This window comes from Enterococcus sp. AZ126, assembly GCF_051714545.1.
In the GTDB taxonomy this organism is placed as follows: Bacteria; Bacillota; Bacilli; order Lactobacillales; family Enterococcaceae; genus Enterococcus_L.
Map to the genome: position 1 here is coordinate 576,713 of NZ_JBIOSB010000001.1, position 57,671 is coordinate 634,383.

Sequence of the window (57,671 nt, forward strand, 5' to 3'; positions counted from 1 at the left end):
TTCTATACACAGCCCGTTCAAAATCCTTTACATCGATCTTACTTGTATAATAATCAAATGATTTAGAACAGAAATCGATCATATCCAATTCTGTTATACCAAATAAATTATGGAAAATAAATACTTCTTCCTTAAAGCCTGCTTGATTATCTGGTAATTTGATTCCGAGTTTTTCTATTCCTTGGATAAAATAGGACCAATCGAAACTATCATTGATGGCACTTGGCTTTTGAGCAGGTCTAGGCTCTTTGAATGCTTGTTCCATTCGACTTAACTGCTTACTTTGTGAAATGATTTGTTCTTCTTTAAATAAATAAACATCTTTAAAACTGGCTGAGATCTCTTCAAAACCAGTCAAATTGACAAATTTGGGTTTAAATCGTTCAAACAATTTTTCTAACTTTCTTTGTCCTACACTGTTCATTAATGTCAATGACAATACTTCATCTTTAAAAAAACGTTCAGCTGTTTCAGGATGATTCAATCGGTATAAATACTGTGTTCCTAGTTCAGGATCGTCTTTGCTAAAGGTCCCTAATAACCCAATACCTTCTAATTTCTTTCTAGCGGCTTGAATTTGCTTGATACTCATATCCATCATCGTGATTAATTCAGCATGAAAAAGAGACTCACTTACCCCGATCTCTTCTACTTCTGATAAAAGGGTCAAGTATAAACTAAAAGCTTCTGCACCAATCATTGGCTGATATAAAAGCGTCAATATCTCTTGTTCTTGATTAGATAAAGGATAAGATAGTGCTACTTGAAAAATACTTTTAGGATGGACTTCTTTCCAATTGTCTTTCAAGGAAAGACCTCCTTATTCTTTCGTTGTATCTGAATTTGAAGATTTGGCTTTGTCTACGATTCCTTGTAGTTCTTTCAAGAACACACTCATATCTTTAAATTGACGGTAGACACTGGCAAATCGAATATAGGCGATTTCATCCAAATTAACTAAATCTTCCATTACATACTCTCCGACCAAAGTTGTCGAAATTTCATTTTCACCTAAACTACGCACACGGTTTTCGACATTATCGACTATTTGCTCCATTTGTTCCATAGCAACCGGACGTTTTTCGGCCGAACGGATCAGTCCGCGTAAAATTTTTTCTCTATTAAATTCTTCCCTATCACCATTTTTCTTGATGACTAATAATGGTGCTGCTTCAATGCGTTCGAATGTTGTAAAACGGTAATTGCAGTTCTCACATTCTCTACGACGACGAATGGCGCGACCATCATCCGCTTGACGACTATCGATTACACGGGAATTATTATGATGACATCTTGGACAACGCATAGTTTTCACCTCATTTTATCTTATACTATCTACAATTTAGTTTGATTTTTATTTAACTATCTGTATTATAACATGAAATGAGTGAGAAACCATCCATCTGCAATGACTTCATAAAGAATTTTATTATCATTTCATTTGGGAAAATAGCCTAATAAAAATAAAAGAAGACATGAGACACGCTTATATCTCAGTCCATCGTATCATCGCTTTTTAACGCGTCGTCCAACCTGTTTTTAAGAATTGTTACTAAGGAATAAAAGCGGATCCCTAATAACAAAATAGAATAAATAACCTACCAGGACAAAAGAGACTTCAACTTCTATCCCAAGTTTATGTTGCTAGAACAAACAATCGCATTCCCTGTTTGAGATTAAGATGCTCAAACAATTTGAGATGAATCAGAATAAATAATATCTTGAAATTTCGTCCAAAAATGTTCTGAAAGACTTTGAACTTGAATTTTTCAAATAACTGACCTGACTTTATTATCACTGATAGGACGGACAATTTATTCTAACGAATTTTCAGTTATTTTAATTTTTGTATATAGATTGATTTTGTCCACTTATTGATGTGTAAAAAAAGAAACCACGAAAAAACAATGTTTTATACGTAGTTTCACATTAATGACTTTATTAGCGTTAGATTATTGTAAAAAATATAAAGACTAAAATTCTGATATTTTACTTAAATTTATTTTCTAATACCCATTTTCCCACTAATTTCTCTGTTTCTTCGATACTGTTTTGATTATCGAATAAGATATCTGCCTTTTGTCTTTTCTTCTCGATAGGCAACTGGCTCGTTATTCGTTGTTGGGCTTCTCTTTCTGTTAAGTTATCTCGTTTCATCAAACGAGTCAATTGCATTGTTTTTGGAATGTAGACGACTGCTACCTTATCGACAAATTTCTCATAGCCTCCTTCATACAATAAAGGAATATCAACTATAACTAATGGTGCTTTACTTTTTTTATCAGCAATCTCAGCTAAAATCCTCTCTTTCAAAAAAGGAGAGAGTGTGCTATTCAATTTTTTTCTTTTTTCCTCATCAGAAAAAATGATTTCACCTAATTTTTTTCGGTCTAATGAACCATCTGAATTTAGTATTTCCGAACCAAAAAGAGAAACTACTTCCCCTAATGCCGGCATTCCTATTTCAACAATTTCTCTAGCAATTACATCAGCATCGACAACAGGGAATCCCAGACGTTTAAACACAGAAACAACTGTACTTTTTCCTGTAGCAATGCCACCGGTTAGACCTAATACCATTCCCATCAATCAATTCCTCACTTTCAAGGTTTGACACTTCGGACAAAAATGAGTGCCGCGCTGTGCAACTTTTATTTTTTTGATCGGCGTGCCACATCTTGGACATGGCGTACCTGTTTGACCATAAACATTAAGTGAAACCTGAAATGTCCCAGCTTCTCCCAACGCATTTAAATAACTTCTAATCGTAGTCCCACCAGCCTCAACTGCTCGAGCAAGAACATCAATGATCGCATAATATAATCGCTCAATTTCTTTTGGTTTTAGAGTATTCGCTGGCTGTTCAGGATGGATTTTTGCTTCCCACAAGGCTTCATCCACATAAATATTACCCAAGCCTGTGACTAAACGCTGATCCAATAATAACGGTTTGATGGCTTTATGGTGCTTTTTCAAGCCTTTACGAAATTCTAACAATTTAAATTCAGAGGGGAGCGGTTCAGGACCTAATGCTAAAATTCCTTTGTAATTTTCTCCTTGATTTTTAGGCACCAAAACCATGCGCCCAAATTTTCGAACATCAAGATAGCGTAATTCAGTTCCGTCAGTGAACCTAAAGATTACATGAGTGTGCTTGGTCCGCTCATCTTCTGGTCCATTTGTTTCATATTTTCCTTCCATACGTAAATGTGAAATCAGATCATAATTTGTTAATTTGAAAATCAAGAACTTGCCTCGTCGTGTCATTCTTTCAATTCTTTGACCAATTAACTGTTGAGCAAATAGTTCGGATTCTGGTGATTCGATAATTCTTGGCCATAAAATTACAACTTCTTTGATCGTCTTTCCAACAACTAATTTTTCTAACCCTTTTCTGACCGTTTCAACTTCTGGCAACTCTGGCAATTTTTCTCTCTCCTTAGAAGAAAAAGACCGAAACGAACACATCAAAGTTTTCAAAACTTTTTCGTTTGGTCAGTCTTTTTCATGTTATTTTAGTTCACTACTTCGCTTCGTACCAAGTTTTGCCCCAACTACTGTCAGTCAACAGTGGCACATGTAAAGCAACAGCATTTTCCATTACTTCTTTCACTAATTCATCTAGTTTTTCCAGCTCAGATTGAGGCGCTTCAAAAACAAGTTCATCATGCACTTGCAATAACATCGTTGCTTGCATGTTTTCTTCTTCCAAACGTTTCTGCATATTGATCATCGCAATTTTCAAAATATCAGCAGCACTTCCTTGGATCGGCGTATTGATCGCAGTTCGTTCTGCAAACGAGCGTAAATTAAAATTGCGCGAATTGATGTCTGGTAAATAACGTCTGCGGTTATATAAGGTTTCAACATATCCTTTATCTTTGGCATCCCGGACGATATCTTCCATATATTTCTTAACACCTGGGTATTTTTCAAAGTAGGTATCAATATATTCTTGTGCTTGTTTTCTCGTAATGCCTAAATTTTGTGACAATCCGTAATCACTGATTCCATAAACGATCCCAAAGTTTACCGCTTTGGCTTGACGACGCATATTTGGCGTCACGTCTTCTGGTTTTTCAATGCCAAATACACGCATCGCCGTACTTGAATGGATATCTTGACCTTCTATAAACGCTTCTTTTAAATGTTGATCATCTGAAATATGAGCTAGCACTCGTAATTCAATTTGAGAATAATCGGATGAAAAAATCAACCAATCTTTTTCTCTAGGAACAAACGCCTCACGAATTTTCCGTCCTTCTTCTAAACGGATCGGAATATTTTGTAAGTTTGGATCAACAGAGCTTAAACGGCCTGTCTGTGTTAAAGTCTGAACGTAGCGAGTGTGGATTTTATCGTCTGGTTGAATTACTTTTAATAGTCCTTCCACATAGGTTGATTGAATTTTAGCGATTTGACGATAAACGAGAATATCTTCCACAATCGGTGCTTGTTCTTTCAATTGTTCTAGTACATCAACAGCTGTTGAGTAGCCAGTCTTTGTTTTTTTTATAACAGGTAGCTCCATTTTTTCAAATAAAATCACACCTAGTTGCTTCGGTGAATTTAAGTTGAACTCTTCTCCGGCTTCTGCATAAATTTTTTGTTCGATTTCCTGTAGTCGATTCGAAAATTCGATACGCATTTCTTTCAATCGATTTGCATCTATACGAATTCCAGTAATTTCCATATCGCCTAAGATTTTTGAAAGTGGTAACTCCATTTTATAGAATAAATCAGCTTGATTTTTTTCAACTAATTCTGCATCTAATTTTTCTGAAAGAAAATGAATAGCATTGACTTTTCGTGCAAGATGGCTGAAGAATGCTTCATCATCTTCTGGCAAGCCTTTTTTTGCCCCTTTTCCATAAACGGATTCATCAGAGTGAATATCCGTATAGCCATAATGTTGTGCTACGCCTTCAATATCAGCATTATTATCATTTGTATCTAATAAATAAGCCGCTAGTAATACATCAAATGCAATACCTTGAGGTTTCCCTACATAACGGTTAAGTGAGACATAAGTCCGTTTGGCATCATAGACTGTTTTCTTGTACTTTTCGGAAAGTAACCAATCAATAAAAGGCTGGCTTTCAAATAGTTCTAGACTATTCGTTGCGTATACCTTATTTTTATTTCCCCATGCCACTCCTACAATCGGCGAAGTATGGTAATTGTCTTCCAGCATTTCAACATACAAAGCCATGTCTTCCGTAAACATTTCTTCGGTGAATGTATCCACAACATCAAAGTGAACATCTGTTAGTTCAACTGTCTCTTCTTCAACATTTAGTTTACTTAACATTTGTTTGAATTCCATTTCCTTGTAGAATGGAATTAATTTTTCTAAGTCTTTTCCTTCATATTTCAGTTCATCAATCGTTATCTCTACTGGAGAATCCACATTGATTGTCGCTAGACGTTTAGACATAAAGGCTTGTTCTTTGTCATTTATCAGGTTTTCTTTCATTTTACTTTGTTTTAAGCTATCGATGTTTTCATATACACCTTCTACTGAACCAAATTCTTTCAATAATTTAATAGCAGTCTTTTCACCGATTTTCGTTACACCAGGAATATTATCTGAAGTATCTCCTGCCAAACCTTTCATATCAATGATTTGATTAGGTGTTAATCCATCATATTTTTCAGCTACATGCTCTGGTGTGTAGGATTCTAAATCACTAACACCTTTGATCGTAATATCAACTTTTACTGATTCAGTTGCTAGTTGTGTCAAATCTCGATCTCCTGATAAGACAACGACATCAAATTCGTCTTTGGGAACCTTTGTCGCTAGTGTGCCAATAATATCATCTGCTTCATAATTGTCTAGCTCATAATATTTTACACCTAAACCAGTCAGCAATTCACGAATGTAAGGCATTTGTTCTTTAAATTCTCCTGGCGTTTTTGAGCGCCCGGCTTTATATTCTGGATAAAATTCAGTTCTAAAGGTTGTTTTTCCCGCATCAAACGCGACTAAAACATGCGTTGGTTTTTCTTTTGTCATAACGTTTTCAAACATATTGTTAAACGCATAAACGGCATTGGTATGTAACCCATTTTTATTTTTAAAACGTTCTAGGGAATTATGCAAAGCAAAAAACGCTCGAAATGCTACGCTGTTTCCATCAACTAATAGTAACTTATTTTTTGTCATCTTTTTTCTCCTCATCTTCAGCAAACTGGTTTCATTACCATTCTAACAAAAATCTGTCAACTTTGCAGTAGGAAGGAACTAAAGTTCGTAAAGCTTATTTGAAAACAAAGAAGACCCGCTCTGCACACTCAGAGCGGGTCCATTAGGAGTTCACACAAATGAAATTGTTTTCTTGTAACTATTGTCTTTTTTCTATGTGCTTATAGTACAAGTTATTTGTGAATAATTTATGAACGAATCGTTTATAAAGTGTAATTTTTTTAGAGAATACTACTTAATTTTTTTTTTAAAATTATAAACTCAAGATTTCACAGGTTCACAAAAATACACAAAACAAAATCGTCTAGAATGAAAGTAGTCTTTCATTTTTTTCACAGTCAGTAAAGACTACTCTAGACTCTTTCAAAACTTAGTTCTTTATCCTAAAAAACTTGGTGTGATCTGAGAGAAACAAATGAAATACTTTTTATCTACTTTTTAATCAGACAAACTAAGGTAGAATATTCCCAGCTACACGATAAATTTCGTACCATTCTTCTCTACTTAATACGATATCCGCGGCTTTAGCGATCTCTTCGATTCGGTTTTTATTCATTGTTCCTGCTATGACTTGCATTTTTGCAGGATGTCTTAAAATCCACGCAGTAGCAAGACCTGTTGATTTGCAGTTATGGCGTTCAGCAATTTGATCTAACGTTGTATTCAATTCTGAAAATTTTTCATTACCAATAAAAACACCCTCAAAAAAGCCATATTGATAAGGGGACCAAGCCTGTATCGTCATTTGATTCAAGCGCGAATAATCTAAAATACTACCATCTCTATCAACACTTGCTTCATCAGTCATATTCACGTGAATTCCTTGATCAATCATACCAGTATGCTTGATCCCAAATTGCAATTGATTTGCCAAAAGAGGTTGCTTCACTGTTTTTTTCAATAGTTCGATTTGCATTGGTTTTTGATTACTAACTCCGAAATATTTCACTTTACCTTGTGATTCTAGCTGATCAAAAGCCGCTGCTACTTCTTCTGGCTCAACAAGTGTGTCTGGTCTGTGTAGTAATAATGCATCCACATAATCTACACCTAGACGCTTCAAACTGCCTTCAACGGAAGCAATAATGTGTTCCTTTGAAAAATCGAACATCCCTTTACGAATCCCACATTTTGTCTGGATAATAATATCTTCTCTTTTAATTGATGTTTCTTTCAATGCTTTTCCAAAAATTGTTTCACATTCACCGCCACCATAAATGTCAGCATGATCAAAAAAATCTATGCCATGATCATAGGCTGTTTCAATAATTTCTGCGGGCTTTTCAGCGCCATTCATTCTCATACAGCCAAGAATAACTGATGCTGCTTGTAAATCACTTGTCCCAAATTGTATTTTTTTCACAAAAAAACCTCCTAAAATTGTATTCACAGATATAGTTTAACACATTTAGATGAAAGGGCTTCAATTTGAGACTTTTTTTAATAATTTTTCTATTTGAAAAAATACAGTTTCAGAAAAGTCAGGTTCAATAATCAGAACATGCTTATTATATTTGTGATTTAAAGCCTGATAAAACACTGTTGTCAAAACAATATCCGCATATGCGATAGAATGGCTTGTTCTAGCATAAATCACAACTAGATTAAATGTATTACTAAAGAAATCCGTAATTCTTTGCCCTAATTCTGTTTCTTTTTCGAGTGGCAAATCAGTCATCAAACAAACAAATAATCTTTTCTCATTATAAACCGGTGAAATAAGCGAACTTAAAATCATAAAATAGCGATACCACAATGCATCATTTGGTATTCTTTGATAGATTTCATGTTTTTTGATTAATTCAAACAAGCCCTCATCAAGTTTCCTCATAAAATTTGGATATTTTGTTTGCAGCGATTTTACTGATTGATTTTTTTCAAATAAAAATCCTGATATTAGTTCGTAGTATAAATGAAAACCCAAAAAAGCTACCACACTTGTCTTTGAATGGCTAAATTTTTTATCCCAAAATACTCGCCTAAATTTATTCGTGACAATTAAAGTATTTAGAAAACAAGTCGTCTTCTTTAAATAGTGTTCTTCAATTATGTATGCCTGCATACTTGATCCAAAATAAGGTAAAAAGCTAGCCTGGATAATTAAGTAAAGATAAGCTAATTCTTCAAAATCCCAATCTAAATCGATCACTTCTTTTCTTATTACTTTTACAAATTTGAAAAAAATAGAACTATTCTCGATATACTGCTTCCACTCTTCCTTGATCAAGATCTTTTTCCCTTTTTGGTAACGCCATATCGTAATTTGAACGATACGAAAAATGGTTTCCTTTTGTAGATCGTTGATTTGCATTTGAAAAAAAAGAACTAACTGATCGGTCAATTGTTGGTTTTTTTCTTTTTTAAATAGTAAAAATTTATTGTCTGTCCCTTGATAGGCAAACCAGTAAAAATGTAAGATCAAGGCTCTGATTTGCTCCTCTTCTCCCATAAGTTGATAAGTTCCTCTTTTTAAATCAATATTAAACTTTTTTAGCCACTCATTGATCTTTTTCACTCGTCTTCTCATACTTGACTCACTGATCAATAAGTGTTTTGCTAGTTGCTTAGCTTGAATATCCTCCTCTTCAATAATTGCTTTTAAAAAAGTAACTTCTGGTAAATCATTTAAAAACTGTACTAAAAATAACTCTAAATAGATATCTTTATCTCTTTTTATGTAGAAATATTTTTTTGCTCGACTACAAATGGTCAAATGATCCGCCAACTGATAACGTTTGAATAACTGATTGAGCTTTTTCATAGACCTTACGATAGTTTTAGCATTGATGTTTAATTCACGAGATAGTTTCTCTAATGAATTATTATTTTCAGTTGATTTTAATAAGTTAAAAAGTCCCAGTAATTTTCTTGATTCAAAATCAAGAATCTCTTTATAATCCATTTCAACCCCCTATGTATAAAGTAAATAGTCACTACATTGATCGAATTCAAAAAAAGTAATGAATATGCATATAAATATACGCAAGATTCATTACTTTTCATTTTTAATTAATTATGCACACGTAAAGTCATGGCATTTGCAGCCACAATTACAGTACTCAAAGACATCAAAATTGCGCCAATAGCCGGATTCAAGAGAATGCCCCACGGAGCTAGAACACCTGCTGCAAGTGGAATCGCGATAATATTATAACCAGCTCCCCACCATAGATTTTGAATCATTTTATGTCGTGTTTGCTTTGACAAATCTAAAAATCTAATAATATCTTTCGGATCACTGTCAGTCAGCACCACGTCAGCCGAATCAATAGCGACATCCGTTCCAGCACCTATCGCAACCCCGATCGTTGCTCTAACCAAGCTTGGAGCATCATTGATCCCATCACCGACCATCATGACTTTTTTTCCTTCACTAACATACGCTTGAATAATTTTTTCTTTATCTTCTGGTAGCAGTCCGCCATGAAATTCATTGATCCCTAAATAATCGGCAACTGATTCGGCCGCTACTTTATTATCACCTGTCAACATTATAGGAATGAGTCCTTGCGCTTTTATATCAGAAATGAATTGTTTTGCTTCAGGTTTTACTACATCTCCTAACGCAATCATAGCTATTAATTGATCATCGATAATTAAGTAACTTAACGTATTTCCTTGCTTTTGGTAACGCTGTTTCAATGAACGGTCAAAAGAGATAGTCAAACGATCTACTTCTTTTTCATTAACAATTTTACTTATTTGGCCATTCACCGTACCGATGAGTCCAATGCCGGAGATATTTTGGAGATTTTCTACTTTATAAGGAGAAATAGCTTCTTCTTTTAGATAATTCATGATGCCGATCGCTAAGGGATGATTAGCATCGTTTTCTAAAGCACCGATTACTTTTAAAGCTTCTTTTTGTGTGATTTTGTTCGTGATCATTTCAATTCCTGTTACTGTGAATTTGCCTTCTGTCAAGGTACCTGTCTTGTCTAACATGATATATTGCATATCATTTGCTTGTTCCAATGCATTTCGGTTTTTTAATAATAAGCCATGCTTTGCTGCAATTGAAGTAGAACGTGCCACAACTAAAGGTATCGCTAAACCTAAAGCATGAGGACAGGCAATAATAAAGACTGTTACCATTCGTTCAAATGCAATACTTAAATCGTGATCTATGATCAGCCAGACAATAAATGCTGATAGACCTGCTCCAAGTGCAATATAGAATAACCATTTAGCAACTCGGTCAGAAAGATATTCTAACTTTGATTTTTCAGTCTGTGCTTTTTTAACCATATCCATTACTTTTGAAAGATAACCTGTCTTACCAGTACCAGTTACACTTATTTCAATGGTTCCACTTCCGTTGACAGAACCCCCAATTACTTTATCTTTTTCATTTTTTGTGACTGCTTTTGATTCACCTGTGACCATCGATTCATCAACGGAAGTGTTCCCATTAATGATTATGCCGTCAGCAGGTATTTTATCCCCTGATCGAACAACCAAGTGATCATTTTGTTTAATTTCTTGTAGTGGCACTTCTTCTTCACTGCCATCATTATTCAATCGCTTAACTTTATCTGGTAAAAGTTCCGCCATTTTCTGCAAAGCATCACTAGCATTTGAAATAGCATTCATCTCAATCCAATGTCCTAATAACATGATAACAATCAGGGTAGCCAGTTCCCAGAAAAAATCCATTACGTGATTTTGTGGGTTCAATTGGTTCATGATAAAGGCATAAACACTATAAAAATAAGAGACTGAAATCCCCATTGCGATTAACGTCATCATTGCTGGACTTTTTTGTTTCAATTCTGATTTTGCCCCCTTTAAAAAAGGTTCTCCACCGTATAAAAATAAAATTGACGCTAAAATCAGGACTAGCCAATCAGAGCCTTTAAACGTAAACTGAAATGGCAAATCAACCCCCATCATCGGTGAAATAAATAGAATCGGGACCGCAAGAATCAGTGAAAACCAAAATTTTTGCTTAAAATTACTCATATGCATACTGTGGTCCATACTAGACATCTGACCATGATCATTTATAGAACTGTTCATTTCTTCCATTCTATGAGAATGTTGTTTAACATGATTTTTTTCATTGCTACTCAATTTAAAAACCTTCTTTTTCTAGTTAAGATTTGTTTATATTGTACTCTTATTTTTTCAAGCATAGCACAAGATATCTTTTACGAAAAATAAAGTCTCCTAATTGATAAAAATAAAATTTTTTTGCGTATTATAATTTTAGAAGGCCTTTTAATGCCAAGTATAACTCTTTAAAATCCAAAGCATATAATCTCTTTTCTCCTTTATTCTATTGTATTTTCTATAATAAGTATCCTTGACAAATCTATACACACTTTTCTTTGATTCCTGTTTTATTTCTACATACATTTGCTTGATTGCGTTACGGTTTGTTTTGTATTTTTTGCGATTTCCCCCAGTAAATCCATAAAATATATCGATACCTTCAGACTCTTTCGTCATCGGTGAATGGTGGACTAATTCATTTTGTGTTTTCTTTAATTTTTTTAGTAGTTCCTCTGTTACTTCTTTGTCAAAATTTTGCTTTACGATCACCTTACAAAGTCGCGTGTATTCGATCTTCGCAACATGATTATAAACATGGCTTGCGTAATTTAATCCTTTATACAAGACGTTTGCGCTAAAAGTCATATTCACTAGTAATTTGTACTGCTGCACACAGTTTTCCTCCATTTTTTGTTTGTGTTTTTGGTGCGGAATTTCTCTGTTCAGTCTTTCTAAAAATTGGTAAAGAAGACGATTTTTTTGCTCCTCAATTCTAGCTATTTTTTTCATTTATACTTATCCTCCTTTAAAATGAATATTTTCCGGCAAAAATTTTGATAAAGTTTAAAAAAGAACTATTCTATAGTTGTTTCATATTTTTTCAAATATTAAAGATGAGAATACCAATGAAATAATCTATATCGTTCCAACGCACAAAAAACTTTATACAATAAAAATAACAAATTGAATACTTTTCGGTATAAAAAGAATACCATTTAATAAAGAGAATTACAAGAACAAAATGAAAAAAAAACGATACACCTCTTCTTAAAATAATGATATAGTAGAAGAGAAAGCTTTTATCCAGAAAAAAGAATATAAGTTCGTTTTAGCTATAAGGAGGTATTATTTTGGAAATTGATTTAAAAGAAGCTGGAAATAGAATCAAAGAAATTAGAAAGAAGCATAAATATTCAATGGCTCTTTTTTCAAATTTAGTTGGAAATTCTAGTGCCAGTACCGTAAATAATTGGGAAAAAGGAAATAATCTACCCAAATCAGATAGACTAGAAAAAATAGCAATTCTTGGTAACACAACTGCTGATTGGATTCGCTACGGAGACTTTACGGAGTATGTAAAAAAATTATTAGCTGAGGCCAATTTACGCAAAGAATTGGACCTCGATCAGCTTGAACAATTGCTAGTTGCATTGAAAAAAAAAAAAATTACTTACGGTCAAGATTTGGAGATTCTAACCAAAGCAAATGAATTTTTTCCGTACTTATTTGATACTCGTTATCAATTAAATCTTTCAGAACAACATGCACCACTTATTGCTGAAGATTTTGTTACTTACAAGATTGAACAAAATGATCGTTATAGAAAAGATTTTCTACCTATGATCGAAGAATTATTGTATGATTCCAGTGAAAAAGAAATAAATGCCTCTGTATTATTTCTGGTACTCGATCTATTAAAACGTACTAAAACAAGTAATAATCGTCTTTCAATTCCTAAAATGTTTACTATTTTGTCTGAAGTTCTCACTAATGATATAGCGTACAAAAATAATTCGACATCAAAAGTAATAGATTATTCAGATATCACTAACACCCGCGATAAAAGTAACCCACTTTCAGAAAAAATAGTCACTAAAAAATACACACAAACCAAAAATGATCTCCTTCATCTACTTGATGAATTTTATTTTGAAAAGCGAAAAAAATAATCTGTTTTTATTTATTATTATGTCTATACTTTCTTATTAATGGTAGGTTTCATATATTACAATTAGATGATACGCTGATTGCCATATTTTAAATTTCACTCTTTTTATTTTTTCTTGCTGATTAGACCTGATTATTCTTCAAAGACTATGGTATACTTTAATTTGTCTTATTAAAGAATAATAAAGGCTTTTTTGAAAAGTCATACACATAAAAAATGATTAATACAAAGCGAGGAACGCCAATTGAAGAAAAAATTACTGGTTACACTTTCATTTATGTTATTAGTAAACATTGCGCCAATAAGTGTATTAGCTGATGATATCGATCAAAAAATCGAAAATCAAACAAAGAAAATCGAAGATATCGTAAAAAATGAAAAAGATGCCAAAGATTACTTAGCAACTTTAGAAACTGAGATCAAAACGATTGAAACAGAGTATCAAACTGTCCTCTCTGAAAAACAAAAACACGAAAAAGAAATGAATAAATTAAATACAGAAATTTCAAATTTACAAACAAAAATCAAAAAAAGAGATGAGCAATTACGAGCTCAAGCTAGAACAACTCAAACAAACCATGAACAAGAATCAATTTTGACTGTTTTATTGAGTGCTGAATCGGTTTCTGATGCCATCTCAAAAGCATTAGCTGTTAATACCTTAGTTACTGCGAATAATGATATCTTAACTGCTCAAAAAGAAGATAAAAAAGAACTTGATACATTAAAAGTCTCTCTAACCAAAACATTGAATACTTTAGAGAAAAAAACAGAAGAACTTGAAGAAAAAGAATCTGCTTTAGCTGAAGCAAAACTTGAACAGAACGTAAAGATAAATGAAATTTCAGCAAGTCTCGCTAATGAAACTGCTGAAAAAGATAAGTTCATCAAACAAAAAGAAGAAGCTCAAAAAATAAAAGAAGCTCAGTTAAAAGCAATCGCTGAAGAAAAGAAAAAGGAAGCTGCAGCCAAATCCGCAGCTGAAAAGCAAGCGCAAGAGCAAGCGAAGGCAAAACAAGCAGCTCCTTCTCAAACAGCTGAAGTAGAAGAACCAGCAAATGTAACTAATACTAATACTAGTAATAATGATCTTGCTGAAAACACCCAACAAGCTCCTACTCCTCCAGCCTCTTCTGGTGGTTGGTCTGCTCCGGTATCCAACTTGACTATTACTAGTGGGTTTGGCGGTCGTGAAGATCCTACTGGAATCTCAGGCAGCTTCCATGACGGAATTGATTTTGGTGGCGCAAGTGGTACACCGATCATGGCTGCTCGAGCAGGTGAAATCGTTAGTGCTAATTATAGCGGTATGGCTGGAAATCACGTTGTGATCAAGCATGATAACGGCTACTATTCATATTATCTTCACATGAGTAGTTTAAGTGTTGCTGCAGGTCAAAGTGTCAGCGCTGGACAAATGTTAGGTGGCATGGGAACTACTGGTAATTCTACTGGTGTTCATTTACATTTTAGTATTTCAACAGGATTATGGAGCGGATTTGTAAATCCAGCACCATTCCTTGGTTTATAACAATCGATCAACGATAAGAAATCATGGCTACTTTGATTTCTTATCGTTTTTTATTTATCACTACTTCTTATCTATTCATTTACCCTCTATTGATAAACATGATATAATGAAGTTAGATAAAAGAAAGGTGCTGATTAAAATGATCAATAACTATTCAAATATCTTAGCTGCCGTTGATGGATCAAAAAATGCTGAGTTGGCCCTAAAACATGGTGTTGCTATCGCAAAAGAAAAAGGTTCTACCTTGTATTTATTATCTGTTGTTGACGAGAATGCGATCAGCCATAGTTCTTATGCTTATTCAAAAGTGCTTGCTGAAGAAAAAGAAGCAATTGAAAAAGAACTATTAAAAAATATTTATTATGCTACTGAGCAAGGGTTAGATGATGTGATACCGATTGTTGAAATTGGTAATCCAAAAGAGATGATCTCTTCCATTATTCCTAATAATCAAGCAATCGATTTGATTGTTATAGGTGCTACTGGTAAAGGTATGATTCAATCTAATCAGCTTGGTACTACTACGACTTATGTTGTACAGAATGCACCTTGTAGTGTTTTCGTTGTAAAATCATAGAACTATTAAAATACTAAAAGCGCACAGTCAACTTTTATTGGTTCTACGTCAAATTGTGTTGGTAAGCCAAATAACTGAATAGAAATCTAGGTCTGGTAAGGATAGAACATTCTTATCAGGCTTTTTTTATTGTTGTGAAAAAATAAGACCTTGAATAATATAAATACGTGAACGAAAATGATAAAAGTTTCGATAGCCATAGGCTACCCGTTTGATTACCTTAAGTTTATTGTTTAACCCTTCAGTGACACCATTAGAATAAGGGAAGCGAAAAGAATTTTTAATGCCTTCTTTATATTTGTTAAAGAAGAGTAATTTCTTTTTGAACCAGTGTGGTAGCTGATTATCTAGCTGTTGAAGATACTCAAAAAAGAGTGTATGTTCCCGATGAGAAAAAGCATATTTTAAGTATTGAACCGTATCATAGCCTGTCCGTAGGACAGCATCATAGTGCAACAGTTCATCGACAATATCCTGTTGACTTAATGGTCGTTTAAATAAGGGCTGGTATGCTCGACAGTTTATATCTAATTTATCGGAATCTTTCAATAGTAACTTCCAATAGCGTTTTAAGCGACGGTATTGTTTTGGTTTAGAACTTTTTAAGCGGTTCATCGTTTGAATTCGCAATTGGTTCAACGTACGATTCATTTGTTGGACGATATGAAAGCGATCCGTCACTAATTGAGCATTAGGAAAGACCGTTCGAAGAAGTTGATGGTAACTAGCGTTCATATCTGTTACGAGATACGCTACATGTAGCCGAGCTTCACGTGTAAAGCGCATGAAATGAGCGGTCAATTTGTGTAGTCGTCTATCTTCCAACACTTCTAACAACTGATTCCGTTGTCCATCCACACAAATAAAGCTCATACTTCCTTGGCAAGATTTCATGGATTTAAATTCATCAATACATAAAATTTTAGGGAGGAAGTTCCAGTTTGTTCGATAATTTTGTGATAGTCTATCCATCATTCTAAGGACTGTTATGTCTGAAACAAAGTGCTTTTGAGCAATCATTTTTCTTGAAACATTCTTTTTCAAGTCAAGCATAATTTGGTATTGAAGCTGTTTAGATAAGTGATGATGTTCTTCAATCAGCTCTGTATGAGCGTGAAAAGTAGTACCACATTCATGACAAAGAAAGCGTGTCCGTTTTAGCTCTAATAGAGTGAAACGTTCATTAAAAACAGGCAATTGAGCTGTTGTTGTATGACTGCCATTTTTGATGATTTGTCCATGATCGAGGCTTCCACATTTCTCGCAATGGGTAGGTGAATAGGTCAGCTTGGCTTTAATCACTTGAGCTTGCACTCCTTTTACTGTTCTTTGTTCCAACCAATTTTTTTCAAACCAGAGGTTTTTGTCTGTAAGTCCGAGCAATAATCTGGTATTCTTATCCATAGGGAACAACCTTTCTGATGATTTGTGGTTTTTGTCGATTTCATTTTATCAGTTAGTTGTTCCTTTTTTGTGTTTAAATGCTTAAAAAAGTGCTGGTAGAAAATCTTTTTTGATTTCCACCAACACAATATATTATAGAACCCTTTTATTCAGCTGACTGTACGCTTTTTTCGATGTTAGTCCTTTAATTTTCCAATTAGAATAAATCGATGTTGATTGTTATAGAGGAAACCTTTGGTCAATAATTCTTCTTCTAACTCAAATAATTGATTAGAATGAGTTTCTACAGCAAATTCTGGATATTCCCATGGAATTCTTTTTACATAATAAATCAGCCCTTCCATATCATAAAAATGCTGATATGGAAAATGTTCTTTGGCAAACAGAGACTCAAAATTTTCTTTTAGCAATGCTTTTTGTGCTGATTCGAGTGTCCACTCTACGTTTTTTGCTTGGGCATTGACACACAATTTTTTTGAGAGGATATACCCGTTTTGATCACCAACTTGTTGTGTAATAAACAATCCACCTGGCTTCAACACCCTTCTCACTTCTTTGAGATCATATGATTCATGATTATTTAGAACAATATCAAAAGAATTGTTTTGAAAATTCAATTGATCTGTTTCGTCAACATAAACGATAGTTACACCTTTTGGTTGAAGTTTCTTTTTTAACAGTTGATAATTTGGTAGCCAGCCTTCCGTTACAGAAGTCTTTTGATATGGATGATTGAATGACTGCAGCAATTCTCCACCACCCGTGCCCATATCAAGTAAAACCATCTCTCTAGACAAATTTTCACGAACGAGATCAGAATAACTCCAAGGCAAAACTTCATGAGCCCAACGGCCGTTCATATATGAAAAATCCCAACCTTCAAATTTTAATTGCTCTATTGTTTTCCAATATTTTATTAATTCCAGTTCTTTCATAACGATCCTTCCTTACATGTTTTTTTATTGTAAGTTAGATACAGCTATGCTCTGTTCTGATAGAAATGATTCACTCAATACAGCCTCTATCAGCGCTATAACTGTATCAAGTAGTTACTTCGTCGCATCACTTTGCTATCCATTTCTCTTCAGCTCCTGATTTTATTTTAACCCGATGTAAATACATCATGTGATTCATCTTACGTCTAACACAACACATTTCTGTTTAAAAATCAGAATATACAGCTATTATCTATTATTCTTTTATCGTTAGCTCAATAAAATAATCTTCAATAATAGTTCCTTGATCAAAATGAAGAATTCGCTGGCAAGTTCGGCTGAGAAATTCTTTGTCATGAGTGATTACTACTACCAAAATATTTTCTTGACGTAGCCAATGTATAGTATTACTGACTTCTTCCATGTGGATCAAATCTAATCCACTTGTCGGTTCGTCAAAAATAATAATTTTTTTTCCTGATAATAAGGCACTTGCAATTGCCACACGCTGCTTTTCACCACCTGATAAGGTTTGCGGGTGGCGTAATAAAATTGGCTCCAAATTCAGCATAGCAACGATTTCATCAAACTGATTGGTGTTTTTTGCATTCAAGCTTATTTCTTTTTCGACTGTTTCAAAAAATAATTGCAAGTTCACATCCTGCATCACCACAAAACTTTCTTTGATCAACTCTTTTGGACGCATAATTTTTTGGTTGAGCTTAATGAATCCTTTTTTTGGTTTAATCAATCCTGATAAAAGTTTCGAAAACGTTGATTTTCCTGCTCCGTTATGCCCAATGATCCCGGTGATGTAAGAACTTGTTACCGTTAAGGATGGAATTTTCAGTCCTGTTGCTTGTTTGCGATAATGAAACTCCAGTCCATCAAATGTTAAACGAATATTTTCTTTTGCTTTAACAGGTTTGGAAGTCTTTTTAATAGCTGTTTGCTCGAGGGCCCGCAATCCCATAGACTGAATATCTGAAGATGATTTTTCTCTCATTTCTTGTTTCGTATAATCATTGACTATTTCGCCCTTATTCATGACCAAGTAGCGATCAGCGAGTTCTGTCAAATAATACAAACGATGTTCAGACACTATGATCGTCATCCCTTGATTTTTTAATACTTGTAAATAGGCTTTTAACTGTTCTATCGTTGCTTCATCCAAGTTACTTGAAGGCTCATCTAATAAAAACAAGCGATGATTCAACATACTGGCAGAAGCAAACGCGATCAATTGTTTTTGTCCACCAGATAAATGAAACATACTTCGGTCTAAAAAGGCTTCTAAAGAGAACATACTTGTTATTTCATTGATTCGTTCAATCATTTCTCCTCTTGTCACGCCATAGTTTTCCATCGCAAATGCCAATTCAGAATAGACATCACTAGTAAAAAATTGAGTCTTAGGATTTTGAAACACAACCCCAATAGCACGAACATACTCGTTAAATTCTTTTGTTAGCAGTTCTTGCCCCAAAATAGAACCCGTACCTGTCAACTCCCCCATGTATAATTCTGGGATCAAGCCATTTAAAATTCTTAACAATGTTGATTTTCCGCAACCACTTTTACCACATAAAACAATAAATTCACCTGCATTGACCTGTAAATCTACCTGTTGGATGATCTTTTCTTGGTCTTCATAGGCAAAAGTAACGTCATGTAAATCAATCATCACATCAACCTCCCAACGATTCCACAAAGAATCAGACTGCCGATCAATATATAATCTTGAACATTAAAACGAATCTCATAAACACTTGTATGAGCTTTTGGATTAGCTAATCCACGAACTAAAGCTGCTGAAGATAAATCAAGAGATGTGTTTTCTGCCGACATCAAAATCGGAACAATGATATACTCCATCGTTTGAAGCGGATGTATGAATAAATCAACGGTAGAAATAGCAATCCCACGATACTTCATCGCGTTACGAATACTTCTAAAATCTTGAAGCAGTATAGGAAAAAATCGAAATAACACAGTTAATGGTATGATCAAACCAAACGGTACGTGACATTTTTTTAAAGCCGCGATCCATTCACTGATTTTCGTCCTATTCATGGCAAAAGCCGCCGCCATGATCGTTGGTAACATTCGACGATTTCCGACAAATAAAAAATCGAAGAATGCTACGATCGAATGATCAATAAAAGGAAACATCAAATGATCACCTAAGACAAGCAACCAAAAGATGCCATAGAAAATCGTTCCTTTTTTTAAACTGCCGTTTAGAATAAATAGTATATACATTAGCGTTACAAATAAAATTTCTGCCTGAAATGGTATAGGAAACATCAACAACAAACTGGCAAATAAAATCGTACAAAGTTTACTTCTCGGATCAAACGTCACGTATACTTTTTCCATAATTTTTTCCTTTAGCTTTATCAAAATGTTTCTCATAAATTTTTTGTCCGATCATTATGCCTAAAATACTACAGATAATAACAGCTGCGACACAAAAATAAAAGGTTGTTGTTGTGATCGGAGCAAATACTTTATCGATATACACAGCATCTTTTCCACGTGCTATCAATGAATCAATATAAGCATTTTTCATGAACCACAATGGCAATACTGGACCCATCAAACCAAAACTAAAAACAGTATAACTAACTGTTGTTCTTACTTTTTCATTTAAATTTGTACGATACTGAATCAAATCAGCAGCTAGCGCACAAAGAATATTTGGCAAAAAAGATAACGGAAAATGACCGGAGATTAAAAAGAATAGTCCCATGACACTCCCCATGATCGTGATTGCACCAAAACGTGGAATTCGTTTTATCACCAATAGATAGATGATTCCTGCAAAAAGAGCTGTAGCACTAGGAATCAGAACCGAATTAAAGGCTGGAATCGTAAAACGTAAAATAACCATAGCAATCGTTACGACTAAAAAATATATGGCTGTATAAATGCCAATTGAAATAAAATCCTGAATTTTTAACTTTTTCATTCTTGTAACTACCCTTCTTACTATTATTGTAAATTTATACTTCATTAATACTATAGCTGTCAGTATCACTTAATGCAATTTATTTCTGATTGATATGAGTAAATATGCTGATAATTTGCTGCATTTTTTCTGATAGTAAAAAATCATTTACGTGGAAATCTATTTATTTATCCTTTATTCATTAACTCCCTTTTTTCCGTGTTCAGTTAGTATATCATAAGATAATGATCCTCATATTTTTTATCTTATTTTTCATTTAGCAAACGAACAGAAGAGATCAAGACAAAAAATTACTTTTGCCTTGATCTCTTCCTATTATACTCAATTATTATTCTAATGCGTTGTTCCTGTATTCTCTTCGATATCTACTTCAGTTGTCACCGCGGCTTCAATTGCATAGCTCAGCGAATCAGCAATCGTTTGAATGGGCATTGAAGCTGTTCCTACTGGACGATCGATTACCTGTGTTGGTTCAAACGGTACATGGATAAAACCGCCTTTCACATCAGAAAATTCTTTATCGATCATATACAATAAACGATACATAATATCGTTGCAGACAAATGTACCCGCTGTATAAGAGATGTAAGCCGGTAAACCATGTTTCTGTACATTTTTCATCATCGCTTTGATTGGCAACGTTGTAAAATAAGCTGTTTCCCCATCTTCTTCCAGTTTTGTTCCAATTGGTTGGTTTCCTTTATTATCAGGAATTCTTGCTTCCGCCAAATTGATTGCTACTCGCTCAAATGAAATCGCACTGCGTCCACCTGCTTGTCCTACACAAATCACGATATCCGGATTATGTTCTCTGATCGCAGCTTCTACTACTTCACCGCTTTCTTTAAAAACGGTTGGTATTTCTAATTTGATTATTTCGGCTCCTGCCACCTCATTTGGAATCATTTTAACTGCTTCATATGCTGGATTAATAGAATCTCCACCAAATGGATCAAAACCTGTGACTAAAACTTTCATTGTAAATCTCCTCTCTGATATAAACGAGCGACAACATGCCGCTCCATTTCATTTACTGTATGTCAAACCAAAAAAATCATTGTCTCATTCAGCTTAAAAAAAGATAGACTCGTAAACTAAATGAATAACTATTTAAATAAAATCATGTATACAACTTGGAATACGAACATAAAAATCGCTATAAACCATTGATTTTTAATGACACCGTATTTATCTTTCATCTCTAACATTGCGACTGGAACGATATTAAAATTCGCAGCCATTGGTGTTAACAATGTACCACAATAACCACAAGTTAAAGCCAACATACCAATCAACGCTGGATTTGCACCGTAAGCTAAGACAAAAGGCGCTCCGATCCCCACTGTCATTACAGTAATCGCTGCAAAAGCATTCCCCATAATAATCGTAAATAACATCATCCCAAATGCATAGATAATAATACCGACGGCGACATTTCCTTGTGGTACGATCGTTCCAACTGCAGAAGAAATTACTGTTCCAACACCTGCACTAGTAAACACCGCACCTAGTGATGCTAAAAGCATCGGCAACATACTTAATGGTCCAACCGTTCCAAGCATATCCGCTGCATCATCTAAAAATGTAGTTGGTTTGTTATTTTTAGAATAAAACATCAAGATCAAAATTGCCACCAAAACACCTGCACCCACACCGACTAGTGCGCCAAGTTTTGTAAATAAGGCAAATATAATAGCAAATACACCAATACTTAATGCTGGAATAAAAATTTTCATGCCCAGCTTATCTGACATTTGTTGCATATACTCTTTAGAAGGTAATTTACTTTTCCCTTTACTAACTTTTTTCAAAATCGCTGGTATAGTCATAGAAAAAATCAAGATTCCGCTAACCATCGATGGAATAAAACGGCCACCGGCAATCACGATTCCTAATGCACACCAAAAATAACCAGTTCCGTAACGATGTGGATTACTTTTGTCGAATAAATTCTTAATACCCGTATAAATTAAAATCAATCCCATTAAGATGTATAAAACTTCTAATAATTTCTCACCAAGTAATACTTCTGAATTCATAAAATAGTTCATCATTGGTCTCCTTTCTTCTCGATATCACCGTAATATTTTTTCATCAAGCGACGATCTTTCGTATAAAAATAAATACTAGCTGTCACTATTGCTACCAACGCGACAGGAATTTCAACAGCAGCTAATTCAACTAATGTTACTTCATAACCTAACTCTTTCAAAGTCGATTGAACTAACAAACCACCTGATCCGCCGATGAACAATACTTGTCCAAAGAACCAACAGATATTTTCCATTGCCGAAGCCATTCCTTTTAGCTCTTCTTCATATTCTTTATTTAATTCTAAGTTTTTGGATTCAACAGCACCTATCGACATCGGTAGGATAATAGGACGAACAAATCCAGCAACACCACCAAAACTAACATTAAATGCAGCAAAAATCATCCGGAAAACGCCGTAAATATCAATGATCATACCAGCTGAAACTTTTTTGAATCGTCGAATCAATGAAGCTGCCGATTCCTTTAGACCATTTCTTTCTAGAGTTCCTGTAGCCAACATAATAATAATAAAAATTGCCATACCTCGATTACTTACAAAACTTGTGCCCAGTATATCTAGCATTCCTTCTAACCCAATTCCTCCGACTAGTGCCGTCACGACTAAGGCGATCATTACAATCAAAATCGAGTCCAATTTCATTGCGAAACCAACAATAACAATCAGGACACCTAATAAACTCAGGATATTTTCCACGGTTCACACTTCTTTCTTTTATTTATTGATCATACTTTGAAGAACGTCATTTCATCAAGACAACCTATTCAATTCATGTGGGTTGCAAGTAGAGCAATCTATTATTGTCTATAAACGCGTTGCTGTTATAGATTTTCTTGACTTAAGTTTACACGACTTTCAAAACTATGACCCTTTTATTATACACAAATTTTGTTTTATTTATTATTTTTTTCACTAATATCTATGTTTAAAATAGAAAATTTTAGTCCTTGATGTCTTAATCGTCTAAATTTCTATGGTCCATAGTAATGATTGCTCTATGTTAATCCCTAAGTCACCTCTCGTTGTTGACAATTTTTCTCATTTTAACAAAAAAAAGGCAAAAAACAATTTCACTTTTTGATCTACTAATCAACGAAGACCGTCGGTTTAGAATTTCAGAAATTAGCAATCATCTAGATTTAGCCACTCGAAGTACCCAAAGATACGTGACTGATTTGTTTGATATTATCCATAATTATAATGAACTTTATGGTGACACGATCGAACTGCTCTTAACTAAAAATAATGGAGTAAAACTCAAAGTAACCAATGGTATGATACCTTTTTGGAGTTTTATCAGATATATTACGATAAATGATGAGATCTTTGAACTCTCTCGATCAATTATTTTTGGTAAATTCAAAAATCCTATACTATTTGCGAGCAAGAAAAATTTAAGTCATGCTCTCTGGTAAATAATTAAGTTCTTCGGCAAATACCACTAAAAAAAGATTACTTCCTTGGACGATCACCAACAATAGGTAGAGAAATCTTTTTATAATCGATGTTTTTCTCATAATATACTCCATTTCTCGCTATACTCCGCCTATATAGCATTCTTGAATATGGTTAGGTTGCGCGGAATTCTATCATTATTGAAAAAAAATCAAACACCTCCATTTGTACTTAGTCTGAACCTAAGTTATTTCCAAACATGTAGGTCAATTCCTCATTACGAAGTTTGGATTTTCAAAATAAAAATAGGTATATGAACATATTTCAATAAAATTACTTTCATCTATAGTTTAACTTCGCAGCTTTTTCTCGTGTTTATATTTTTTGGCGTTTTTTACGCCAGTAATGAATTTACCAGATTCTTATATAAACGGCTCTTCGTAGCTTTTCTGCATTGAAGTTTTTATTTTTACCTAGTGATTTTACATTTATGTATTTTAATTTAAATAAAAGTATTTTTGAGCTGAGTTGGATGAACCTTTGATTTTTATTAAGTGGTATCATATATTTTGATGGGTTTATACACGAAACTAGAACTTGTTTTCATTCATAAATTTTTTCAGATTTTTTGTAATCGTTTTAGACTGAAAAAGAATTCACAAAAAAACTGCCAAATACTCATTAAAAATGGAGGTATTTGACAGTTTAAACTTATTGATTTTTAACTAGAGTGATCACTTGAGTCGCGATTTTCTCCAAAAAAGCTTGATCATGTTCTACTATTAGCATCGATGGTTTTAAGGTCAAAATTAATTTTTCTAATTGTTCCTGATTAAAAACATCTAAATAGTTTAATGGCTCATCCCAAATATACAATTCTGCTGGCTGTGCTAAAGATTTCGCTAGCTCCACTTTTTTGCGCTGCCCCATACTCATTTGTTCAATACGATTTTGGAAGACTTCTCTTTCCATCCCTAATTTATGCAAATTGTTGAGAAATTCTTGGTAATCAAGCCCTTGTTTTTCTGAAAATTCTAATAATCTTCCTTGATTATCTTCGTAGTTTTGACGAACATAGCTAATTTTTAATTTGTCAGGTAAAATTGTTTCACCTTTACTTGTACCATTGAATCGACCTAATAGAAATTGGATGATTGATGACTTCCCAGAGCCATTTGCTCCAGTTAAGGCAATCCGTTGTCCTTGGTTCAAATCAAAAGAAATTTCTTGAAACAAATCGTGTTCCTGATAACTCAAAACTAAATTTTCAACTGTCAGTAATCGTTTATGATGACCTGGCTGATAACTCATCGTCAACGGATCAATATACTCAATATCTTTTAAGAGATTTGCTTTTTCTGATAATTGAGCGTCCATGCGATGTTCTATTGTTTTCGCACGTTTCATTGTGCGGGCAGCTCTTGCTCCTATGGCACCTGTGTCATAAATCGCACCACTGCCTTTTTCGGATGCTTTGCCATATTTATCTTGTTCTTTAGAACGAGACCACTCAGCTTTTTCAGCGGCTGTTTTTTTCAAACGACTAACTTCTTTTTTTAGTTTTTCATTTTGAGCAATTTCAAACTCATCTTTGATTTTCTTTTGTTCTTCATAGACAGAAAAGTTTCCTTGATAAAGTTCCAACTGACTTTTTTCAATAGACAATACATGATCGACTACTTCGTCTACAAATTGACGATCATGACTGACAACGATAAATCCTTGCCGTTTCTTTTTTAAATAATCTGCTACTTGTTTTCGTCCGACAATATCCAAGTGATTGGTTGGTTCGTCAATCAACGGAAAATGATACTCGTCAATAAACAACAATGCCAGTAAAACTTTCGTCTGTTCACCGCCAGAAAGTGTTTTAAATTCACGCCATAAAATCTCTGGATCAACTTGAAGCAAATTTAGCTCCCGCTCTATCTCCCATTGGTCAAAATCGCTGATTTCTTGTAGGACATAATACGTTAATTGTTGCTTGTTTTTAATCGGCTGTGGGAAATATAGAAATTCCATTTGATGAATAATTTGACCACTATAGACCAGCTGATCTTGCAAAATTTTAAGCAGTGTCGTTTTGCCGCGACCGTTTCTACCAATCAAACCTAATTTCCATTGTGTATCAATAGTTAAATTAGCTTGATCAAATAATAAAGTTCCTTGGGTATCGTACCCAAACGTTATATTTTTTAGTTCAATTTTTGACATAGTCTCACCCCATTATGAAAAGTTGAAGGAAATTTTACTGTTCCTCCAGCGGTTTTCAGAATCGGCAATTCATTGATGAGTACACAAAAAGACCCGTACATTGAATTATTAAGACCAATTCTGAAAATCTGCACACTGTTCCCTTGATGATTCAAGTTACAGTCTGAATGCAGCTTCAACAAATTGACTTAATTTTTCAACGCACGGATCCCTCACTTCGATTTTAATTGCATTTAATATATCATGCTCTTTTTAGTTTTGTCAACAAACATTTCTTGTAAGTGCTATGAAGACTAGTAAATTAACTGAAGTAACGTATAATATACTTAATACTAGAAAGCTGATTTATTCACTTATCGTTTGGAGGAACCTACTTGAAAAAAATAATCTGTATCCATGCTCATTTTTCTAATATTCATTATTTGACAGAATTATTTCAAAAGGAAAAAACACTTGCGCTAGAGCATTATGTTATGACCGATTTTCTGGATCAAATCACAACTGACAATTTAACTAATTTCATTGAAAAAAAGATTGAAGAAAACGTTGTCGGCGTAATCATCACTTGTACAATGTATTCAAATTTAATCAAACAAAAATTGATCCTCAATAAACCGATTCTACGTGTTGAAGATCCCTTAATTGCGCATATTTTAGCTAATCCTCACAAAAAAAGCTTGATTTTTTCCAACCCAAAAACGGTGAAGGAGACAATCAAAAAAATCGACATTGCTTATCTCGAAAAAAACTTAGCCCTTGATTATGAGGTTCACATTGTGCCAGATGCTTTTGACTTGATTTTAACAAATCAAAAGATGGCTTATCAAAAAGCACTTCTCAATTATTTATACTTGAATAACGACGGGTTTTCAGGTGATATTTATCTTATGCAACTTTCAATGGCGATTATTTCTAAAGAACAACTTACTGAATTTGGCTTTCCAATATTTACAATTCTTGATTCTTTAGATGCTATTGTAAAACAAGAGTTGTTGACACGTTGATTTTAGTTGAACAAAAATTTTCATCTTTATCCGTTGATTGTTGCTATTTTTGAGAAAAAACTTTCAATTTTTCTGATCTCCCACTTTCCAGCTTGTTTTTCCTTTATACTATAGTCAATCAACTCATTAACACTATTTGTAATTTACAGCAAAGGAGAGTATACAATGAAAATTGAACACATTGGTTTATGGGTCAAAGATTTGGAAAATATGCGCAGCTTTTATGAAACTTATTTCGATGCACAAGCTTCTGAACTTTACCACAATACAAAAACAAGTTTCTATTCTTATTTTTTAACTTTTTCTGATGGTGCCAGACTTGAGATCATGCAGCGAAACGATGTTATTAAGCAAAATATTGGAAATGAAATGCTAGGTTTTGCTCATTTAGCAATCTCTTTGGGAAGTAAAGAAAATGTCGATAACCTCACGAATATTTTAGTTATGGAAGGTTTTGAACTACTAAGCCCGACCCGTACAACAGGTGATGGTTATTATGAATCTGTGATTGCTGATCCAGAGGGAAATCGTTTAGAATTAACTATTTAAAATAAGAAGCGATGGAGGAAATAAAATGGACGTAAAAGCGATTGTCTTGGATATTGACGGAACACTTTTAAATGATGAAAAAAAACTGACTGCTCAAACAAAAGAAGCCTTGATCACAGCTCAAAAAAATGGGGTTAAAGTCATTCTAGCATCTGGCAGACCGACTCCTGGGATGCTGAAATATGTTGAGGAACTTTAAATGGATCAGCACAATGGATTGATCGTTTCTTATAACGGTGCACATGTTCTTGATGTGCGCACACAAAAAGAATTATTCAGTCAACCTCTTACAATTGAAAACAGTAAGAATATTTTAGAACATCTCAAACAATTCGACGTCATACCCATGATAGCAAAAGATGATTATATGTACGTCAATAATGTATTTGACGGTATGCTGGATTTAGATTTCTCTGATGGATTATTCAATATTATCGAATACGAATCACGTGGAGGAAATTTCCTATTATGTGAAAAAGAAGATTTAGCTGCTTTCGTTGATTTTCCGCTTCATAAAATTCTTGTCGCAGCTCAACCTGAATATTTACAAGCTAACTGGCAGAAAATTTATGCGCCTTTTGAGCAATCCGTTAGTGGTGTGTTCTCAGCACCAATGTACTTTGAATTTACTGATCAAGGAATCGATAAAGCGAATGCTTTGGAGCAAACCCTAAAACCTTTAGGGATCCATCAAGAGCATATTATTTCATTTGGCGATGGCCATAATGATTTATCTTTGATCAATTATGCTGGAATGGGCATTGCGATGGGAAATGCTGTAGATGAGTTAAAAAATGCGGCAGATAAGGTCACTTTATCTAACAACGAAGATGGGATTGCCAAAGCATTAGTTGAATTATTATAATAGAAATAGAGTCAGGATATTAAAAATCCGACTCTATTTTTTTTTTATTCCACACATAATACGTGATAATCAGGTATAATTTATTTATATGAAACTGATCGAAAGGTGTTTTCTGTAATGAATTTTATGCTCAAATTAAAAAACTTAGATAAACTTACAACTAGTGAAGAAGCACTCGTTACTTATATTCTTGATTTTCCGGAAAAGGTTATTCGTTTTTCTCCAAAAGAACTAGCAGACCATTCTTATGTATCGATGTCAACGATTTACCGTTTGATCAATAAATTGGATCTTGAGGGGTTAAATGATCTTAAATTCGCCTTGGTCAGCTATTTAAATGAACAGACAACCGAACAAATCATCGACATTGATTATCCTATTTCAGCTGAAGATAATCATTATGCCATGACAAAAAAGTTAAAAATGGTTTATGATCAAACGGTTCAATCAACCATCGATGCAAATAATTTTGATGCAATGGCGTTTAATGGTGACTTGCTTAAAGAGGCTGAATTTATAGATATTTACGCCGCATCTGCCAATATTTATTTTGCCCAAAACTTCCAGTTTCAAATGCAGGAAATCGGTAAACAAGTTCAGGTGCCGATCGATGATTATATGCAAAATCTCTCAGCAGCAAATAGCACGCCAAATCATTTATCAATAGTTGTTTCTTATGGCGGCCGCAGTACTAGTGTCAAAAAAATTCTAGAAATTTTAAGAAAAAATAGGGGTAAAATCTTGTTGATCACTTCAAAAAACAGCCCTTTGCTAAATGAAAAAGTTGATGGTGTTTTTCTTTTCTCTTCGATGGAAAATCATTATAATAAAATCTCGTCCTTCTCAACTAGGATGTCGTTGATGTATATTTTTGACAGTTTATATTTAAGCTTTTTTAACCAAGATTATGAGAGAAATTTAGCGTATAAATTGGATAATTATCAAAAAATGAATCCAAAATTGATTTGACTCTTTCGATCATAAAAAGACTGTTCAGCAGTGAATAACACTGAACAGTCTTCTTGATGTATTATTCTTTTAATAATCCTAGATCACTTTTCATCTTTAACACACGATAAACCGATTGATTCAACGCTTCTTCTGAATAGCTTCCTTGTTCGATCCCTTGTAAAATATAGGGAATCTGGTCTTGATATGAAGAAGACAAAATCAGATCATTCCCTGCTTTTAAAGCAGCAAGTCCTGCTTCTTCTTGAGATATAAAATCAGCTAATCCTGCCATATCCATATCATCCGTCATGATCACGCCTTTAAAGCCTAACTCGTTTCGTAGCAAATCATGAACTGGTTGAGAAATAGAAGCTGGCATCGTCTCATCGATACTGGTCACAATATTATGAGAAACCATGATACTATCTGCACCAGCTGCAATTCCAGCTTTAAACGGTAAAAAATCATTGCTTCGTAATGTCTCGAGATCTCTTGTATCATACACAATTTCGACATGTGAATCACGATTATCGCCATAACCTGGAAAATGTTTCAATGTTGAAGCGATCCTTTGTTTCTTTAATTCCTCTACACTTGCCTTGACATATTCACTCGTTTTTTCAGCATCTACGCCCAATGTTCGATCATAGATAAACGCTTCTGGGTCAGTCGCAACGTCCGCATCTGGAAATAAGCCGCCTTGAATGCCATATGAGCGAAGTACTTCTGATTTTTTTTGAATATCAGAACGTATGCCCGATAATCCGGCTTCCTGATAAACAACCATTGGTGAATTAAACATCTCTGGTACTAATCCGTTGCCACTATTCAAACGCGAAACCGTTCCCCCTTCTTCATCTGATGCTATAAAAAGCGGAATCTCGCTAACCTCTTGATAGGAAACGATTTTTTCTCTCAAATTAGCAGGGGTCATTCCTTCAACATCTCTTCCAAATAAAAGATAACCACCTAAATGATAATTCTGAATACTTTCTTGTTGCGCTTCGATGGGTACTCGAGCTAGGAACAGTTGACCCACTTTTTCCTCTAAGCTCATTGTAGCCATTAAATCTTGAATTTTCCTTTCTTGGTTCTCTAAAGAGACCTCTTGACTATTTTGTGTCGTCTCAGTTTTTTTCGCTTTATTTGAACTTGAACTTTTCGTTCCTTCTGTTGTTTTCGTTTGCGTAACATTATTATTTTTATTCACAAACCACATAATGCTGAAACTAATTCCAAAAATAAATAGTAAAATAGTCACAGCCTTTAGTATCATCGTCTTATTATTGATTGTACTTCCTCCTTGCTTTACTTAGCCAATCTTATTCAGTGTAATTATATTATAATTAGGTTTTATCACATCAGTCAATTTTTTCACCTGATTACATCCTATATTTTTGACAAAAGATCATGCACATGGGATGCTCTAAACATAATAAATACAAAAAGAGAGAAGGTTTGATTTTTATGTCAACAATGGTTTTTGTGAATTTCCCAGTGACTGATGTAGTACGCTCTACAGAATTTTATGAAAAGTTGGGTTTTAAGAAGAACGTAGATTTTTCTACTGAAGAAACAAGTTCGATGGTTTGGGATGATAATTTTTGGATCATGTTATTAAATCATGAGTTTTATAGTAAATTTATTAAAGATAAAAAAATTGCAGATGTGAAAACGACGAGTGGTGCTTTGATTGCATTTAGTATGGAAAGTGCTGATGCTGTAAAAAAATTCGCTGAGACAGCAAAAGCAAATGGTGGCGATTTTTATAAAATTGATATGGGTATTCCTGAAGATGTAATGTTTGGACTTGAAGTGCAAGATCCGGATGGAAATACTTTGGAACCAAATTGGATGCAGATGTAGAAAATAAAGAAACTTGAGATTCGGTTGTTAGGATTGAGTATAGATACTCATATCTTTCTACATTCTCGCTTTACATTTTGATTTATAGTAATGCAAAACACATGATTTTTGACTATCATGTGTTTTTGTTTATTTTGTTTAATGAAATCGACAAGAGGCAACTTCAATGTATTTTTCTGTGTATCTATAAATCAATCTATGTTCATTATTTATACTTCTAGACTAGTACCCACTCCAGTGAACTTTTAATGGTTCAGGTTTTCCTAAACCTTTGTTTTGAGTCTCCATAATATTTTCAACTAATCCTTTTAGCTTTAGTTGCGTCATTTTTCTTCCAATAAATTTAAATCCTCTATTGCTTTATCAGACCATCTTATATCTATATTCAAATATCCTCAAAAAAAAGAGTTGTATAATGACCTTCATCAAGGTGTTGTCTATTTGCTTCACTAGACATTAAGTACAGATTTTCCATAATATTATTGTAATCTGACTTAGCCATAGCGACCACATTTTTTTCGTCTTTTGAATTAACGATCAAAGAATCAGAGTTATCATTGACTTGCTCCATGTGGTCTTTTAAGTGTTTTCTAAAGTTACTATATGTAGTTGCTTCCATATTTATCATCTCCTTTCATTAATTGTACAACATAACAAGAAGCTTGATTCTTATTACGGATAGTTATACGAATTTTCGTTTGCTTTTTTCTGTGTTCGTATTGATTATTGATGTGAAGTTCTTTATACTTATTGGTACAGGATAGAAATAAAAAAGCTTGATGAACTAGGAAAAGTTCACGAAGCTATATCACATATAAATAATAATTGGCACCTCAAGTAGATGGCGGGAACCAAATACTTGAAGCCTTGTAAAGACAGCGATCACTGCCCAAACAAGTTGCCAATAGTCGCTAGCATTACTACTAGCTTCTTTCATTGTACAAAAAGATGGTGTATATTACCACGTCTATTTTGTGAGGCTTTATTTGATGAGAAGTTAATTACTAAGGTTAGTTTATACTATTGATGAACAGATATTGGGTATTTCCCCGATATCTTTTTTTGTTTCTATCCTGTTAAATTACTTTAGAAAAAGAAAGATTAAGGACGTGATAAAACTTACGACTACCTTAGAGTAACAAAGTAAGGATAGAAAATAAAAAACGGCACCTCACAGTTTGGCGGGAACCAAATCTATGAGGCCCTGTAAAGACAGCGATCACTGCCAGTACAAGTTGCCGATAGCCAGTACCTAAATACTAGCATGTTTTATTGTACCCAATTTCAGGGAGAATTTCTACCTTATGTGAGATATTCTTTTGAATTGTTTAGACAAATTTGCTGTGGTCATGTCTATTGAAAGCGATGAGGCGCGGATCTGATCGTTTTTTATTCCTGTCTAGATTTAGTTTAACAAAAATTGAGATTAGGAGAATGTAGATATGGGAAAAGCACAGGATTTAAAATCTGTTTCTTGTCAGGATATTTTGGCTACACGAGCTTGTTTGAAAGATATGAAGGATTTGTACGAAGCTTTGCATTTTATGAATCATTTTCTTGATTCTAAAGTTATGAGAGAACTACAGGAGATGAAAGCTTGTGGGGAGATATTTGAGGTTGTTTATCAGAATTTTGGTGAGTTGTTGCTTGAAATTGAGGAATCTTTAAGTAAGAAATTCTAGAAGAAAATAGCTACATACTTAAAAGAACTCACAAATTTTTTTCAGTTTGTGAGTTTATCTTTGATTAATTTTAATTCCAAAAGCTTTTTCAACCTTTTTTCTTCTGTTTCGTATCTGTTGCATCATTAAATTATTTGTTTGTGGAGATAAAGTATCAAATTCTTTCTGGCATTTTTCAGCATAAGTTATAAAATTTCCGAAGCCTTTATCCCTATTTTTTGACTTGTCACTAAATACTCGATACATCATTTTTCTATAAGGTGGTTTTTTTAACTCCTTTTTCTCTTGTATTTTTCCAGCTTTTTCAGCTAACTTATAGGCTTTTCTGTAAAATTTATGAGGACTTCTTCCTCTCATTCTTACATTTATTCCATCAAAAACAAACCCTAAATAATCAAGATTACTTTTTTCTTCGTTATTCTTTAAATCTTTTATACTATTATTTTCATATTTTAACAACTTTGTCTTGCCTTCATTCATACTTAAGCTTAAATCTTGTGCCATAAGATGAATTTCACTAGAAAGCTTAAAAAAATCAGCAATATTGATTTTTGATAAAGGAATTATAATGATGAAATCATCAGAATATCTACGATAAATACCACTTAGAATAGACACTTTTTCAGAAATCTGTTTGTCAAAATGGGTTGAATAAACATTTGCAAACACAGCACTAATTGCACTACCTTGCGGAATACCAATACCACTTTTGTTTATATTAGGTGGATACTTTTGCTTGAATTCTTGAAATTCTTTAACTGAACCAAAATATCTTGTTCTATTTTGTTTTTTCACTTCTTTATCCGTTAAGTGTATTTTTTTTCTTAGAAAGGTTTTATTATAGTAGGAATATCTGGTAATAGATTTAAATACACGATACCAATCTTTACTCAAAGTATCTGTTCCCATAATTTCTTTAACTCTATTTTTTAAAATAGTATGATTTAGTGTATCAAAAAATTTTTCAAAGTCTCCTACAAAAATATAACAGCTCTCAAATTCACTAACATAATTAATTACCTCAGCAGCAAAATGAATGTTTGAGTAGCCTTTCTTATTATCTCTGTAAGCAATAGAAACCTCATCAATTTTGTTATCACTCATCCATTTATCATATTGAATGTTCAAATGATCACCATAATATCTATAAATATAGTTATCTAAGTGACTCGCATACATAATATTTCTTTTCTTTTTCTTTATAGGACGACCATCAAAAATGGATTCATCTTCATAGTACCTACTAAAACTAGTACTAAAACGAATGAACGGTAAAAAACCATGGGAAGATATCTTAAAAGGATCTTTCACATAGTTTTTAACAGATTTTATACCAACTCGTTTTCCAAAATGCAGATATCGTTTAGTTTTATATTTTTTTTCATCAAAAATAATTTTCATAATTTACACACATCCTAATTGGAGTAGAAGAAGTTTTAAGCTAACCCCTTAAATTGCAACTTCTTCTACCTCGCTAATACACAAAATAATTTTGTCCATCAGCATGACCATAAATCTAGTCTATGACCGTGAAAAAGCAACTAGATTGGTTAGAGGATTACTAACATTTAATGTATAATGTAGTTGAAACCTTATTGAATAACTTAGGAGGTATCACCGTGGAAATCACTTTCTCAACAGTTTTCTCAAATTATTGCTGGTTAATAGGATTATTAAGAATAGTCTTAAGAATTCTAGTAACCTTACACAAGACTAGCCACGTTAATTATTATGGCAAAGCGCTTGACAGTTTCAAACATTATCCCCTTCACACCGTTTATTTGAAGGCAATTTAATTATAACAATATATATTAATTACTGCAAGAAAATTATCTATTCGGCTGAAGAATCGTAATAATCTCTTCTTTATATTCTTCCTTATCATCCGATTTTGTAAGTGAGTTAGATACCTGCCATAAAATAATAGTATCACCATCCCAATACATATCATGACTTATTGTATACCCACCATAATTCACTACCAAATGATTTCCCTTTATTTCATAGGTCCAAGTTATCCAGCTTTCTTCCCCATCAATACGTTCTTTCATAAGAAATCCATCAAACATTAGCGTACTATTTTGACGATTCCCCTTGATCGTTGATGTCCATGAAGAATATTTCGTTAAGTCTGGATCGATAGCTGGTTTAAGTTTTTTGATTGTTTCTTCTTTATATGGAAAAATTTCTTCATTGTGTGGTTCTAAAATAAGACGTTTGTCCTCGGCACGTTCCGGTTCTAATACTAAGTTACTACCACTTTTCTCTACTTGATAAGAATGAATTTCTTCTATCGGATCATCATTTTCATTAAACGTGTCATATACAATATCTAATTGGTTGTCTTTAAAACTGTATTTGTGTGTAAAGGGGGAAAAATAGTGTTCTATTATTCGCACCTGATCATGACTAAAACTGTAATAGTTCTCTTCATTTTGAACTTTCCAATATTTCGTTGATTGTAAAGTATTCGCTGGCACTTCTTTTGTTCTCTCAGTTGAAGCTGAAGTACTTAGTTTGTTGTTTTCTTTAGCTTTTGACCACATGTTAGTGCCAAAAAGAATAAAACAGGCGATCACCACAATAGATAAAATGATTTCTCCCCATTTGTGTCGAAAGTTGCGTGCTCTATTTTTTCTTTGGCCAGCTCCTATTTCTAATGCAGTAAGTGCTTCTTCTGGCACTTCGATTTGTTTCATTGCTTTTTGTAAAATCTTTTTCTCGTTATCAGACATAATAATCCTCCCCTAAAGATTTTTTCAGTGCGTCACGTCCTCGTTTTAAATTAGTTTTAACGGTTCCTTCAGGCATTGTTAAGAGCTCACTGATTTCCTTGACTGAGAAATCTTGGTAATAAAATAACTGTAAAATCAAACGATATTTATCTTCTAAGGTTGTGACAGCTTTTAACACATCAATAGCTTGATTTTTGTTTTTTGATAAATCTGCTGATTCTTCAAATTCTGGATTGTTTTGCAACCTGCGTATTTGGATTTTTTGATTGATTAGTTTACTGGCTAGCCTTGCCATAATCGTACAAAACCAAGTTAAAAAATAGCTAGGTTCTTTCAATGTATGGATCCATTTCATCGATTGGATCGATGCTTCTTGCATAATATCCAATGCATCTTCTTTGTTGCCTATATAGATGTAGGCCATTTTGTAAATGTACTCATGATTTTTACGTAAAACTTTCCCTAATGCGTTTATGTCTCCGTTGATTGCTTTTTTGATCAATGAAAGCTCTGAATAGCTAAACTTCCCCATTTCCTCACCTCTTCACCCTAATAGTGTAAAAAAATCCCCGATAGGTTTCATCAAAATAAAAAAAGCTAAAACATTGTATGTTCTAGCTTAGATCACTTAACTATCTCCCCATTTAAATCATACTAGTCAACACTATTGTCATGCTGACTCATTCGTGACATATTTGTAGGAATAAATAAAGTAGGATTGATTTTAAGTAGTAACAATAAGACAACTGCAGTTACGATTGCTGTAGCTAAGCCACTTGCCCCATTCATCACAAGTGAGAATAACCAAGGATTCATGCCCCAAAGCGCAAAGCTTCCCCAAAATATAATGCCCGCAATAAAATGCCAAAAATAACGCATAAGCGTACCAAAAAAAGAAGCATAAATAATAATCCGACTACTCTTCCTGTAGTCTTTAGCTCTGATCGTTTGTTGCAACTTTCCACTATAAATTCCTGCAAATCCTGCAAAACCAAAAGCCAAAATATACTCAATGATCACTTGAACAGGCATCAAATAATAGACTTGCGCCGTTGGAAAATGCAACAAACCCCAGATAAACGCAGAAAAGAATCCTGCTTTGGCTCCTCTTCGTAACGCATAAAGAGTGATTGGAATCATGCCCAGTGATATTGAAAAACTACTCCCGATATTCGTTGGAACAAATGACAAAACCATTGCGATTGCAGCAACGATCGTGCCTTCGATCCAAACACGTAATTCTGATGTTCTTTGCATAAAAAAACTCCTCCTTGTAGAACGACCAATTCACAAAGGAGGAGTAAAAGTATCTATTTACTCCATCACAATTCCTACGCTCGTACTAACGAACAGGTTCAAGGGTTTAGAGTTATTACTCATTCTCAGCCATGGCTCCCCTTTGTGATGGGTTCTATTTAATTTTTTGAGGTTATCCTCTTTAGAGATAACGAAATTAGAGTACCATGAAAAGTTTAAAAAGTAAAGCAACCTCTGTTTATCAATATCTGCATTTTACGTTGACTATTTTTATGAAAAAAATTTGAGAATAAGGGTCCTAATTACCTTTTTTCTTAAATAAATGGTACATTAGTAGTAACTAAACTCTTAGTTCTAGATAGGGTAGGAGGATCACAATATGGAAGATGACATTTTTGACTTACTAGAAGAACCTAATAAGGTGATGTTAAATTTACTTGAGATTATTTCAGAAAGCCATAACTGGTACAGCGTCAGTGAGTTGAGCATACGATTAAGTATGGTAGAACGAACGGTTCAACGATATATCCATCAATTGGAAGATGCTGTTGCTCAATATAATGAAGTAAAAGATAATTATATTCAAATAAACTACGAAAAATATAATGGCATACAACTTGAAACGCAATCAGGAAGTAACTATATGGAGTTCAAGACCTATCTTTTAAGTAACGATGAAACAATGCAAGTGCTGAAAAAGATCCTGTTTGAAGAATTTTATTCCGTAAAGAAATATGCTATGACGTATTTTGTTAGCGAAAACTCAGTTCGTAAAAGTTTAAAGAAAATCAAACAATTTCTAAGTTTATATGACCTGTCATTATCCCGCAGCACTTTTAAACTAGAAGGTGAAGAAAAGAAAATCAGAATTATTACGTATATAATTGGCTGGGTAACATTTAAAGGGGTCACTTGGCCATTTGATGCGATTGATCAACTAAAAGTTTATAATACAGTTGATCGTTTTTCAAACATATACAAAATAAATTTTTCTAATGTCCATCGAAAACAAATGGCTTATATGCTTGCAGTGAATTTAATCCGTTTTAGAAAAAATCACATTATTAAATTAGAACCCGATTGGAAAAATTATGTCAATATTCAAGGCTTATTACAAACATTACCTTTATTGGCAGATGTAGCAGATGAATACCATATTCATGTAGAATCTGAGATTTATTTTTATGTATTACTGTTGCAAATGAAGATTAAAGTTTTTGAGTCTGATGATTTAAGACATCGAATATTTTCTTATCATGAGAAATGCCAGTCCGATATTTTCAATGCTACAAAATTATTTGTCGATCGTTTTCATGAACGACTTATAGCGATTCCTGAGGAGTTAAAGGATCGTTTTTTTCTAACAAGTTTTTGTGCTCATCTTTATTGCAAAGTATTTAATCAGCTTCATGTTGATATTGATGGCCATCAAATTTCAAAAGAGACGGATTATGATTACCCAACTTTAAAAGAAAATTTAAGTTATTTTATTCAACAATTATACAAAGAAAGTGGCCATGTTTTGTTTTTGGAAAAAGAATTCCTCATACAAAAATATTTGTTACTGTTCTCCTCAATTTCGCCACTTAATTATTATGAACCAGCGATTAGAATATTTTTAGATAGTGACTTACCATTTTTTGTTAAGCAAAATATTATGACAAAAATAAATGATCGATTTAAATATGATTTCAATATTCAATTTCAAAAAGATCAAGTACTTCACCAATCGGATATTATCCTTACAAATATTCCGAATACAACTATGGAAGAACAACGTTTTACGTATAAAGTACACTTGTTTGATTTCCCAATTAAATTAAGAGACTTTATCGAAATTGAACGGAAGCTCAGATTAGTTGCACTGGCGAAAACCCAACCTTCTTCTTAGTTTATAACAAATTGAGATTGAGACAGCAGTGTTTAACTCCAAGAAAAAATAGCGCTTCTAAAGAAAAAAATGAGTCAAAACAGTCATTCATTTAGTAGAATGAATAGCTGTTTTGACTCATTTTATTTTCTATTACTCGTTGATTGCTAGAATTTGTGCCAAGTATCCTTTTACAATTTGCTCAGATTCTTCTTCGTTGTATTCTTTATAATAATTGATTTCATGTAAAATTCGTTTCACTTCATATATTGCTTTTTTCTCTTCGAACCAAAGTTTCATACTTCGTCTTTTACTCGTTTCTTCGTTTTCTTTTATATATTCTACTTCCACATCCAGTATTTCTATAATTTTTGCAATGCGAGCAATCACTTCAAATTCTTTATTTTCATTATATAGCATGGTTTTGATACTCCTTTCAATTTGGCGCATTTTAATTTTTGTTCATTGCATATTTCAATCTGGTTATTCCAAATAATAAAAAACTAATCCCAATCCAAAAGATAAGTGTCAAGGCTGAGATTGTAGGATTAAATAAAAAAAGAAAGCCGATGATTATCCCTAAGCTATTTACTACGAATAAGGAGTTTCGATAAACAGTGTTTAACTCTTTTGCCTCAACTATTCTAAAGCAACGTATGCTAAAAAAAAGAATCAACCAAGTAGCAAAGGCAAATGGTAGTACAAACATTCCCAGTGTCAAATGAGAAAAAAAGAAGGTACCAATTAAAAGATCAATGATTCCGATCAACGCAATCAAATTAGAATAATAACCACTCCATTGTTTCATATTTTTATCTGAATAAAGTTCAAATATTCCTTTTAGAATGAGGACGATTGAAAAGAATATAACGAGTAGTCTTAAAACGGTTACTGGGTTTTCAAAAGTAAATATGGCTAGTCCAATAAAGCTCATTCCAAGAATAAAAGAACCAATCTTACCGTATTTGATCCAAGCCATATGTCTGTCCTTTCTTTTTTATACATTGATAACGGCTATACTAACTTCATATTCTTAGTATAGAGGATAATGAGCTTGTTATTCTTTCACATCCTGTCGCATGATACGAAATAAAAAAAAAGAATAGTAAAACAAAACTTATTAGGTTTTGCTTTGCCATTCTTTTTTATCTTTTAGACTTATAATAGTTCTCTTCTTAATTCCTCATCTGTCTGATTAGAGAGGTACTTAGGCGCAATATCAAAAACTGTATAAGCACCAAATTGTTTTTCCTTAGACAAACGAACACACGCTCTAGCATAAGCTACCAGTACACTTGCGGTAAATTCAGGATTACTTTCAAGTTGTAAATTATATTCGATCACTTGTTTCGTCTTTTCATTCGTTCGCCCAGTATGCAAAACTGTTCCCCCATGCGGCATGGTCTTGTGATCACGATCTAGCTCATCTTTTGAAATAAAATGAACCTCAGTATCATAATCAGCAAAATAGTTAGGCATCGAAACAATTTCCTCATAGATCTTTTCTTCAACTGCGCCTGTTTCAAGTACAACAAAACATTCTCTACTATGTTTATCTCGAGTTGTCAAATTTAGTTGTTCACCCGATTTCAATTTTTCGATGACTTCACTATTTGGAATCGTATATTGAACAGCATCTGCTACGCCTTTTATTCGTCTTAATGCATCAGAATGTCCTTGGCTAACGCCTTTTCCCCAAAAAGTACTCGTCTGTCCAACCGGCAAAATACTTTGTGCGTATAAGCGATTCAAACTGAATAACCCTGGGTCCCAACCAGTTGAGATAATTGAGGTTGTTTGATTTTCTTTAGCCACTTGATCTATTTTTGCAAAATGTTCAGGTATTTTAGCATGTGTATCAAAACTATCAACAGTATTAAATAACTGCGTCCATTCAGGGGTTTGGATCGGTAAATCAGTTGCTGATCCCCCACACAATATACAGACATCGATCTCAGCTTTTTTATCTTTGAGTTGGTCCATAGTAAACGCTTGACCTCCTTGTGTTTGGACTGTTTCAGGAGCTCTTCTTGTAAAGATGCCGACTAATTCCATATCTTTATTTTGTTTTATAGATAGTTCAACGCCACGTCCCAGGTTCCCGTACCCGATAATCGCTATTTTTATCATACTTACATTCCTCCACTTCTATATGTCAAATTATATCAAAAGTGAAAGTCATTTGACAATCCGAAGTTGAATACGTTCCATTCCTATAGGGAATTACTCTAAATTCAATTGTGTTTTTAATTGTTTGATAACTTTTTCTTTTTCTTCTTCTGGAATGCTTTGATAAGAAATACCTTCTTCACCAGTATACCCATCTCCTGTAAAACCTTCCCCTTGCATTTGGTAACTTTCGATGTTGTCTAGGGCTTTTTGATAATTTTTCATCAATAACATCATTTGATCCAATGTCATATCTGTTTGTCCATTGTCACCAATGACATCCAATAACTCTTGGTAACGAAAAACACTCTTCATTGACATCAATTCTTTCGTCAACTGAATCGTTACTTCCCGCTGTCTCTTTTGTCTGCCATAATCACCTAAGGGATCTTCATAGCGCATTCTTGCATACTGTAATGTTTCCCAGCCACCTAAATGTTGTTCTCCTTGTGGATAATGAATTCCTTCTGCGTCAAACTCAAAATCATTATTCACTGTGACACCACCCACAGCATCACTCAATGCAGCTAAACCATCCATGTTGATAACGAAATAATGATTGATCGGGATATCTAAATAATGCTCGACCGTATCGATCATCATTTCATCACCGCCAAATGAATGCGCATGATTGATTTTATCATACACACCCTCTTTTCCAACAATCTCTACATATGCGTCTCTGGGGATACTTGTAATTGTCGTCTTTTTTAATTGATCATTGACGGTCACAACCATAATCGTATTGGCCCGAAAATCCGTTTTACGCTTTGAATCATTTGCGATACCTAGTAGTAAAAAACTAACAGGTTCACTATTTCCGAGTTTTACAGGTTTGGTTTCTCGGTTCAGTGGTTGGTATATTTTATCGGCTGTTTTTTGAACATTTTTAAATACGGAAGCTCCATAGGCAGAAGCTCCAGCAACGATAAGTAACACGAATGTCAGAACACCTAAAATCGTTCTTTGTATAAATCTTTTTTTAGCATCTGATGTCGAAAATTCTCTGTTGATATAAAACTTATAAAGACAAATATAGGAAAGATTCACCCATGCAAAGCTTAATGAAAAACCTGCAATCACATCGCTTGGATAATGAACTCTTAAATAAATTCGACTTAATCCAATTAAAAGCACATAAATGATCAAGGCAATCTTTATCTTTTTGTATTGCTTTGGATAAATCGTTTGTGCAATCAAAATAATTGAACACGCCAAACACATAGCTAAAAGCGAATGACCGCTAGGAAAACTATAAGAGGTTCTTTCTGCTAATTGATTCACATTAGGTCTTGGTCGAGCCACCAGATGTTTAAATATAAATCCAAATGCACTCACCACGAAAACATTGCTGATCATCCAAAATGCCAGTAATGTTTTCTTTTTTCGCCAAAGAGTAAATGCTACTATCAAGCTTATAATAAAAATCGGCCCGATTGTCGCAGTTTTAGCGAATAAATTTACAATAGTTGTCATTGTCTCATTTGGTTTCCAATTAAATTGATAGATCGCTGCATCTAATTGATTAAACCATGGAACATTCTGAACAACTAAAAAGGTCAATGCTGAAAATAGTAAGATACTCAAAATAGCAGGGGTAATTTTTTTTTCTTTCAACGTATACATGTCATAAATCCCTTCATTCTTATATTAAATAACATTGTTAGCTCAAAGTCAGTATTTACAACACTAATAAAAAACGCTGTAACTCACTTGCCTTGCAAATAAAAGCATGAGTCCAGCGTTTTTTCGTCAAACTACACTCTTGAAAACACAAGCAGATAATAAGACGTTACACAATTAGTAAATCAAGTCCATATTTACCAAAAGAAAAAAGCCAAACATTTTTTTCCTAAGACGTTTGACTTTCAATCAATCTCATCGTCTGAGTTTTAGCACTATACAACGTAAAGAAAATTCTTAGCTATTTTATGAAAAGCCTTAATTCGACAATTCCTGTTTTACACATTGGCGTCTTTCGACGTTTCTGCGCAATAGCTTATGTTTGTATAGGAGCCTCACCTAACAAGGTTATTTATCTATTTAATTTACTAAATAATACCGTTAGAAAGCATTTTTTTCAAGTTATTTTTAGCGTCTTTATTTTTTCTTAATTTAAATCCAAGGGAATTTAGAAAATGTCATTCTATTGCATAAAAAGAAACGACATCAAAATAGTTTTGATCGTCGCTTCTTTTTAACTATATTTTACTCATCTACCTCTTCAAACTGTGAGTTATAAAGTGATGCGTAGTAGCCATCTTGAGCAAGTAATTCTTCATGTGTTCCTTGTTCTTTAATATCACCGTCTTGCATGTAAAGAATTTTATCTGCATCTTTGATCGTTGATAAACGATGCGCGATAACGAATGATGTACGACCAGCCATTAAGTTATTCATCGCACCTTGAATCAGTCCTTCTGTTCTTGTATCAACAGAGGATGTTGCTTCGTCAAGTATCAAGATCGGTTTGTCAGCTAAAATTGCACGAGCAATGGTCAAAAGTTGTTTTTGACCTTGAGAGATATTTGAAGATTCTTCATTCAACTCCATGTCATAGCCGCCAGGTAATGTTTGGATGAAGTGATGAACGTGTGCAGCTTTGGCCGCTTCATAAACTTCTTCATCTGTTGCATCTAAACGACCATAACGCAGGTTTTCCATGATAGTTCCTTTAAATAACCAAGTATCTTGTAATACCATCCCAATATTTTTACGCAAATCTGCACGGTTAAAGTCTTTGATATTGTGTCCATCGATTTTGATCGCACCAGAAGTCACGTCGTAAAAACGCATCAATAATTTAACCATTGTTGTTTTACCAGCTCCAGTTGGTCCAACGATGGCAACTGTTTGGCCTGGATCGACATGTGAACTAAAATCATTGATGATGATTTTATCAGGTGTGTAACCAAAACGAACATGTTCAAAGTCAACCATTCCTTTTGCTTTATCGATTTTGACTGGATTTGGAACAGTTTGATCTTCTTCATCTTCTTCAAGAAATTCAAAAACACGTTCTGCTGCTGCAGCCATTGATTGAAGCAAGTTAGATACTTGAGCTAATTGAGCAATAGGTTGTGTTAGGTTTCGAACATATTGAATAAACGCTTGGATGTCCCCAACTGTGATCGTGCCGTTATACGCTAAGATCCCACCAAGAATCGCTACCGCAACATAACCAAGGTTACCTACAAAGTTCATGATCGGTTGCATCAAACCAGATAGAAATTGAGATTTCCACGCTGATTTGAATAAGACATCATTTTGTTTTTTAAACTCATTAAGAGAGTTTTCTTCATCATTGAATAGACGCACGATGTTATAGCCACCGATTGTTTCTTCGACCTTACCATTGATTACACCAAGATATTCTTGTTGTGTTTTAAAGTATTTCTGTGAATTTTTTACAACGATCATAATCAAGAGCATTGAAATCGGTACAATCAAAATCGCAATACCTGTCATTTTCACAGAAATGGAGAGCATCATTATAATGACTCCAATAATAGTGAAGACGGAGGTGATCAGTTGTGTGATCGATTGGTTTAATGATTGACCCAATGTATCCACATCATTTGTGATACGGGATAAGACTTCACCTGTTGTACGGCTCTCAAAGTAATTCATTGGCATGCGATTGATCTTCTCAGAGATTTCTTTACGCATTCGATAGGTGATTTTTTGTGAAATCGTCGACATGATCCAGCCTTGCAGAATTCCAAAAGCTGATGCGACTAGGTAAAGCCCCAGCATAAATAGTAAGATCCCACCTATTTTACTAAAGTCGATGCCGCCAGTTCCTTGATACTTTTTGATTAATCCATTGAATAATTCTGTGATCGCTTGTGATAAGATTTTTGGACCCCAAATATTAAAGACGGTTGAAGCAATTGCAAAAATCATTACAAAGAAAACAGGAATTTTATATGCACCAATATAAGAGACTAATTTTTTTAATGTTCCTTTAAAATCTTTGGCTTTTTCCACTGGAGCAATTTGTCCAGGACCGCCGCCGCGACCGCCACGTGGGCGATTTTGTTGTTGTTCTGCCATTATATTTGCTCCCCCCTACTCAGCTTCTTCTATGCCTAATTCAGCATTGCTCAATTGTGATTGGGCAATTTCTTGATAGACAGTTGATGACTTCATTAATTCTTCGTGTGTTCCGTGATCGACGATACGACCTTCGTCCAATACGATAATGTTATCCGCATGAAGAATCGTAGAAATTTTTTGCGCGACAATGATTTGTGTAGCCCCTTTGATATTTTCAGATAATGCTTTTCGTAAGGCTACATCCGTTTTATTATCAAGTGCTGAAAATGAATCATCAAAGATCAATATATTAGGATCTTTCGCCAAGGCACGAGCAATCGATAAACGTTGTTTTTGTCCACCAGAAACGTTCGTTCCACCTTGAGAAATTTCTCGGCCATAGCCTTTTTCATTTGAGTCAATAAATTCTTCTGCTTGTGCAATTTTAGCAGCTTTTTCCATTTGTTCATCTGTTATATCAGCATCACCAAATTTAATATTTGATGCAATATCACCTGAGAATAAGATTCCTTTTTGCGGTACAAACCCGATAATATCGTGCAATTTGTGCAAGCTGATATCACGAATGTCTATTCCATCAATCGTGATTCGTCCACCTGTTACGTCAAACAGGCGAGGAATCAAATTAACGATTGTTGATTTACCTGAACCCGTCGAACCGATCAAGGCTGTTGTTTGACCTGGTTTTGCTGTGAAGTTGATGTGATGTAACACGTCCTTATCAGCATCACCATAACGGAATTCTACTGCTTCAAATTTCACTTCACCTTTAAATTCATGATCATCTTTAGGATTTTTCGGATCTTTGATTGTTGGTTCTGTTTCAAGAACTTCTTCCACACGGCCAGCTGCTACATTGGCACGAGGTAGAATAATTGATACCATTGACAACATCATAAATGCCATAACGATTTGCATTGTATAGGTAATAAAGGCCATCATATCCCCAACTTGAAGTTGACCGTTGTTTATATTGTGTCCACCGACCCAAACGATCAAAACAGAAATACCATTCATCAATAGCATCATGATCGGCATCATGATCGACATCGCCCGGTTAACAAATAATTGAGTTTTCATCAAATTAGTATTGGCCACATCAAAACGTTTTTCTTCAAATTTTTCGCGTGAAAAAGCACGAATAACAGGTAAACCAGTAATAATTTCACGAGAAACTAAATTCACTCTATCGACTAAATTTTGTAAGGCTTTAAACTTCGGCATTGTTGTTAAAAGTAAGCTTATTACTAAAATTAAAACAGCACCCACAGCTACACCGACGATCCAGCCCATTCCCGTTCCAGTTCGGTAGACATTGTAGATCCCACCAATACCTAAGATCGGCGCATATAATACGATACGCATGATCATGACGATTCCCATTTGCATTTGTTGAATGTCATTGGTATTTCGCGTAATCAATGAAGCTGGAGAGAATTTATCCATTTCCGTATTTGAAAATTGCAGCGTACGTTCATATTGACCCACACGCAAGTTTCGTCCAACAGATGCAGCAACTAATGCAGCGATCAAGCCCACAATGACTGCTGCTACAGCGGAAAGGAAAGTTAAAAGAACCATTTCTGTTCCTGTTTTAATCATATAGTCCGTTTGAATTTTTTGTGTATTCATGTCCAGTGCTTTATATTCGGCTAGTGTTAATTGAATTCCTACCGTTTTCATAGAATCCGCGCCTAAATCACCTAAGCTTTTTTTCGTCTCTTTACGAGCTTCTTCGACTTTGGCAGGTAAAGCATCTGTCTTTGCCTTGATTGAATCAGCTAAGTTTTTGGCTTCAGTTCCTTTGGCTTGGGCTTGAGCCGCTAAGTCTTGTGCTTCAGTCCCTTTTTCAGTTGCAGTCGCGATATCTGTAGCAGAAGCGGCAGCGGCACCTGCAGCTTTGGCTTGTTCCCCTAAGCTTGTTGCCTCTTCACCAAGTTGCTTGGCCTTAGTAGCGTCTTCTCCAATTGTTTTATAATCTTCTATAATCGCTTTTGCTTCACTAGCGTTCGATGAATCTTTTGATTGGGATGATGCAAGCATCATCATTGGTAAGTTAAAAATGTCTGCTAATTTTGCTTCTGTCATCCCATCTTGAAGATTTAATTTATAGACTTCAACTTCTTTACCATCAATTTTTTCAGTTGTTAGTTTATAATTTTCTTCAATTGTTTTTTTCTCATCATCTGTCATGAACATTTCGATTCCCTGAAGAGATGTTTTCCTGATTTTTTCAGGTGTGGAGTACTCAAGCCCTCCTTGTTGAATACCGACATCGACGATCCCCGATGTTAATCTTGGTAAGCTTAAATCACTACTTGCCTGCACAACTAAAAGCACAAGAACCGCGATGACCGCATACCAGTATTTGCCAAGATATTTAAAGATCTTCACTATTGGTCACCTTCCTCTTTCTGGGAAATTTGTTGGGAGTAATCTACGAATTTCGCAGTCAGCTCGATGAACTGTGCCGTATCTTTTTCTCCCATGAGTTTAAAAATTTGAACAATCTTATCGCGCATTTCTTTTTTTTGAATTTTAGCGGCTTTTTTCCCGCAATCCGTTAGCGTAACATTAATACGACGACGATCATCTGGGTCCATCTTACGTTCGATTTGACCCTTTTTTTCTAAACTACCTAGAACAACTGCAATACGAGCACTGGATAGGTTCAATGATTCAGCTAGATGCTTTGGACTAGTTGGTTCACCGTAACGTTCAAGAAATTTGATAACGATACTTTCACCTTGGTTACTCTTTTCAAGTCTGCTAAATGCACTATGTCGATTTTGAACCATTAGACGCATAAGTTCTTGTTCGGCCTTTTCTGCGTATGACATATGACTCCTCCTTTTTTTAAAATAATTACTTTCTACCACTAATAGCTAATAGTATTAGTAACTAATGCTGTTTGATATTAACGCAAATAGCTTTTATTGTCAATAGGATTTGAGTAAAAAGAATAATGAATACGGTTTTATTTAAAAAAATTAAAATTGTGTTCTATCGTTCATTTTTAATTGGCATATATTTTTGATAAAAAAAAATCTAGCAACGTCATTATTCAACGTGACCAGATTTTTTAGTTTCCTTAATTACTGAAACGAATTAAAGTAAGTGGTAGTAAAGTAATAGCTAATCTATTCCTTTTACTTTCAACACAGCTATTGCGAATTCTTTGTAGCATAATTAAGAGCCTCAAACCAAGTTCAACTTATTGAGAAAAGCCTAGTTATTCTCAATCGCTGAATGATTCATTAAACGATTAATATGGACACCTAAATAGACGAGTTCATTTTCTGGTATCTGTGTTGAATAGGTTTGATCAATATAATTCTTCACCTTCGTAGCACTATCCATGGCACCTGGATAGAGGGACCACATTTGGCGATACAATTCATCTTCTTTTTCCTGAAGCAGTCCTTCACTGAAAAAACGATCGACAAAGAAACGGACATGGGTGATGAAACGTGTATAATGTATTGAATTCGTATCGATTTCTTGACGCAAGGAATAACGAACCATATTAACGATCGTACCCACCAGTTTGGCTTTTTTTAAGCCATCTTGATCCTCATGTTTATTCGATTGTGCATTGATCAAATGAAAGGCAATATTCGACGCCTCTTCATTTGGCAATTCAATCTTGTACTTTTGCTTGATTTGTTTTAAAGCCATTTCACCAATATAAAATTCTTTTGGGTAATAATTTTTAATTTCCCAATATAATCGATTGGAAATAACCAGACCTTTTTCACTACGTTCTACAGCAAAGTGTAAGTGATCTGAAAGAGTTAAATAGATGCTGGTATTCAATTGGTAGGGTAATTCTTCTTCAGCGATTGCAACAATTTCTTTCGTGATTTCAAAAAATTGTATTGGTATTTCATCAACTAATTCAGCAAATTGAGAAGATTTTTGTTCTTCAATCGGTAGGAAAATTTTGTCTACTAAAGAATCAGAGATAATATCATCGATTTTTTTGTTGTAGCCAATCCCTTTGCCCAAAGCAATCATCTCTTGTCCATCCTTTTCAACAAGTACGACGCTTGAGTTCAATACTTTTTTTACTAAGATCATTAAGAGCCACTCCCTGTCTACGACTACGCTAAACTTGCACCATTTGTTGCAATCACTTCTTGATACCAATTGAAGGAATCTTTTTTAGAGCGATCATATGTGCCATTTCCTTCATCATCAGCATCCACATATATAAAACCATAGCGTTTGGACATTTGTGATGTTCCTGCGCTGACTAGATCAATTGGTGCCCAACTTGTATAACCAATCAAATCGACCCCTTCATCGATAGCTTCTTTCATTTGTTTGAAATGTGCTTTAAAATAGTCAACACGATAAGGATCATGGATCGCACCGTTTTCCACAATATCTACCGATCCCATGCCATTTTCTACAATCATCAATGGAATATTATAACGGTCATATAATTCAATCAAAGCAATTTTTAAGCCTTTTGGATCGATTTGCCAACCCCAATCCGTTGAAGGTAAATAAGGATTTTTAACACCTAAAACGGTATTGCCAGGTGTTCTTTCAGCTTCAGGATCGCCAGATTCTGCCATCGACATATAGTAGCTAAACGAAAGGAAATCGACCGTATTTTCTTTTAAAATCTGACGTTCTTCTGACGTTATTGTAATAGTGATCCCTCTATTTTTCAAAGCAGCCTCTATCATTTTAGGATACTCACCTTTGACTTGAACATCCGTATAAAAATTATTTTCAAGATTTTTCTTTAACGTTAATTCGACATCGATCGGTGCACAAGTTAATGGATAAGTCATTAATTTAGTTAGCATACAGCCTACTTTGTTGTTAGTATTTTTCTCATGGGCTATTTTTGTAACAAGAGCACTAGCGACAAATTGATGGTGCAACGCTTGGTAAATTTCTTGTTCTTCTTTTCCTGGTGTACACTTGTCTGGCACGATACCGGCTGTTGTAAAAGGATGACGGTGAATGCTATCGATCTCGTTAAATGTTAGCCAATACTCTACATACTCGCCAAATGCTTCAAAGCAAACTGTTGCAAAACGAACAAAATCATCGATCACGCGACGATTGACCCAGCCATTGTATTTTATGCTAAGTGCGAGTGGCATTTCGTAATGTGATAACGTAACAATCGGCTTGATACCTAAGCGTTTCATTTCTTTAAAAACCGCGAGATAAAATGCAATGCCTTTTTCATTTGGGTGCTCTTCTTCACCTGTCGGGAAAAGTCTTGTCCAAGAAATCGATAAACGTAAAGTCTTGAAACCCAGTTCGCTAAATAAAGCCAGATCTTCTTTATAACGATGATAAAAATCTATCCCACGTCGTTTGGGATACCATTTATCTGTTTTATCAGCGATCGCATCTTCAATTATTGCAGTAGAAATCCCCATATGCGCAGCGTAATCTTTGTTATCGACATGAGGTTTGTAACTGGCAATATCTGCTACTGATAAGCCTTTACCATCAACGTTCCAACCACCTTCAACTTGATTTGCGGCAATTGCGCCACCCCATAAAAAATCCTTTGGAAATGTTTTATTGTTTTGCATAATATCCTCCTAATTTAAAAGCATAACGAGCTCGTTTAGCTTCGACTGGAAAATAGGAAACTAGGTCTGAGACGCTTTTTGTCTCATTCATAGTTTATCTTTTTCCTGAGAAGCTAGCTCGTGAAGCTAGATAACGTAAAAGCATAACGAGCTCGTTTAGCCTCGTCTGGAAAATAGGAAACTAGGTCTGAGACGCTTTTTGTCTCATTCATAGTTTAGCCTTTTCCTGAGCAGCTCGATCCTATAACTAAATCGCTTAAAGCTGTTCTATCTATATAATTGGTACAATTGACAATACATTGGTCTGATTCGTCACTGTTTCTGAATGATGAGAAGATTTCACCTGATAAGATTCTTTATTTGTTACAACACAAACAATCGTGGGATCAAATCCAGCCGCTTTGATCTTGTCCAAATCAAACGCTATCAATTTTTGTCCTTTAGCCACTTGATCACCAACTTTTACAAAAGCTTGAAATCCCTCACCGCCTAGTTGTACAGTATTGAGCCCAATATGAAACAGGATTTCTGCGCCATTACTTGTTTTTAATCCTAAGGCATGCTTCGTTTCAAACACCATAGTGATCTCACCTGATTCTGGCGCAATGAGGATATTATCTTCAGGTATTATCGCAAGTCCATCACCGATCAAACCACTTGAAAAAACATCATCATTTACCTCTGTCAACGCAATAACTTTTCCTACAACTGGACTGACCAATTGCTCTGCATCTGTTTCAGATACTCCTTCAACACCATCTGCCTTCTCCAATGCTACTTCATCTTTGTAGACAACCAACACTGATAAAAAACCGACTACAAAAGATAGTCCCACGGTAACAAACGCCCAAATTAAATTCATTGGATTCGCTTTGTCTACAAACATTGTGATACTAGCCAAACCTGGTCCAACTAAAGCAAACGCTTTGATTGCCATAATTCCTGCAAATCCACCGCCAACTAAGCTTGCAAACATCACACTATATAATACTCGTTTATTTAAAATCGTCACCCCATATAACGCAGGCTCGGTGATACCGAATAACGCCGAAATCCCGGCAGATACTGCAGTAGAACGTAGTTTTTGATCCTTTGTTTTAATACTGACAGCAAAACAAGCGCCTGATTCAGCAATATTATGTGCTAAAGATGCTGGTAGATATAAAAATTCTGCTCCGATTTCACTCATAGAAGAGACAGCATAAGGAATCATTGCCTTGTGCATCCCAGTCACAACCATAAATGGTAGAATCGCTGCCAAAACGGCCGTCGCAATCCAACCAAAATGTGTATATAACCAAATAATGATCGCTGAAAAAATCGTACCGACATTGTAGCCTAATGGACCTAAAATAAGTAATGCAATCGGTACAGTAATCAGTAAACTCATCATTGGTACAAAGAAAATTCGAATTGGTTTTGGTGAGTATTTAGTGAATAGCTTTTCCATTTGTGCGTAAAACAACACCGTTAAAATTGCTGGAAACACTTGTGACGCGTACGCAATATTGGTTATGCTAAAGCCAAGAAAATTTGCCCCGTCTGCCAACAGAGTAGTTAATTCCGGCAAAATCAACGCTCCCACCGCTGACACTGCAACCAGCTGATTTACTTTTAATTTATTCGCTGTTGTCATCGCGACCAATATTGGAAGGAAATATAATGGTGCCCCTCCAATTAAATTAAGAATTTGATACGTTTGGCTTTGATCGTTCATCAGACCGGTTACTGAAGCCAATAGCAACAATGATTTCAATACGCCTCCGCCAGCTATAGCTGGAATGAGTGGTTGAAAAATTGAAATGACAAAATCTAGCAACACGGATCCCCATTTTTGTTTTTCTTTTGGCCCGTCATTTTCAGATAGTTCGCCTAATAGAGACTTCATTTCATCGTAAACTTCAACAACATCGTTTCCAATAATGACTTGGCATTGAACTGTTTGACGTACACCGATCACACCATCTACTTTTTCAAGTTTTTCAGTTTCTACTAATGTATTGTCTTTTAAGGTAAAACGTAAGCGAGTTGAGCAGTGTTCAAGATGTGAAATATTTTCTTTTCCGCCAATCAATTTTAGAATCGACAAAGCAGTTTCTTTGTAGTTCATCACAATTTCCCCTTTATAAGTAGTTACGCAAAATTGGCCAAACTCTACGCAAAAAACAGACAGAAACTAAATAAAACATTCATCAGAGTGAGACTCCTTCTGTTGAAAAATGCTTTATTTAGGTCCTGCCTGCATTACCAGTCACATGCCTGTTATTAATTGATTTCATATTATCATAGTTTTTTTGTAAACGCAACCATTTATTTTAACTTTGATTTTCCCAATTTTTCTGTCCAAACTCAATTGACGTTCATGCTCATAAGTTGTATATAAAAAACAAACAATAAATCGGAATAAAAGCCAATTTACTGTTCGTTTTTTTGTTACTAAATCACTTTATTTTCCTTTTTTAACTTAAGCCGATAGTATAAATTGAATGATTTTTTATTAATCAGGCATTTTGGATTAAATCAACCTGCGCTTGATAAAGATAATAGTATTTTCCCTTAAGTTTCATTAATTCTTCATGGGTTCCTTTTTCAACGATTTTTCCATCACTAACATAAAAAATTTGGTCGCTGTTTTTAATGGTTGACAAGCGATGGGCGATGACAAAAGATGTCCGACCTTTTAGTAATTCTTGTAGACCTTCTTGCAACAGTTCTTCCGTTTTCGTATCAATGCTGGAGGTTGCTTCATCTAATATCAAGATTTGAGGATTAGCTAATAATGTTCTAGCAAAGCTAATCAATTGCCTTTGGCCAACTGATAAGGTGCTTCCTCTCTCTTCTACTTCTGTCTGATACCCCTCGTTTAGCTCTTGAATGAAATTGTGAGCACGAACGATTTTCGCTGCTTCTTGTACCTCTTCATCCGTAGCATCTAAGCGGCCATAACGAATATTTTCCATAATTGTCCCTGAAAAGATAAAGGTATCTTGAAGCATAACGCCCATTTGAGAGCGCAGCGAAGCTAACGTCACAGTCCGAATATCAATACCATCTATTGTTATTTGACCTTCACTTACATCATAAAACCGACTTAATAAATTAATGATCGTTGTTTTTCCTGCACCCGTTTCTCCGATAAGAGCGATACTTTGCCCTTTTTCAATCTTAAAACTGACATCATTCAAAATTTTTCTTTCCTTTTCCTCATACCTAAATGATACATGCTCAAACACAACATTTCCCTGAATAGGCGGCATAACTTGAGCATTCGGTAGATCTTGAATCTCAGGCACGATATCCATTGTTTCAAAAATACGCTCCATATAAGCGGTCCCAGTCACCAGCGAATTATAAAAATTGCCAATATTAATGACCGGATTCCAAAAATTATTCACCAGCGCTAGAAAAGCAATCAATGTTCCTGTACTGACTTGTACACCTATTTTGCGAATACTTACATAATAGATTAACGCAATTGTCAACATAGAAATATTTTGGACAAGGGGCCATAATTTAAACATAATTTTTACAGCCTTGATCCATGATTGTTTTGTTTCTTTGCTGATTTTTGTAAAAGTCTGCAGATTTTTTTCTTCTCTGGCAAATGATTGTGTCACTTTTATTCCGGAAATACTTTCGTGTATATAGGCATTCATATTCGATTGTTTATTACTTAGCTCTTGGTATGCGAGACGCTGTTTTTTTGTTATCAAAAAAGAAAAGAAAATAAGGACAGGAAACAATAGTAAACTATACAATGTCAAACGAATATCCATAATAAACATAAAACCCAAGGTAATGAATAAACTAAAAACATCCGACACTACGTTCAATACACCATTAGATAATAAATCACTTAATGTATTGATATAATTTACTACTCGAATCAAGATTTTTCCGTGAGGCCGATTGTCAAAATATGAAAATGGTAACCTTTGCAAATGAGTGAAAATAGCATATCTCATGTCTTTTAGTACATCCTGACCAACTTCAGTCATCGACTGGATTTTATAACGCATACACCAACCAGCAACAAACAACGATAGGAAAAAAATGCCACTTAATTCCAATAATAACAGGGTATTTTTTTGAGGAATAACAGTGTCGATCATGATTTTAGTAAACCATGGACCAAGTAAGCCTAATAAATTTGTCAGTATGATTACGAATAAAATCTTCAACATTTTTCCGTTATATGGTACAAGAAATTCGTTCATTCGTTTGTAGTGCATCCAAGTAAACGCCTGTGTAAGCTCTTCATCTTCTTCAAATGTATTACGGGCCAAAAAAGTCGTCTCCTTTCTAGCTAACTCCGAGTTGTTTTATATAATTTTCTTGATATTTACCGGCTTTTAGAATCAATTCTTCATGTGTTCCCTGTTCAACGATCCGTCCTTTTTCAAGAACCAGTATTAAATCCGCATTTCTAACAGACGAGATACGATGGGCAATGATAAACATTGTTTTTTTCCCCACAAAGTCTTTTAACTGCTGCTGAATTTTAGCTTCCGTTTCCAAATCTACTGCAGACGTTGTGTCATCTAAAATCAAGATAGGTGCTTCTTTTGCCAACGCACGAGCTAACGATATTCGCTGTTTTTGTCCTCCAGAGAGTCCTACTCCTCGCTCCCCAACCACTGTATCATACCCTTTTGGCATTCTCTGGATAAATTGATGCGCACCTGCAATATCCGCTACAAATTGAATATCCTGTGGATTTGCTGAGTTGCTTCCAAACCCGATATTTTCTTCTATTGTATTAGAAAAAAGAAAGACATCCTGCATTACCATTGATACACTTTCTCTAATACGATAAAGCGAATAATCCTTCACATTTTTTCCATCAATCAGCACATTCCCTGATGTTGGATCATAAAAACGGGCAATCAAATTCACCAACGTACTTTTCCCAGAACCTGTTTCACCTAAAATCCCTATCGTTTGCCCAGCTTTTACCTTGAAGGATATATCGGTAAGAATCTCTTTATCAGGACTATCAGAAAAATGGAAAGACACATTTTCAAATTCAATGTCTCCGATGATTTCTTCGATTCTATCATTCGTTACGGCAATCTTTGAAGTACTATTCAATAACTCTCTAATTTTGATACTGGATGCATTAAATCGTTGAATATCATTCACCAACCAACCGCTCATACGCATCGGTTGATTCAACATCCATAAAAATCCATTGAAAACAACCAAATCACCAATCGTCATTTTCCCTTGAATCACGAATAAACCACCTAACAATAGACTGATGCCCGTCAAACTATTCGCCAGACCTTCCAGCCAACTTAAATATTTTTTTGATACTTGGGCAGCGGCCATATTTTTTTGCTTGTAATCTTCATTGTGTGAATTGAATTTGTCAATTTCATAGGCTTCCTTTGAAAAGGCTTTGACGACTCGATTCCCACTTATGTTTTCTTCGACCATAGAATTCATTTGGGAGAAACTTTCACGTATCTCAAAAAATACTCCGTGTGCCTCCTTAGACATTTTCTGAGTCAGAATAAAAATTGCTGGAGTAATTGCGAGCAAAGCCAATGTTATTTGCCAGCTGATCGAGGTCATCACAATAACTGCTGCGCAAAACCAAAGGATACATTCCATAGAATTATATGTCACCCAAGACAAAAAATGACGAATCGCATCAGTATCTCCTGTCATCCTTGCCATGATATCTCCTACTCTTGTATGGTTAAAAAAGTCAAAATCTAACTCCTGAAGTTTTTTGTATAAGTCCTCTCTTAAATCAAATAAAACGTTTTGCCCCATTTGCTCAAATAAAAGTTGGTACGTATAACCTGTCACTGTGCGAAACAAGGTTACAGCAATCATTACTGCCAGAAAAGGAACGAGTAGCTGTGTTTGATTTTTCCCTATAACAGTGTCGATGATTTTTCCCGAAACGATCGGCAAGACAACAATCGTTGCAGCATTTACTAAAACTAAAAAGCAAGAAAGAACTATTTTTGTTTTATATCGCTTTCCATACTGCCAAATCCAAGTATAGTTGTTCACGTTGTTCACCTCTGAGAAGTCTTTATTTTTCTCAAGCTATCAAGCTAAGATAATACGCTAAATACAAATAAACGGTAGAAGCAAAAGTTTTTACTCTTGAATTTCTTGATTTTTACCATCTACAAACATATCTCATTCTCATATATTTTTATGCCAATGACTTGTCCACTACTAAGTAGCGAAAGTCGATCATCTGTGATTTCCAATAGCACTCCTGTTTTTAGATCTTCAATTTTAGCAATAGAACAGACTGCTTTTAATGCAGATATATTTAGTATTGCGGGCTTTTCTTGACTTGCTAAACTAAATCCATAAATAACTTGTTCTTTTTTTGTAAAGTACCAATTGTCTATTGATAATTCTGGAATAGCTCGACTTTCATAGATTCCCTCTCCATAAGTGGTTAAAAAATCCCCCAGTTGAGCCATGATAGCTTCTGCTTCTTTTGGCAACGTACCATCTGGTTTTGGTCCGATTCCTAAAATGACATTACCACCCATACTGACTATTTTCAGGATACTTTCTAAAATAGTGGAGAACGGTTTATACACATCATTTGGTACGTACCCCCAATTATTGGCCAACGGTATATTACTTTCCCAAACTTTTTCAGGCGCAATTTCTGGTATTTTTCGCTCTGGCGTGACATAGTTTTCAAATTCACCGCCAATCGTTCGATCCACCACCAACATAGTTGGTTGATGCTGACGTAATTTTCCAATAATTTTTGGCATATTCAATTGCTCGTTTCTTGCATTGACCCACCCGGCATCCAACCATAAAATATCAACTGGACCATAATTAGAACAGATTTCCAGTAATTGATTTTCTACAAAATC

General features: G+C 34.5%; 48 protein-coding genes, 1 pseudogene and 2 riboswitches (2 of these 51 running past the window's edge). Of the genes and pseudogenes, 10 read left to right on the forward strand and 39 right to left on the reverse strand.

Annotation, left to right across the window (positions count from 1 at the left end):
• The 9 genes from IGI43_RS02810 to IGI43_RS02850 all read right to left on the reverse strand — a co-directional run.
• Positions 1 to 808, reverse strand: the 5' portion of a protein-coding gene (locus tag IGI43_RS02810) for a replication initiation and membrane attachment family protein (protein WP_438756306.1). The gene continues 599 nt to the left of window position 1, outside the view; 808 of the gene's 1,407 nt are visible here — the first part of the coding sequence; the start codon lies at positions 806 to 808; its stop codon lies off the left edge, out of view.
• 12 nt (positions 809 to 820) lie between these two features.
• A complete protein-coding gene (gene nrdR, locus IGI43_RS02815; RefSeq protein ID WP_438756307.1) occupies positions 821 to 1,306 on the reverse strand; it encodes a transcriptional regulator NrdR in 486 nt (161 codons plus the stop codon).
• Between the two features lie 683 nt (positions 1,307 to 1,989).
• On the reverse strand, positions 1,990 to 2,586 hold the full coding sequence (gene coaE, locus IGI43_RS02820; protein ID WP_438756308.1) for a dephospho-CoA kinase: 597 nt from the start codon (positions 2,584 to 2,586) through the stop codon (positions 1,990 to 1,992).
• A gap of 3 nt (positions 2,587 to 2,589) precedes the next feature.
• A complete protein-coding gene (gene mutM, locus IGI43_RS02825; protein ID WP_438756309.1) occupies positions 2,590 to 3,426 on the reverse strand; it encodes a DNA-formamidopyrimidine glycosylase in 837 nt (278 codons plus the stop codon).
• Positions 3,427 to 3,523: 97 nt separating this feature from the next.
• Positions 3,524 to 6,169 (reverse strand): DNA polymerase I, encoded by a 2,646-nt coding sequence (polA, locus tag IGI43_RS02830; RefSeq protein WP_438756311.1) that lies wholly within the window; start codon positions 6,167 to 6,169, stop codon positions 3,524 to 3,526.
• Positions 6,170 to 6,659: 490 nt separating this feature from the next.
• Positions 6,660 to 7,571, reverse strand: coding sequence for an aldo/keto reductase (locus IGI43_RS02835; RefSeq protein ID WP_438756312.1), 912 nt, complete (start codon positions 7,569 to 7,571; stop codon positions 6,660 to 6,662).
• Positions 7,572 to 7,631: 60 nt separating this feature from the next.
• Complete coding sequence (locus tag IGI43_RS02840; protein ID WP_438756313.1) at positions 7,632 to 9,110, reverse strand: helix-turn-helix domain-containing protein; 1,479 nt, start codon at positions 9,108 to 9,110, stop codon at positions 7,632 to 7,634.
• A 107-nt stretch (positions 9,111 to 9,217) separates the two neighbouring features.
• A complete protein-coding gene (locus tag IGI43_RS02845; protein ID WP_438758801.1) occupies positions 9,218 to 11,236 on the reverse strand; it encodes a heavy metal translocating P-type ATPase in 2,019 nt (672 codons plus the stop codon).
• A gap of 192 nt (positions 11,237 to 11,428) precedes the next feature.
• Positions 11,429 to 11,992, reverse strand: coding sequence for a hypothetical protein (locus tag IGI43_RS02850; protein WP_438756314.1), 564 nt, complete (start codon positions 11,990 to 11,992; stop codon positions 11,429 to 11,431).
• A gap of 341 nt (positions 11,993 to 12,333) precedes the next feature.
• Between IGI43_RS02850 and IGI43_RS02855 the strand changes: the two genes are divergently transcribed.
• The 3 genes from IGI43_RS02855 (at position 12,334) to IGI43_RS02865 (ending at position 15,259) form a co-directional block, all read left to right on the forward strand.
• Complete coding sequence (locus IGI43_RS02855; RefSeq protein ID WP_438756315.1) at positions 12,334 to 13,152, forward strand: helix-turn-helix domain-containing protein; 819 nt, start codon at positions 12,334 to 12,336, stop codon at positions 13,150 to 13,152.
• Between the two features lie 243 nt (positions 13,153 to 13,395).
• Positions 13,396 to 14,682, forward strand: a complete 1,287-nt coding sequence (locus IGI43_RS02860) for a murein hydrolase activator EnvC family protein (RefSeq protein ID WP_438756316.1) — start codon at positions 13,396 to 13,398, stop codon at positions 14,680 to 14,682.
• 139 nt (positions 14,683 to 14,821) lie between these two features.
• Complete coding sequence (locus IGI43_RS02865) at positions 14,822 to 15,259, forward strand: universal stress protein (protein ID WP_438756317.1); 438 nt, start codon at positions 14,822 to 14,824, stop codon at positions 15,257 to 15,259.
• Between the two features lie 126 nt (positions 15,260 to 15,385).
• Here IGI43_RS02865 and IGI43_RS02870 read toward each other — a convergent pair whose 3' ends face one another.
• From IGI43_RS02870 to IGI43_RS02915, 10 genes are all read right to left on the reverse strand, one after another.
• On the reverse strand, positions 15,386 to 16,663 hold the full coding sequence (locus IGI43_RS02870; protein WP_438756097.1) for an ISL3 family transposase: 1,278 nt from the start codon (positions 16,661 to 16,663) through the stop codon (positions 15,386 to 15,388).
• 176 nt (positions 16,664 to 16,839) lie between these two features.
• Positions 16,840 to 17,598: a methyltransferase domain-containing protein gene (locus IGI43_RS02875; RefSeq protein ID WP_438756319.1), complete on the reverse strand. Its 759-nt coding sequence runs from the start codon at positions 17,596 to 17,598 to the stop codon at positions 16,840 to 16,842.
• 256 nt (positions 17,599 to 17,854) lie between these two features.
• Complete coding sequence (locus IGI43_RS02880; protein WP_438756320.1) at positions 17,855 to 19,282, reverse strand: ABC transporter ATP-binding protein; 1,428 nt, start codon at positions 19,280 to 19,282, stop codon at positions 17,855 to 17,857.
• Positions 19,282 to 19,977 (reverse strand): energy-coupling factor transporter transmembrane component T, encoded by a 696-nt coding sequence (locus IGI43_RS02885; RefSeq protein WP_438756321.1) that lies wholly within the window; start codon positions 19,975 to 19,977, stop codon positions 19,282 to 19,284. The genes IGI43_RS02880 and IGI43_RS02885 overlap by 1 nt, the downstream gene beginning before the upstream one ends.
• Positions 19,952 to 20,569 (reverse strand): MptD family putative ECF transporter S component, encoded by a 618-nt coding sequence (locus IGI43_RS02890; RefSeq protein WP_438756322.1) that lies wholly within the window; start codon positions 20,567 to 20,569, stop codon positions 19,952 to 19,954. The genes IGI43_RS02885 and IGI43_RS02890 overlap by 26 nt, the downstream gene beginning before the upstream one ends.
• Before the next feature lie 333 nt (positions 20,570 to 20,902).
• Complete coding sequence (gene pcp, locus IGI43_RS02895) at positions 20,903 to 21,547, reverse strand: pyroglutamyl-peptidase I (protein ID WP_438756323.1); 645 nt, start codon at positions 21,545 to 21,547, stop codon at positions 20,903 to 20,905.
• A 128-nt stretch (positions 21,548 to 21,675) separates the two neighbouring features.
• Positions 21,676 to 22,620: a DUF979 domain-containing protein gene (locus tag IGI43_RS02900; RefSeq protein ID WP_438756324.1), complete on the reverse strand. Its 945-nt coding sequence runs from the start codon at positions 22,618 to 22,620 to the stop codon at positions 21,676 to 21,678.
• Complete coding sequence (locus IGI43_RS02905; protein WP_438756325.1) at positions 22,620 to 23,318, reverse strand: DUF969 domain-containing protein; 699 nt, start codon at positions 23,316 to 23,318, stop codon at positions 22,620 to 22,622. Before IGI43_RS02905 ends, IGI43_RS02900 begins: the two co-directional genes overlap by 1 nt.
• A 698-nt stretch (positions 23,319 to 24,016) precedes the next feature.
• Positions 24,017 to 24,151 (reverse strand): hypothetical protein, encoded by a 135-nt coding sequence (locus IGI43_RS02910; RefSeq protein WP_438756326.1) that lies wholly within the window; start codon positions 24,149 to 24,151, stop codon positions 24,017 to 24,019.
• 577 nt (positions 24,152 to 24,728) lie between these two features.
• Positions 24,729 to 26,231, reverse strand: coding sequence for an Lsa family ABC-F type ribosomal protection protein (locus tag IGI43_RS02915; protein ID WP_438756328.1), 1,503 nt, complete (start codon positions 26,229 to 26,231; stop codon positions 24,729 to 24,731).
• A 374-nt stretch (positions 26,232 to 26,605) separates the two neighbouring features.
• Here IGI43_RS02915 and IGI43_RS02920 point away from each other — a divergent pair, with 374 nt between their 5' ends.
• From IGI43_RS02920 to IGI43_RS02935, 4 genes and pseudogenes are all read left to right on the forward strand, one after another.
• Positions 26,606 to 27,235 (forward strand): hypothetical protein, encoded by a 630-nt coding sequence (locus IGI43_RS02920; protein WP_438756329.1) that lies wholly within the window; start codon positions 26,606 to 26,608, stop codon positions 27,233 to 27,235.
• A gap of 165 nt (positions 27,236 to 27,400) precedes the next feature.
• Positions 27,401 to 27,784 carry a VOC family protein gene (locus tag IGI43_RS02925; protein ID WP_438756330.1) on the forward strand — a complete coding sequence of 128 codons (384 nt, stop codon included), beginning with the start codon at positions 27,401 to 27,403 and terminating at the stop codon, positions 27,782 to 27,784.
• Positions 27,785 to 27,809: 25 nt separating this feature from the next.
• Positions 27,810 to 28,649 (forward strand): annotated as a pseudogene (locus IGI43_RS02930) (Cof-type HAD-IIB family hydrolase).
• Positions 28,650 to 28,766: 117 nt separating this feature from the next.
• The gene (locus tag IGI43_RS02935; protein WP_438756331.1) at positions 28,767 to 29,618 is read left to right on the forward strand and encodes a MurR/RpiR family transcriptional regulator; all 852 of its coding nucleotides are present in this window, start codon (positions 28,767 to 28,769) and stop codon (positions 29,616 to 29,618) included.
• A 61-nt stretch (positions 29,619 to 29,679) separates the two neighbouring features.
• Here the strand turns inward: IGI43_RS02935 and IGI43_RS02940 are convergent, their stop codons facing one another.
• On the reverse strand, positions 29,680 to 30,876 hold the full coding sequence (locus tag IGI43_RS02940) for a glycoside hydrolase family 3 protein (RefSeq protein WP_438756332.1): 1,197 nt from the start codon (positions 30,874 to 30,876) through the stop codon (positions 29,680 to 29,682).
• Between the two features lie 191 nt (positions 30,877 to 31,067).
• Here IGI43_RS02940 and IGI43_RS02945 point away from each other — a divergent pair, with 191 nt between their 5' ends.
• The gene (locus IGI43_RS02945) at positions 31,068 to 31,466 is read left to right on the forward strand and encodes a VOC family protein (RefSeq protein WP_438756334.1); all 399 of its coding nucleotides are present in this window, start codon (positions 31,068 to 31,070) and stop codon (positions 31,464 to 31,466) included.
• A gap of 138 nt (positions 31,467 to 31,604) precedes the next feature.
• Here the strand turns inward: IGI43_RS02945 and IGI43_RS02950 are convergent, their stop codons facing one another.
• Positions 31,605 to 31,679, reverse strand: a complete 75-nt coding sequence (locus tag IGI43_RS02950) for a hypothetical protein (protein ID WP_438758803.1) — start codon at positions 31,677 to 31,679, stop codon at positions 31,605 to 31,607.
• Between the two features lie 172 nt (positions 31,680 to 31,851).
• Entirely contained in the window at positions 31,852 to 32,085 is a 234-nt protein-coding gene (locus tag IGI43_RS02955) for a type II toxin-antitoxin system Phd/YefM family antitoxin (protein ID WP_438756336.1), read from the reverse strand.
• Between the two features lie 823 nt (positions 32,086 to 32,908).
• On the opposite strand from IGI43_RS02955, the gene IGI43_RS02960 reads away from it, so the two are divergent.
• Positions 32,909 to 33,148: a hypothetical protein gene (locus IGI43_RS02960; protein ID WP_438756338.1), complete on the forward strand. Its 240-nt coding sequence runs from the start codon at positions 32,909 to 32,911 to the stop codon at positions 33,146 to 33,148.
• A 54-nt stretch (positions 33,149 to 33,202) separates the two neighbouring features.
• On the opposite strand, the gene IGI43_RS02965 is transcribed toward IGI43_RS02960, so the two are convergent.
• The 4 genes from IGI43_RS02965 to thiT all read right to left on the reverse strand — a co-directional run bounded on the left by IGI43_RS02965 (position 33,203) and on the right by thiT (position 37,140).
• Positions 33,203 to 34,549, reverse strand: coding sequence for a reverse transcriptase domain-containing protein (locus IGI43_RS02965; RefSeq protein ID WP_438756340.1), 1,347 nt, complete (start codon positions 34,547 to 34,549; stop codon positions 33,203 to 33,205).
• A 428-nt stretch (positions 34,550 to 34,977) separates the two neighbouring features.
• Complete coding sequence (locus IGI43_RS02970; RefSeq protein WP_438756342.1) at positions 34,978 to 35,883, reverse strand: hypothetical protein; 906 nt, start codon at positions 35,881 to 35,883, stop codon at positions 34,978 to 34,980.
• Positions 35,876 to 36,415 (reverse strand): sigma-70 family RNA polymerase sigma factor, encoded by a 540-nt coding sequence (locus IGI43_RS02975; RefSeq protein WP_438756343.1) that lies wholly within the window; start codon positions 36,413 to 36,415, stop codon positions 35,876 to 35,878. Before IGI43_RS02975 ends, IGI43_RS02970 begins: the two co-directional genes overlap by 8 nt.
• A 122-nt stretch (positions 36,416 to 36,537) precedes the next feature.
• Positions 36,538 to 37,140 carry an energy-coupled thiamine transporter ThiT gene (gene thiT, locus IGI43_RS02980; protein ID WP_438756345.1) on the reverse strand — a complete coding sequence of 201 codons (603 nt, stop codon included), beginning with the start codon at positions 37,138 to 37,140 and terminating at the stop codon, positions 36,538 to 36,540.
• A 54-nt stretch (positions 37,141 to 37,194) separates the two neighbouring features.
• Positions 37,195 to 37,292, reverse strand: a riboswitch (TPP riboswitch).
• 227 nt (positions 37,293 to 37,519) lie between these two features.
• Between thiT and IGI43_RS02985 the strand changes: the two genes are divergently transcribed.
• Entirely contained in the window at positions 37,520 to 39,031 is a 1,512-nt protein-coding gene (locus IGI43_RS02985; RefSeq protein ID WP_438756347.1) for a helix-turn-helix domain-containing protein, read from the forward strand.
• A 132-nt stretch (positions 39,032 to 39,163) separates the two neighbouring features.
• Here the strand turns inward: IGI43_RS02985 and IGI43_RS02990 are convergent, their stop codons facing one another.
• The 13 genes from IGI43_RS02990 to IGI43_RS03050 all read right to left on the reverse strand — a co-directional run.
• Positions 39,164 to 39,430, reverse strand: a complete 267-nt coding sequence (locus tag IGI43_RS02990) for a hypothetical protein (RefSeq protein WP_438756349.1) — start codon at positions 39,428 to 39,430, stop codon at positions 39,164 to 39,166.
• Positions 39,431 to 39,461: 31 nt separating this feature from the next.
• Positions 39,462 to 39,989, reverse strand: a complete 528-nt coding sequence (locus IGI43_RS02995; RefSeq protein WP_438756352.1) for an HdeD family acid-resistance protein — start codon at positions 39,987 to 39,989, stop codon at positions 39,462 to 39,464.
• Between the two features lie 179 nt (positions 39,990 to 40,168).
• On the reverse strand, positions 40,169 to 41,140 hold the full coding sequence (locus IGI43_RS03000) for a diaminopimelate dehydrogenase (RefSeq protein WP_438756353.1): 972 nt from the start codon (positions 41,138 to 41,140) through the stop codon (positions 40,169 to 40,171).
• 93 nt (positions 41,141 to 41,233) lie between these two features.
• Positions 41,234 to 42,805 (reverse strand): phosphatase PAP2/LCP family protein, encoded by a 1,572-nt coding sequence (locus tag IGI43_RS03005; protein ID WP_438756354.1) that lies wholly within the window; start codon positions 42,803 to 42,805, stop codon positions 41,234 to 41,236.
• A 244-nt stretch (positions 42,806 to 43,049) separates the two neighbouring features.
• Positions 43,050 to 43,216, reverse strand: a riboswitch (M-box (ykoK) riboswitch).
• 171 nt (positions 43,217 to 43,387) lie between these two features.
• On the reverse strand, positions 43,388 to 45,235 hold the full coding sequence (locus IGI43_RS03010) for an ABC transporter ATP-binding protein (RefSeq protein WP_438756356.1): 1,848 nt from the start codon (positions 45,233 to 45,235) through the stop codon (positions 43,388 to 43,390).
• 15 nt (positions 45,236 to 45,250) lie between these two features.
• On the reverse strand, positions 45,251 to 47,632 hold the full coding sequence (locus IGI43_RS03015) for an ABC transporter ATP-binding protein (protein ID WP_438756357.1): 2,382 nt from the start codon (positions 47,630 to 47,632) through the stop codon (positions 45,251 to 45,253).
• Positions 47,632 to 48,078 carry a MarR family winged helix-turn-helix transcriptional regulator gene (locus IGI43_RS03020; RefSeq protein ID WP_438756358.1) on the reverse strand — a complete coding sequence of 149 codons (447 nt, stop codon included), beginning with the start codon at positions 48,076 to 48,078 and terminating at the stop codon, positions 47,632 to 47,634. The genes IGI43_RS03015 and IGI43_RS03020 overlap by 1 nt, the downstream gene beginning before the upstream one ends.
• A 388-nt stretch (positions 48,079 to 48,466) precedes the next feature.
• Complete coding sequence (locus IGI43_RS03025; protein WP_438756359.1) at positions 48,467 to 49,318, reverse strand: PRD domain-containing protein; 852 nt, start codon at positions 49,316 to 49,318, stop codon at positions 48,467 to 48,469.
• A gap of 23 nt (positions 49,319 to 49,341) precedes the next feature.
• Complete coding sequence (locus IGI43_RS03030) at positions 49,342 to 50,805, reverse strand: glycoside hydrolase family 1 protein (protein ID WP_438756360.1); 1,464 nt, start codon at positions 50,803 to 50,805, stop codon at positions 49,342 to 49,344.
• Positions 50,806 to 51,076: 271 nt separating this feature from the next.
• Positions 51,077 to 52,915: a beta-glucoside-specific PTS transporter subunit IIABC gene (locus tag IGI43_RS03035; RefSeq protein WP_438756361.1), complete on the reverse strand. Its 1,839-nt coding sequence runs from the start codon at positions 52,913 to 52,915 to the stop codon at positions 51,077 to 51,079.
• 391 nt (positions 52,916 to 53,306) lie between these two features.
• Positions 53,307 to 55,091 (reverse strand): ABC transporter ATP-binding protein, encoded by a 1,785-nt coding sequence (locus IGI43_RS03040; protein ID WP_438756362.1) that lies wholly within the window; start codon positions 55,089 to 55,091, stop codon positions 53,307 to 53,309.
• 16 nt (positions 55,092 to 55,107) lie between these two features.
• Positions 55,108 to 56,832: an ABC transporter ATP-binding protein gene (locus tag IGI43_RS03045; protein WP_438756363.1), complete on the reverse strand. Its 1,725-nt coding sequence runs from the start codon at positions 56,830 to 56,832 to the stop codon at positions 55,108 to 55,110.
• Positions 56,833 to 56,951: 119 nt separating this feature from the next.
• Positions 56,952 to 57,671, reverse strand: the 3' portion of a protein-coding gene (locus IGI43_RS03050) for an alpha-L-fucosidase (protein ID WP_438756364.1). It continues 600 nt past the right edge of the window; the window shows 720 of its 1,320 coding nt (coding positions 601–1,320); its start codon lies beyond the right edge, outside the window — the gene reads right to left on this strand; the stop codon is at positions 56,952 to 56,954.

Coding starts and splice junctions, on each gene's coding strand:
- nrdR (WP_438756307.1), bottom strand. CDS start 1,306: ATGCGTTGTCCAAGATGTCATCATAATAATTCCCGTGTAATCGATAGT.
- coaE (WP_438756308.1), bottom strand. CDS start 2,586: ATGGGAATGGTATTAGGTCTAACCGGTGGCATTGCTACAGGAAAAAGT.
- polA (WP_438756311.1), bottom strand. CDS start 6,169: ATGACAAAAAATAAGTTACTATTAGTTGATGGAAACAGCGTAGCATTT.
- IGI43_RS02840 (WP_438756313.1), bottom strand. CDS start 9,110: ATGGATTATAAAGAGATTCTTGATTTTGAATCAAGAAAATTACTGGGA.
- IGI43_RS02845 (WP_438758801.1), bottom strand. CDS start 11,236: ATGGAAGAAATGAACAGTTCTATAAATGATCATGGTCAGATGTCTAGT.
- IGI43_RS02850 (WP_438756314.1), bottom strand. CDS start 11,992: ATGAAAAAAATAGCTAGAATTGAGGAGCAAAAAAATCGTCTTCTTTAC.
- IGI43_RS02865 (WP_438756317.1), top strand. CDS start 14,822: ATGATCAATAACTATTCAAATATCTTAGCTGCCGTTGATGGATCAAAA.
- IGI43_RS02870 (WP_438756097.1), bottom strand. CDS start 16,663: ATGGATAAGAATACCAGATTATTGCTCGGACTTACAGACAAAAACCTC.
- IGI43_RS02875 (WP_438756319.1), bottom strand. CDS start 17,598: ATGAAAGAACTGGAATTAATAAAATATTGGAAAACAATAGAGCAATTA.
- IGI43_RS02880 (WP_438756320.1), bottom strand. CDS start 19,282: ATGATTGATTTACATGACGTTACTTTTGCCTATGAAGACCAAGAAAAG.
- IGI43_RS02885 (WP_438756321.1), bottom strand. CDS start 19,977: ATGGAAAAAGTATACGTGACGTTTGATCCGAGAAGTAAACTTTGTACG.
- IGI43_RS02890 (WP_438756322.1), bottom strand. CDS start 20,569: ATGAAAAAGTTAAAAATTCAGGATTTTATTTCAATTGGCATTTATACA.
- pcp (WP_438756323.1), bottom strand. CDS start 21,547: ATGAAAGTTTTAGTCACAGGTTTTGATCCATTTGGTGGAGATTCTATT.
- IGI43_RS02900 (WP_438756324.1), bottom strand. CDS start 22,620: ATGAACTATTTTATGAATTCAGAAGTATTACTTGGTGAGAAATTATTA.
- IGI43_RS02910 (WP_438756326.1), bottom strand. CDS start 24,151: ATGGAGTATATTATGAGAAAAACATCGATTATAAAAAGATTTCTCTAC.
- IGI43_RS02915 (WP_438756328.1), bottom strand. CDS start 26,231: ATGTCAAAAATTGAACTAAAAAATATAACGTTTGGGTACGATACCCAA.
- IGI43_RS02925 (WP_438756330.1), top strand. CDS start 27,401: ATGAAAATTGAACACATTGGTTTATGGGTCAAAGATTTGGAAAATATG.
- IGI43_RS02935 (WP_438756331.1), top strand. CDS start 28,767: ATGAATTTTATGCTCAAATTAAAAAACTTAGATAAACTTACAACTAGT.
- IGI43_RS02940 (WP_438756332.1), bottom strand. CDS start 30,876: ATGATACTAAAGGCTGTGACTATTTTACTATTTATTTTTGGAATTAGT.
- IGI43_RS02945 (WP_438756334.1), top strand. CDS start 31,068: ATGTCAACAATGGTTTTTGTGAATTTCCCAGTGACTGATGTAGTACGC.
- IGI43_RS02955 (WP_438756336.1), bottom strand. CDS start 32,085: ATGGAAGCAACTACATATAGTAACTTTAGAAAACACTTAAAAGACCAC.
- IGI43_RS02960 (WP_438756338.1), top strand. CDS start 32,909: ATGGGAAAAGCACAGGATTTAAAATCTGTTTCTTGTCAGGATATTTTG.
- IGI43_RS02965 (WP_438756340.1), bottom strand. CDS start 34,549: ATGAAAATTATTTTTGATGAAAAAAAATATAAAACTAAACGATATCTG.
- IGI43_RS02970 (WP_438756342.1), bottom strand. CDS start 35,883: ATGTCTGATAACGAGAAAAAGATTTTACAAAAAGCAATGAAACAAATC.
- IGI43_RS02975 (WP_438756343.1), bottom strand. CDS start 36,415: ATGGGGAAGTTTAGCTATTCAGAGCTTTCATTGATCAAAAAAGCAATC.
- thiT (WP_438756345.1), bottom strand. CDS start 37,140: ATGCAAAGAACATCAGAATTACGTGTTTGGATCGAAGGCACGATCGTT.
- IGI43_RS02985 (WP_438756347.1), top strand. CDS start 37,520: ATGGAAGATGACATTTTTGACTTACTAGAAGAACCTAATAAGGTGATG.
- IGI43_RS02990 (WP_438756349.1), bottom strand. CDS start 39,430: ATGCTATATAATGAAAATAAAGAATTTGAAGTGATTGCTCGCATTGCA.
- IGI43_RS02995 (WP_438756352.1), bottom strand. CDS start 39,989: ATGGCTTGGATCAAATACGGTAAGATTGGTTCTTTTATTCTTGGAATG.
- IGI43_RS03000 (WP_438756353.1), bottom strand. CDS start 41,140: ATGATAAAAATAGCGATTATCGGGTACGGGAACCTGGGACGTGGCGTT.
- IGI43_RS03005 (WP_438756354.1), bottom strand. CDS start 42,805: ATGTATACGTTGAAAGAAAAAAAAATTACCCCTGCTATTTTGAGTATC.
- IGI43_RS03010 (WP_438756356.1), bottom strand. CDS start 45,235: ATGGCAGAACAACAACAAAATCGCCCACGTGGCGGTCGCGGCGGCGGT.
- IGI43_RS03020 (WP_438756358.1), bottom strand. CDS start 48,078: ATGTCATACGCAGAAAAGGCCGAACAAGAACTTATGCGTCTAATGGTT.
- IGI43_RS03025 (WP_438756359.1), bottom strand. CDS start 49,318: ATGATCTTAGTAAAAAAAGTATTGAACTCAAGCGTCGTACTTGTTGAA.
- IGI43_RS03030 (WP_438756360.1), bottom strand. CDS start 50,805: ATGCAAAACAATAAAACATTTCCAAAGGATTTTTTATGGGGTGGCGCA.
- IGI43_RS03035 (WP_438756361.1), bottom strand. CDS start 52,915: ATGAACTACAAAGAAACTGCTTTGTCGATTCTAAAATTGATTGGCGGA.